The 56886-nt window shown below is 70.1% G+C and carries 49 protein-coding genes and 1 pseudogene (1 of these 50 cut by a window edge); 24 read left to right on the forward strand and 26 right to left on the reverse strand.

Going from position 1 to position 56886, the window contains the following annotated elements; translation table 11 throughout:
* Nucleotides 1-440 precede the first annotated feature (440 nt).
* The 4 genes from ACFOY2_RS04360 (at nucleotide 441) to ACFOY2_RS04375 (ending at nucleotide 5681) form a co-directional block, all read left to right on the forward strand.
* Nucleotides 441-725, forward strand: coding sequence for a LysM peptidoglycan-binding domain-containing protein (locus ACFOY2_RS04360; protein WP_379526597.1), 285 nt, complete (start codon nucleotides 441-443; stop codon nucleotides 723-725).
* Between the two features lie 1015 nt (nucleotides 726-1740).
* Complete coding sequence (nrdR, locus tag ACFOY2_RS04365) at nucleotides 1741-2196, forward strand: transcriptional regulator NrdR (RefSeq protein ID WP_103955744.1); 456 nt, start codon at nucleotides 1741-1743, stop codon at nucleotides 2194-2196.
* Nucleotides 2193-5012: a vitamin B12-dependent ribonucleotide reductase gene (locus ACFOY2_RS04370; RefSeq protein WP_379526598.1), complete on the forward strand. Its 2820-nt coding sequence runs from the start codon at nucleotides 2193-2195 to the stop codon at nucleotides 5010-5012. Before nrdR ends, ACFOY2_RS04370 begins: the two co-directional genes overlap by 4 nt.
* 150 nt (nucleotides 5013-5162) lie before the next feature.
* Complete coding sequence (locus ACFOY2_RS04375) at nucleotides 5163-5681, forward strand: hypothetical protein (RefSeq protein ID WP_379526599.1); 519 nt, start codon at nucleotides 5163-5165, stop codon at nucleotides 5679-5681.
* 103 nt (nucleotides 5682-5784) lie between these two features.
* Here ACFOY2_RS04375 and ACFOY2_RS04380 read toward each other — a convergent pair whose 3' ends face one another.
* Entirely contained in the window at nucleotides 5785-6606 is an 822-nt protein-coding gene (locus ACFOY2_RS04380) for a glycerophosphodiester phosphodiesterase (protein WP_379526600.1), read from the reverse strand.
* Between the two features lie 160 nt (nucleotides 6607-6766).
* Here ACFOY2_RS04380 and ACFOY2_RS04385 point away from each other — a divergent pair, with 160 nt between their 5' ends.
* Complete coding sequence (locus ACFOY2_RS04385; RefSeq protein WP_379526601.1) at nucleotides 6767-8164, forward strand: MFS transporter; 1398 nt, start codon at nucleotides 6767-6769, stop codon at nucleotides 8162-8164.
* On the opposite strand, the gene ACFOY2_RS04390 is transcribed toward ACFOY2_RS04385, so the two are convergent.
* Entirely contained in the window at nucleotides 8109-8588 is a 480-nt protein-coding gene (locus tag ACFOY2_RS04390; RefSeq protein WP_379526602.1) for a TIGR03618 family F420-dependent PPOX class oxidoreductase, read from the reverse strand. The two genes, ACFOY2_RS04385 and ACFOY2_RS04390, sit on opposite strands and share 56 nt — an antisense overlap.
* Before the next feature lie 102 nt (nucleotides 8589-8690).
* On the opposite strand from ACFOY2_RS04390, the gene ACFOY2_RS04395 reads away from it, so the two are divergent.
* The 3 genes from ACFOY2_RS04395 to ACFOY2_RS04405 all read left to right on the forward strand — a co-directional run bounded on the left by ACFOY2_RS04395 (nucleotide 8691) and on the right by ACFOY2_RS04405 (nucleotide 11763).
* Nucleotides 8691-9902 (forward strand): amidohydrolase, encoded by a 1212-nt coding sequence (locus ACFOY2_RS04395; protein WP_379526603.1) that lies wholly within the window; start codon nucleotides 8691-8693, stop codon nucleotides 9900-9902.
* A gap of 59 nt (nucleotides 9903-9961) precedes the next feature.
* The gene (locus ACFOY2_RS04400) at nucleotides 9962-11047 is read left to right on the forward strand and encodes a PrsW family intramembrane metalloprotease (protein WP_379526604.1); all 1086 of its coding nucleotides are present in this window, start codon (nucleotides 9962-9964) and stop codon (nucleotides 11045-11047) included.
* A gap of 92 nt (nucleotides 11048-11139) precedes the next feature.
* Nucleotides 11140-11763, forward strand: a complete 624-nt coding sequence (locus ACFOY2_RS04405) for a pyridoxamine 5'-phosphate oxidase family protein (protein ID WP_379526605.1) — start codon at nucleotides 11140-11142, stop codon at nucleotides 11761-11763.
* A gap of 8 nt (nucleotides 11764-11771) precedes the next feature.
* On the opposite strand, the gene ACFOY2_RS04410 is transcribed toward ACFOY2_RS04405, so the two are convergent.
* Nucleotides 11772-11942, reverse strand: coding sequence for a hypothetical protein (locus tag ACFOY2_RS04410; protein ID WP_379526606.1), 171 nt, complete (start codon nucleotides 11940-11942; stop codon nucleotides 11772-11774).
* Between the two features lie 716 nt (nucleotides 11943-12658).
* On the reverse strand, nucleotides 12659-13108 hold the full coding sequence (locus tag ACFOY2_RS04415; protein ID WP_379526607.1) for a hypothetical protein: 450 nt from the start codon (nucleotides 13106-13108) through the stop codon (nucleotides 12659-12661).
* Between the two features lie 82 nt (nucleotides 13109-13190).
* Between ACFOY2_RS04415 and ACFOY2_RS04420 the strand changes: the two genes are divergently transcribed.
* Nucleotides 13191-14294, forward strand: a complete 1104-nt coding sequence (locus ACFOY2_RS04420) for an MFS transporter (RefSeq protein ID WP_379526608.1) — start codon at nucleotides 13191-13193, stop codon at nucleotides 14292-14294.
* A gap of 76 nt (nucleotides 14295-14370) precedes the next feature.
* Nucleotides 14371-14622 carry a hypothetical protein gene (locus ACFOY2_RS04425; protein WP_357828777.1) on the forward strand — a complete coding sequence of 84 codons (252 nt, stop codon included), beginning with the start codon at nucleotides 14371-14373 and terminating at the stop codon, nucleotides 14620-14622.
* A gap of 103 nt (nucleotides 14623-14725) precedes the next feature.
* Here ACFOY2_RS04425 and ACFOY2_RS04430 read toward each other — a convergent pair whose 3' ends face one another.
* The 7 genes from ACFOY2_RS04430 to ACFOY2_RS04460 all read right to left on the reverse strand — a co-directional run bounded on the left by ACFOY2_RS04430 (nucleotide 14726) and on the right by ACFOY2_RS04460 (nucleotide 25521).
* The gene (locus ACFOY2_RS04430) at nucleotides 14726-16420 is read right to left on the reverse strand and encodes an ABC transporter family substrate-binding protein (RefSeq protein ID WP_379526609.1); all 1695 of its coding nucleotides are present in this window, start codon (nucleotides 16418-16420) and stop codon (nucleotides 14726-14728) included.
* Nucleotides 16421-16439: 19 nt separating this feature from the next.
* Nucleotides 16440-18452 carry a dipeptide ABC transporter ATP-binding protein gene (locus ACFOY2_RS04435; RefSeq protein WP_379526610.1) on the reverse strand — a complete coding sequence of 671 codons (2013 nt, stop codon included), beginning with the start codon at nucleotides 18450-18452 and terminating at the stop codon, nucleotides 16440-16442.
* Nucleotides 18449-19348 (reverse strand): ABC transporter permease, encoded by a 900-nt coding sequence (locus tag ACFOY2_RS04440; RefSeq protein ID WP_379526611.1) that lies wholly within the window; start codon nucleotides 19346-19348, stop codon nucleotides 18449-18451. Before ACFOY2_RS04440 ends, ACFOY2_RS04435 begins: the two co-directional genes overlap by 4 nt.
* Complete coding sequence (locus ACFOY2_RS04445) at nucleotides 19348-20331, reverse strand: ABC transporter permease (protein ID WP_379526612.1); 984 nt, start codon at nucleotides 20329-20331, stop codon at nucleotides 19348-19350. Before ACFOY2_RS04445 ends, ACFOY2_RS04440 begins: the two co-directional genes overlap by 1 nt.
* Nucleotides 20332-20462: 131 nt before the next feature.
* Complete coding sequence (locus ACFOY2_RS04450; RefSeq protein ID WP_379526613.1) at nucleotides 20463-22811, reverse strand: AAA family ATPase; 2349 nt, start codon at nucleotides 22809-22811, stop codon at nucleotides 20463-20465.
* 64 nt (nucleotides 22812-22875) lie between these two features.
* Nucleotides 22876-23772 carry a haloalkane dehalogenase gene (locus ACFOY2_RS04455; protein WP_379526614.1) on the reverse strand — a complete coding sequence of 299 codons (897 nt, stop codon included), beginning with the start codon at nucleotides 23770-23772 and terminating at the stop codon, nucleotides 22876-22878.
* Nucleotides 23773-23787: 15 nt separating this feature from the next.
* Nucleotides 23788-25521: a tetratricopeptide repeat protein gene (locus ACFOY2_RS04460; RefSeq protein ID WP_379526615.1), complete on the reverse strand. Its 1734-nt coding sequence runs from the start codon at nucleotides 25519-25521 to the stop codon at nucleotides 23788-23790.
* A gap of 260 nt (nucleotides 25522-25781) precedes the next feature.
* Between ACFOY2_RS04460 and ACFOY2_RS04465 the strand changes: the two genes are divergently transcribed.
* The 6 genes from ACFOY2_RS04465 (at nucleotide 25782) to ACFOY2_RS04490 (ending at nucleotide 32245) form a co-directional block, all read left to right on the forward strand.
* The gene (locus tag ACFOY2_RS04465) at nucleotides 25782-27314 is read left to right on the forward strand and encodes an MFS transporter (protein ID WP_379526616.1); all 1533 of its coding nucleotides are present in this window, start codon (nucleotides 25782-25784) and stop codon (nucleotides 27312-27314) included.
* Nucleotides 27315-27349: 35 nt separating this feature from the next.
* Nucleotides 27350-28039, forward strand: coding sequence for a DoxX family protein (locus ACFOY2_RS04470; RefSeq protein WP_379526617.1), 690 nt, complete (start codon nucleotides 27350-27352; stop codon nucleotides 28037-28039).
* Nucleotides 28040-28081: 42 nt separating this feature from the next.
* A complete protein-coding gene (locus tag ACFOY2_RS04475; protein ID WP_379526618.1) occupies nucleotides 28082-28639 on the forward strand; it encodes a hypothetical protein in 558 nt (185 codons plus the stop codon).
* Entirely contained in the window at nucleotides 28623-29201 is a 579-nt protein-coding gene (locus ACFOY2_RS04480; protein WP_379526619.1) for an OmpA family protein, read from the forward strand. Before ACFOY2_RS04475 ends, ACFOY2_RS04480 begins: the two co-directional genes overlap by 17 nt.
* A 43-nt stretch (nucleotides 29202-29244) precedes the next feature.
* Complete coding sequence (locus ACFOY2_RS04485; protein WP_379526620.1) at nucleotides 29245-30270, forward strand: LacI family DNA-binding transcriptional regulator; 1026 nt, start codon at nucleotides 29245-29247, stop codon at nucleotides 30268-30270.
* A 127-nt stretch (nucleotides 30271-30397) separates the two neighbouring features.
* Nucleotides 30398-32245, forward strand: a complete 1848-nt coding sequence (locus ACFOY2_RS04490; RefSeq protein ID WP_379526621.1) for a ricin-type beta-trefoil lectin domain protein — start codon at nucleotides 30398-30400, stop codon at nucleotides 32243-32245.
* A gap of 18 nt (nucleotides 32246-32263) precedes the next feature.
* Here the strand turns inward: ACFOY2_RS04490 and sthA are convergent, their stop codons facing one another.
* Complete coding sequence (sthA, locus tag ACFOY2_RS04495) at nucleotides 32264-33667, reverse strand: Si-specific NAD(P)(+) transhydrogenase (protein ID WP_379526622.1); 1404 nt, start codon at nucleotides 33665-33667, stop codon at nucleotides 32264-32266.
* Nucleotides 33668-33728: 61 nt separating this feature from the next.
* Between sthA and ACFOY2_RS04500 the strand changes: the two genes are divergently transcribed.
* A complete protein-coding gene (locus tag ACFOY2_RS04500; RefSeq protein WP_379526623.1) occupies nucleotides 33729-34556 on the forward strand; it encodes a PhzF family phenazine biosynthesis protein in 828 nt (275 codons plus the stop codon).
* On the opposite strand, the gene ACFOY2_RS04505 is transcribed toward ACFOY2_RS04500, so the two are convergent.
* The 6 genes and pseudogenes from ACFOY2_RS04505 to ACFOY2_RS04530 all read right to left on the reverse strand — a co-directional run bounded on the left by ACFOY2_RS04505 (nucleotide 34534) and on the right by ACFOY2_RS04530 (nucleotide 39027).
* The gene (locus tag ACFOY2_RS04505) at nucleotides 34534-35370 is read right to left on the reverse strand and encodes a 5-oxoprolinase subunit C family protein (protein WP_379526624.1); all 837 of its coding nucleotides are present in this window, start codon (nucleotides 35368-35370) and stop codon (nucleotides 34534-34536) included. The genes ACFOY2_RS04500 and ACFOY2_RS04505 overlap by 23 nt on opposite strands.
* The gene (locus ACFOY2_RS04510) at nucleotides 35367-35981 is read right to left on the reverse strand and encodes a 5-oxoprolinase subunit B family protein (protein ID WP_379526625.1); all 615 of its coding nucleotides are present in this window, start codon (nucleotides 35979-35981) and stop codon (nucleotides 35367-35369) included. Before ACFOY2_RS04510 ends, ACFOY2_RS04505 begins: the two co-directional genes overlap by 4 nt.
* Nucleotides 35978-36733 carry a LamB/YcsF family protein gene (locus ACFOY2_RS04515; RefSeq protein WP_379526995.1) on the reverse strand — a complete coding sequence of 252 codons (756 nt, stop codon included), beginning with the start codon at nucleotides 36731-36733 and terminating at the stop codon, nucleotides 35978-35980. Before ACFOY2_RS04515 ends, ACFOY2_RS04510 begins: the two co-directional genes overlap by 4 nt.
* A 114-nt stretch (nucleotides 36734-36847) precedes the next feature.
* Nucleotides 36848-37138, reverse strand: a pseudogene (locus tag ACFOY2_RS04520) (acyl-CoA thioesterase domain-containing protein); the annotation flags it as partial.
* 5 nt (nucleotides 37139-37143) lie between these two features.
* On the reverse strand, nucleotides 37144-38634 hold the full coding sequence (locus ACFOY2_RS04525; protein ID WP_379526996.1) for a hypothetical protein: 1491 nt from the start codon (nucleotides 38632-38634) through the stop codon (nucleotides 37144-37146).
* 168 nt (nucleotides 38635-38802) lie between these two features.
* Nucleotides 38803-39027, reverse strand: coding sequence for a hypothetical protein (locus ACFOY2_RS04530; protein ID WP_357803836.1), 225 nt, complete (start codon nucleotides 39025-39027; stop codon nucleotides 38803-38805).
* 154 nt (nucleotides 39028-39181) lie between these two features.
* On the opposite strand from ACFOY2_RS04530, the gene ACFOY2_RS04535 reads away from it, so the two are divergent.
* From ACFOY2_RS04535 to ACFOY2_RS04545, 3 genes are all read left to right on the forward strand, one after another.
* A complete protein-coding gene (locus tag ACFOY2_RS04535) occupies nucleotides 39182-39751 on the forward strand; it encodes an HhH-GPD-type base excision DNA repair protein (RefSeq protein ID WP_379526626.1) in 570 nt (189 codons plus the stop codon).
* 242 nt (nucleotides 39752-39993) lie between these two features.
* Entirely contained in the window at nucleotides 39994-42087 is a 2094-nt protein-coding gene (locus tag ACFOY2_RS04540; RefSeq protein WP_379526627.1) for a SpoIIE family protein phosphatase, read from the forward strand.
* Nucleotides 42088-42329: 242 nt separating this feature from the next.
* On the forward strand, nucleotides 42330-43991 hold the full coding sequence (locus ACFOY2_RS04545; protein ID WP_379526628.1) for an RNA polymerase sigma factor: 1662 nt from the start codon (nucleotides 42330-42332) through the stop codon (nucleotides 43989-43991).
* A 91-nt stretch (nucleotides 43992-44082) separates the two neighbouring features.
* On the opposite strand, the gene ACFOY2_RS04550 is transcribed toward ACFOY2_RS04545, so the two are convergent.
* Entirely contained in the window at nucleotides 44083-44820 is a 738-nt protein-coding gene (locus ACFOY2_RS04550; RefSeq protein ID WP_379526629.1) for a YaaA family protein, read from the reverse strand.
* 55 nt (nucleotides 44821-44875) lie between these two features.
* On the opposite strand from ACFOY2_RS04550, the gene ACFOY2_RS04555 reads away from it, so the two are divergent.
* Complete coding sequence (locus ACFOY2_RS04555) at nucleotides 44876-45580, forward strand: GNAT family N-acetyltransferase (protein WP_379526630.1); 705 nt, start codon at nucleotides 44876-44878, stop codon at nucleotides 45578-45580.
* A gap of 379 nt (nucleotides 45581-45959) precedes the next feature.
* On the opposite strand, the gene ACFOY2_RS04560 is transcribed toward ACFOY2_RS04555, so the two are convergent.
* A complete protein-coding gene (locus ACFOY2_RS04560; RefSeq protein ID WP_357803853.1) occupies nucleotides 45960-46190 on the reverse strand; it encodes a DUF7455 domain-containing protein in 231 nt (76 codons plus the stop codon).
* A 247-nt stretch (nucleotides 46191-46437) separates the two neighbouring features.
* Here ACFOY2_RS04560 and ACFOY2_RS04565 point away from each other — a divergent pair, with 247 nt between their 5' ends.
* Nucleotides 46438-48504 (forward strand): DNA gyrase/topoisomerase IV subunit B, encoded by a 2067-nt coding sequence (locus ACFOY2_RS04565; protein ID WP_379526631.1) that lies wholly within the window; start codon nucleotides 46438-46440, stop codon nucleotides 48502-48504.
* Between the two features lie 380 nt (nucleotides 48505-48884).
* On the opposite strand, the gene ACFOY2_RS04570 is transcribed toward ACFOY2_RS04565, so the two are convergent.
* A complete protein-coding gene (locus ACFOY2_RS04570) occupies nucleotides 48885-49379 on the reverse strand; it encodes a beta-class carbonic anhydrase (RefSeq protein ID WP_379526632.1) in 495 nt (164 codons plus the stop codon).
* A gap of 139 nt (nucleotides 49380-49518) precedes the next feature.
* On the opposite strand from ACFOY2_RS04570, the gene ACFOY2_RS04575 reads away from it, so the two are divergent.
* Entirely contained in the window at nucleotides 49519-49842 is a 324-nt protein-coding gene (locus tag ACFOY2_RS04575) for a hypothetical protein (RefSeq protein ID WP_379526633.1), read from the forward strand.
* Between the two features lie 300 nt (nucleotides 49843-50142).
* Here ACFOY2_RS04575 and ACFOY2_RS04580 read toward each other — a convergent pair whose 3' ends face one another.
* The 3 genes from ACFOY2_RS04580 to ACFOY2_RS04590 all read right to left on the reverse strand — a co-directional run bounded on the left by ACFOY2_RS04580 (nucleotide 50143) and on the right by ACFOY2_RS04590 (nucleotide 52212).
* Nucleotides 50143-50967, reverse strand: a complete 825-nt coding sequence (locus ACFOY2_RS04580; RefSeq protein WP_379526634.1) for an SAM-dependent methyltransferase — start codon at nucleotides 50965-50967, stop codon at nucleotides 50143-50145.
* A 44-nt stretch (nucleotides 50968-51011) separates the two neighbouring features.
* Nucleotides 51012-51539 (reverse strand): ABC transporter permease subunit, encoded by a 528-nt coding sequence (locus ACFOY2_RS04585; protein WP_379526997.1) that lies wholly within the window; start codon nucleotides 51537-51539, stop codon nucleotides 51012-51014.
* Nucleotides 51540-51648: 109 nt separating this feature from the next.
* Nucleotides 51649-52212, reverse strand: a complete 564-nt coding sequence (locus ACFOY2_RS04590) for a thioredoxin family protein (protein WP_379526635.1) — start codon at nucleotides 52210-52212, stop codon at nucleotides 51649-51651.
* 34 nt (nucleotides 52213-52246) lie between these two features.
* Between ACFOY2_RS04590 and ACFOY2_RS54730 the strand changes: the two genes are divergently transcribed.
* On the forward strand, nucleotides 52247-52360 hold the full coding sequence (locus ACFOY2_RS54730; RefSeq protein WP_449290125.1) for a VOC family protein: 114 nt from the start codon (nucleotides 52247-52249) through the stop codon (nucleotides 52358-52360).
* 8 nt (nucleotides 52361-52368) lie between these two features.
* Here the strand turns inward: ACFOY2_RS54730 and ACFOY2_RS04595 are convergent, their stop codons facing one another.
* Both ACFOY2_RS04595 and ACFOY2_RS04600 read right to left on the reverse strand, forming a co-directional pair.
* Entirely contained in the window at nucleotides 52369-55422 is a 3054-nt protein-coding gene (locus ACFOY2_RS04595; protein ID WP_379526636.1) for a glycoside hydrolase family 3 N-terminal domain-containing protein, read from the reverse strand.
* Nucleotides 55423-55552: 130 nt separating this feature from the next.
* A protein-coding gene (locus ACFOY2_RS04600; RefSeq protein ID WP_379526637.1) for a DNA gyrase/topoisomerase IV subunit A crosses the window boundary here: on the reverse strand, nucleotides 55553-56886 show its 3' portion. The gene runs 1195 nt beyond the window's last position; the window shows 1334 of its 2529 coding nt (coding positions 1196-2529); the start codon falls outside the window, past its right edge; it ends in the stop codon at nucleotides 55553-55555.

A 56886-nucleotide genomic window follows, 5' to 3' on the forward strand; every position in this document is an offset into this window, starting at 1 on the left:
GGGCCTCACGACACGGGGGCTCACGGGCCGGGGTTTCACGGGCCGGGGTTTCACGCGAGGAGAACTCGCGAGGGGAGATCTCGCGAGAAGAAGGCTCACGGGGGCAAGGATCGCGGGGGGAGAGTTCACGAGCCGGGAAGGCGACAAGGCCCCACTGGGTTCGGCGTCTGGCGAACCGGCGGCGCAACCGTCCTGCGACGAACCACCGGCATGGCGAACGCACACCCGACCCACGGCGCGCTGAACGCCCGGCGGGCCGGCGGGATGACGAGCGCATGGCGGTCCGGCCGCGTGCTGAACGTGCGGCCGATCGGCCGGCCGGATGGCCAAGGGCCGAACGACGGGGTCGGCGTGCGACTCATCGGCGGGCGAAGCGGATAGTGGCCGGCACCGGCCGTCGGACCACTCCGCCGGTGCGGTTGACACGTCGTGGGAGGGTCGTGCTGGTGGTCGCCGTGGCGCTGCTGTCGCTGGGCGGGTTCTGGCTGGGGACGCGAACGGCCGGGCATGCTGAGGTGCGGGTCGTGGTGGCCAACCACGTGGGGCTGCCGTGGGTGGAGGTTCACGAGGGGGACACGTTGTTAGAGATCGCGGACGCGCTCTCTCAAGGGGACGATCCTGGTGTCGTGATGGCGCAGATCAAGCGTCTGAACGGGCTGGCCGACTCGATCGTCCAGCCAGGTAGCCGTCTCTACGTCCCGCGCGACACCACCGCTTTGCGCTGAACGCGCACTCGGCCGGACCTCGGCCTGCACCAGGGGCAGGGAGCAGGGGCACGCTGAGGAGGCGGGAGCGGGGGCTGCGCAAGGCCCCACAGCCGGCACGTATGCCTCAATGTAGCTCGTCGATCTCCAGCCTCCGGGCTCGTTGAACCGGCCTTTGGGGCCGCTCGCAGCGCCGTGGTGCCTTCCGCCGTTCGGGGCGCCGCCCCGTCTTGCGCCATGCGGTGCCTCGCCACGGCTCATGCTGTCCCTTTAGCCGTCGTGATGGCGAGTGCCTTGGGGTGTTCCTCTTGACGGCGGGCGAAGAGCGAGTGTCGGCGCCGCTCAGGGGTGCCGTCGTCGCAAGCGCCGCACGGGACGTTGCGGCGGTCCACGCTGCTCAGAGCGTCGTAAGGGGCTTGCGTCGTACGGCTGTTGTCCCGCCTTGTGTCGGCTCGGGATGCTGTCGCCGCTTGGACCTCTGGTGAGGGGGCGTGGCGGTCGCCAAGCGGGACAGGTGCGAGGTGGGATGGTCGTGCAGGCGGGGCGTGGAGCGCACCGGGGCGACAGCGAGCGAGGAGCGGGCGTGGAGCGAGCCTAGGCGATAGGCGATAGGCGATAGGGGGCGAGGGGCGGGGGTGTGGAGCCTGCCTGGGTGATGGAAGGCGAGGGGCGGTGGTGAGGGGCGTGGCGTTCGGTACGGTTGTGAGGCTCGTTCACGAATGAGGCCGCAAGCAACCGATGTGACGCTCTCAACAGCGGGAACACCGCTCAAGCCCTCCATGTTGAACAACGACACGCCCGAGTCAGGAGGGGAGGGCGGGCTGATCAGCGACTTCAGCTCGATGGGGCCGCTCAACTTGCGTTCATGGTCCCGCGCTTCTACGGTTGGACCACAACATCTAGTAGTTACACCGATGTAGTTCACCACACCTTGTGTTTCCGTGACCGCTCCATGGTCAGCCATGGAGCGTGCGTGAGCGTCCCGTGACGAGGGTTCTGCGCGTGTGGTGGCCCGCAGGGTCAAGGAGGCGAAAGCGTGCACTGTCCGTTCTGTCGCCACCCTGACACCAGGGTCATCGACAGCCGCTCCACGGACGACGGTGCGGCGATCAGGCGACGGCGCACCTGCCCCGAGTGCGGGCGCAGGTTCACCACGCAGGAGACCGTACTGCTCATGGTGAGCAAGCGCAGCGGAGTGACAGAACCGTTTTCGCGTGACAAGGTCGTCGCGGGCGTGCGGCGGGCATGTCAGGGCAGACCGGTCAGCGAGGATTCGCTGGCGCAGCTTGGGCAGCGGGTAGAAGAGGCCATCAGGGCGAAGGGCGCGGCCGAGCTCCCCTCGAACGAGGTGGGCCTGGCCATTCTCGGCCCGCTGCGGGAGCTCGACGAGGTGGCGTATCTGCGGTTCGCATCGGTGTATCGCGGTTTCGAGAGCCTGGCGGACTTCGAGGCCGAGATCTCACAGTTGAAGGCGGAGAAGGGGGAGTCATGACGGAGACGGCCAGCGGTTCGGTGGCGCGCGGGGGAAAGCGTCCGCGTAAGGGGCTGAAGATGAAGCGGATCTTCACCAAGCCCGGCGTGCACCCGTATGACGAGATCCAGTGGGAGCGCCGCGACGTCGTCATGACGAACTGGCGCGACGGCTCGATCAACTTTGAGCAGCGGGGCGTGGAGTTCCCCGAGTTCTGGTCGGTGAACGCGGCCAACATCGTGACGACCAAGTACTTCCGCGGCGCCGTGGGCACCCCGCAGCGCGAGTGGAGTCTGAAGCAGCTGGTCGACCGGGTTGTCGGCGTCTACACCAGGACGGGGATCGAGGAGGGCTACTTCGCCGGTGACGAGGACGCCGAGATCTTCGACCACGAGCTCAAGTACGCGTTGACGCACCAGGTGTTCGCGTTCAACTCGCCGGTCTGGTTCAACGTGGGCACCAAGTCGCCGCAGCAGGTCAGCGCCTGTTTCATCCTCTCCGTGGACGACCAGATGGAGTCGATCCTGGAGTGGTACAAGGAAGAGGGCGTGATCTTCAAGGGCGGCTCGGGGTCGGGGGTGAACCTGTCCAGGATCCGTTCGTCGAAGGAGTTGCTCTCCAGCGGCGGCACGGCCAGCGGCCCGGTGAGCTTCATGCGCGGTGCCGACGCCTCCGCCGGGACGATCAAGTCCGGCGGCGCCACCCGCAGGGCGGCCAAGATGGTCGTGCTCGACGTCGATCACCCCGACATCGAGGAGTTCATCGAGACCAAGGCCCGCGAAGAGGACAAGGTGCGCGCGCTGCGTGACGCCGGGTTCGACATGGACCTGGGCGGCAAGGACATCGTCAGCGTCCAGTACCAGAACGCCAACAACTCCGTCCGCGTGTCCGACGAGTTCATGCGCGCGGTGGAGAAGGGCGGCGAGTTCGGCCTGCGCGCCCGCCTGACCGGCGAGGTGATCGAGACGGTCGACGCCAAGGGCCTGTTCCGCAAGATGGCCAAGGCCGCCTGGGAGTGCGCCGACCCGGGGCTCCAGTACGACGACACGATCAACGACTGGCACACCACCCCCGAGACGGGCCGCATCACGGCCAGCAACCCCTGCAGCGAGTACGTCCACCTGGACAACTCCTCCTGCAACCTGGCCAGCATCAACCTGCTGAAGTTCCTGAAGGACGACAACTCCTTCGACATCCAGAACTTCGTCAAGCTGACCGAGCTGATCATCACCGCGATGGACATCTCGATCACGTTCGCCGACTTCCCGACCGAGAAGATCGGCGAGACCACGCGGGCCTACCGCCAGCTCGGCATCGGCTACGCCAACCTCGGCGCGCTGCTGATGGCGACCGGCCACGCCTACGACTCCGACGGCGGCCGGGCCGTGGCCGGGGCGATCACGTCGCTGATGACCGGCGTGTCCTACCGCCGCAGCGCCGAACTGGCCGGGGTGGTGGGGGCCTACGACGGGTACGCCCGCAACGCCGAGCCGCACAAGCGCGTCATGCGCAAGCACGCGGCGGCCAACGACGACCTGCGGACGATCGGCTCGATGGACGCCAAGATCCACGCCGAGGCGTCGCGGCAGTGGTCGGAGTGCCTCAAGACCGGCGAGAAGAACGGCTACCGCAACGCCCAGGCCAGCCTCTTGGCGCCCACCGGCACCATCGGCCTGATGATGGACTGCGACACCACCGGCATCGAGCCCGACCTGGCGCTGGTCAAGTTCAAGAAGCTCGTCGGCGGCGGGTCCATGCAGATCGTCAACCAGACGATCCCGCGCGCGCTCAAGATGCTCGGCTACCAGCAGGAGCAGATCGAGGCCATCGTCGAGTACATCGCCGAGCACAGCCACGTCGTCGACGCCCCCGGCCTGCGCCAGGAGCACTACGAGGTGTTCGACTGCGCGATGGGCGAGCGGGCGATCGCGCCGATGGGGCACGTGCGGATGATGGCGGCCACCCAGCCGTTCCTGTCCGGGGCCATCTCCAAGACGGTCAACCTGCCCGAGTCGGCCACGATCGACGACATCGAGCAGGTCTACCTCGAGGGCTGGAAGCTCGGCCTCAAGGCCCTGGCCGTCTACCGCGACAACTGCAAGGTCGGCCAGCCGCTGTCGGCAGGCAACGGCTCCAAGAAGGAGGAGCCGAAGGAGCCCGAGGTCAAGGTCATCGAGGTCAACCGGCCGACCCGGCGGCGCATGCCCAACCAGCGGCCGAGCATGACCACCCGCTTCACCGTGGGCGGCGCCAAGGGTTACATGACCGCGTCGTCCTACCCTGACGACGGGCTCGGCGAGGTCTTCCTCAAGATGTCCAAGCAGGGCTCGACGCTGGCGGGCGTCATGGACGCGTTCTCCGTCGCGATCTCCATCGGCCTGCAGTACGGGGTGCCGCTGGAGACGTACATGAGCAAGTTCGTGAACATGCGGTTCGAGCCCGCCGGGATGACCGACGACCCGGACATCCGCATGGCCACCTCGGTGATGGACTACATCTTCCGCCGGGTGGCCCTCGACCACCTGCCCTTCGAGGAGCGGGCGGCCCTGGGCATCTTCTCGGCGGCGGAGCGCGCGGCGCAGCAGCGCGGCGAGGACCCGGCGGCGCTGCAGGAGACGGTGGACCGCGAGGCGCTGGCCCAGTCGGCGCCCATCGAGGAGAAGCCGAAGGGTGCCGCCGAGCCGGCGGAGAACTCGGCGGTCAAGGAGCTGACGCTGGAGAGCCACCAGCGCTTCACGGCCGACGCGCCGCTCTGCATGACCTGCGGCACCAAGATGCGCCCGGCCGGCAGCTGCTACGTCTGTGAGGGCTGCGGCTCCACCAGCGGCTGCAGCTGACATAACGCGTCAAGGCGAGAAACGCCTGGTCAGGGCAGGGAGTCTCCATCTCTTGGGCTCCCTGCCCTCCGCGTTGGCGACGGTTGTCGCATCGTGGCCGTTTGAGGTCATGGCCTGGATTGAGCGGGTTGCTGAGGCCATGCTCCTCTCATGAGGCGTGCCCTTGTCTGCGCTGTGGTGATCGGGGTCCTGGGGTATCTCTGGCACCGGCTCGGTCAGGTGGTGGTCGCCCGGCTCCTCGACAACCGCGACATGATCGTCGGGTTCGACTGCTGCCTGGACTACCACAGGGACGTGCCCGATCCCTGGGGGAACGTCCTGGTCGCGGTCTCGGGCGTGCTCTTCACGCAGGTGGTCGTGTGGGCGGCCGTCGGGCTGATGGCCGCCCGGCGCGGGCCGGCCTGGGTGATGATGACCGTGGCGGTGACCGGGTTCGTGGTGAGCCCGTTGTTGCAGCTCATCGTGTACGTGGTGTGGCATGGAGCCGAGCGCGACTACGTGGCCGTGATCGACTACGGCGTGGCCGCGAGCGGGATTCCCGAGCAGCCGATGATCGTGCTGCTGCTGGCCATGTTCGCCGGGTACACGCTGGTGTTGTGGCTGGCGCTGCGCTGGGCGTGGGATCGAGCCCAGGAGGCCCGGCGTGAGGCGATGGGGGAGGCCACGTAGCCGCGCCCGCGGGCCCAGCCCGTGGGACCCCGATGTCCCGGGCTGGGCCCGCGCTGAGGGGCTGCCCCAGGTTGTTCGACAGGGGCGGTCAGGGCCCCTGCATTCAGGAACGGACCAGGTCGGCCAGGACGTCAGGTTTGTTGGTGATGATGCCGTCGACCTTGTAGGTCATGAGGCGGCGCATGACGGCCGGGTCGTCGACCGTCCAGGTCAGGACGTCCATGCCGAGGTTGTGCACGCGTCGCACGTACGCGGAGGTGATGGAGGCGTGCGGCGGGTTGATCTGGTCGGCGAACTTCGCGAGCTCGGGCAGTTGCGCGGTCGAGGGCGTGCCGAGCAGCCCGATCGGCACGTCGGGCAGCAGTTTGTGGAACTTGCGCGTCGACTCCCAGTTGAACGACTGCACCACCAGTCGCCCCGGCGTGAGCCAGTCGGAGTTGCGGCGCAGTTCGGCGGCGATGCGGGCCTCGATGCCCGGGTAGAGCTCGGGGGACTTGATCTCAAGCAGCAGGCCCATGCCGGAGCCGCGCATCTCGCGCAGCGTCTCGCCGAGGGTGGGCACGGGCTCGTCGGCGTGTTCGCCGGACTTCCACGATCCGGCGTCCAGCTTGCCGATCTGGTCGAGGGTGAGGTCGCCGACGTTCCATGGGGACAGGCCGGGGAAAACCTTCTCGACGTCGGTCGTGCGGGACAGCGTCGTGTCGTGCATGAGGACGAGCTCGTGGTCCTTGGTCTCCTGCACGTCGACTTCGAACAGGTCGGCGCGCTGCCGGCCCGCCAGCTCGAAGGCCGCGATGGTGTTCTCGGGGGCGTAGGCGGAGGCACCCCGGTGGGCGACGTTGACCACGGTCGCCGCGTCGGCGGGAGAGGCGAGAAAGGACAGGGACAGGGCGGTCACGATGATGAGGGCGAGTCGCCTGAACATGGATCTCCTCGGGTGGGGAGAGGCATACGACTCGACGATGACCAGGTCTCATGACCGATGGTTGAGGGCAGAGTAACGTGCCGGTGCCCGGCCGGTGAGCATTCGACACGCGGGCGGATCCGGTGGCGGGCGGTGACATGCCGGGTTCTACCCTGAATCCGTGAAATTGGCTGTCCTCTTGTCGGCGTGGTTCATGGCCCAGTTCGACTTCTTCGTGGTCAACGTGGCCGCCCCGTCCATCGATCGGGACCTCCACACGGGCCCGGCGGCCCTTGAGCTGGTCGTCGCCGGATACGCCTTCACGTACGCGGCCGGCATGATCACCGGCGGGCGGCTCGGCGACCGCCACGGCTACAAGCGCATGTTCGTCTGGGGCGTGGCCGCGTTCACGATCGCGTCGGTGTTGTGCGGCATCGCCGCGAACCCCGCCCAGCTCGTGGCCGCCCGCCTGCTCCAGGGCCTGGCGGGCGCGGCCATGGTGCCGCAGGTGCTGGCCATGATCTCGGCCGGGTACCCGCCGGGGGAGCGGGGGCGCGCTCTCGGCTGGTACGGCGTGGCGGGCGGCCTGGGCTCGATCGCCGGCCAGGTGCTGGGCGGCCTGCTGCTGACCGCCGACGTGCTGGGCCTCGGCTGGCGGGTCATCTTCCTGATCAACCTGCCCGTCGGCCTGATCGTCATCCCGCTGGCCCTGTGGGTGCTGCCCGAGGTCGAGACCGCCAGGGGCGCCAGGTTCGACCTGCCGGGCGCGGTCGGCCTGGCCGCGGGCGTGGCGCTGTTGCTGGTGCCGCTCGGCCTGGGCAACAGCCTGGGCTGGCCCGTCTGGACGTGGATCTGCATGGCGGCGAGCGGGCCGATGTTCGCGCTGACGTGGCGCTGGCAGCGGGTGCTCGGCGCGCGCGGCGGGCAGCCGGTGCTGGACCTGGCGCTGCTGAAGGTGCACTCCTACCAGGCGGGCGTCGGCTCGATCGTGGCGTTCATGGCGTACTTCGCCTCGTTCATGTTCACGCTGACGCTGCTGCTGCAGGGCGGGCTGGGGCTGACGGCGTTCGAGGCGGGGCTGGCGTTCGCGCCGATGGGGGTGCTGTTCTCCGTCACCTCCCTGATGGGGCCGCGCCTGGTCAGGAGGTACGGCCTCGTCGTCGTGATCATCGGCGCCACGGTCATTCTGCTCGGCCTCGTGCTGCTCATCGTCGCGGCCGGGTTCGGCCTGCCGTACGTCATGGTCGCGCTCATGCTCGTCGGCTCGGGCAACGGGCTGGTCCTGCCGCAGCTCATCGGGGCGGCGCTGGTCGAGGTCGCGCCCCACCAGGCGGGCATCGGGTCGGGCGTGCTCAGCACGGCGCAGCAGTTCGCGGGTGCGGGTGGCGTGGCCGTGATCGGCGCGGTCTTCTTCGCGGTCGCGGAGGGCGGGCACCACCTGGCGGCCATGCGCTGGTCGGCGGCCATCGACGTGGGGCTCGTCCTGGTCGTGATCGCGTCGGTGGCCTACAACCGGCGGCGGGCTAGGCGGAGGGCATGGGCAGAGCGGTCCCGTACAACCGCGCGGCCCGAATCCTGATCACCAGCCGCCGGTCGGCCACCATCTGCCGCAGGAACGCCTCCGTGTCGGTCGGCTCGGCGAACGGCGGCCGCATGCCCAGCAGTTCCAGGCCGACTTCGTCGCCCGGTTCGCGGGTCACCGGCGACAGCTCCGCCTCGCCCTCGGCCACGGCGTAGGTCCAGAAGTCGTCGCTGGCCACATAGAGCGCGCAGCGCGGGTCCTTGTGGAGCTGGCGGACCTTGAGCCGGTCGGCCATGGTCGAGATTCGCGCCACCCGCTGGTCGGGGTCCCAGGAGTAGAGGACGGTGGACAGGTGCGGCAGGCCGCTGCTCTTGTTCGTCGCCAGCGCGCCGAACTGCTGCGCGCTCAGCAGGCGGGAAAGGTCCTCGTCGGCCAGCGACTGAGGGGCCGGGCCGGCGCCAGGCCCGTACTCCTGCGACATTCCATCATCTCCTGGGTGAATGCAGATATGTCAGCCTATCTGGGCGCAGGGCGAACATCCCCCCGAGCCGAAGCTACCCCCCCGCCCGCTAGGTTACGAGTCATGAATCTTGCCATCACCAGCGGATACGTCGTGCCGATCGACGGCGACCCCATCGACGGCGGCACCGTGCTCATCATCGACGGAAAGATCGCCGAGGTCGGCCGGGACGTGGCCGTGCCCGACGGCGTCCCCGTCGTGGACGCCGCGGGCTGCTGGGTGCTGCCCGGGTTCGTCGAGGCCCACGGCCACCTGGGCGTGTACGAGGAGGCCGAGGGCTGGGCCGGCCAGGACACCAACGAGATGACCGACCCCAACGGCGCCCGCCTGCGTGCGCTCGACGCCATCAACCCCGCCGACCTGGCCTTCGCCGACGCCCTGTCGGGCGGCGTGACCACCACCGTGATCAAGCCGGGCTCCGGCAACCCGATCGGCGGTCAGACGGTCGCGATCAAGTGCTGGGGCAGAAGCGCGGACGAGATGCTGCTCAAGGAGCCGGTGAGCGTCAAGAGCGCGCTCGGTGAGAACCCCAAGCGGGTGTACGGCGACCAGAAGAAGCTCCCCTCCACCCGGCAGGGCGTGGCCGCGGTGATCCGCGACGCGTTCATGAAGGCCCAGGACTACAAGGCCAAGCGGGAGGCCGCCGCGCAGGAGGGCAAGCCGTTCGACCGCGACGGCACGCTGGAGATCCTCGTCCGCGTGCTCGACGGCGAGCTGCCCTGGTGCCAGCACACGCACCGGGCCGACGACATCGCCACCGCGCTCAGGCTCGCCGACGAGTTCGGCTACCGCGTCGTGCTCAACCACGGCACCGAAGGGCACCTGCTGGCCGACACCCTGGCCGAAAGGAACGTGCCCGTCATCATCGGCCCGCTGTTCACCAGCCGGTCGAAGGTGGAGCTGCGGCAGCGGTCGCTGCGCAACCCGGGCATCCTGGCGCGGGCGGGCGTCGAACTGGCGATCACCACCGACCACCCCGTGGTGCCGATCCACTTCCTGGTCCACCAGGCCACGCTCGCGGTCAAGGAGGGGCTGGACCCGGTCGTGGCGCTGCGCTCCATCACGCTGAACCCGGCCCGCATCATGGGCCTCGACGACCGGGTGGGCGCGCTGCGTCCCGGGCTGGACGGCGACGTGGTGATCTGGTCGGGCGACCCGCTCGACGTGATGAGCAGGGCGATGCGGGTGTATGTGTCCGGGCGGGAGGTGTACGCCTACACCGACGGTGAGCCCGTCGTGGCCGACCCCTACTACCGCGAATCAAGTAACCGTTAAGTGACTGTAGAGACACTGAGCGCATAGTGGGCTGACCCGACGGGAAGAGAGGCAGGACCATGACAACTCCCCCGTTCGCCCAGCGGCCCAGCAAGGCTCTACTCATCGGCCTGGTCGTCTCGGGCCTGCTCGCCCTGGCGGTGCTCGCCGTGATGCTGGCCTCGGGCGGACCCGTCGGGTTCGGCCTTTCCACGCTGCTGGCCCTGGCGCCGCTGCCGGTGCTGCTGGCGGCCGTGCTCTCGCTCGACCGGCTGGAGCCCGAGCCCAAGCTGCACCTGGCCTTCGCCTTCGTGTGGGGCGCGGGGGTGGCGATCGTGCTGGGCGTCGGGCTCACGCTGCTGGGCCAGCAGTTGTTCACCCGGGCCGGCTACGACCTCAAGCTGGTCGACGACCTGGGCACCGTCCTGCTCGCCCCGCTCATCGAAGAGGCGCTCAAGGGGGCCGCGCTGGTGCTGCTCCTGCGCAGGAGGCGGGAGATCGACGGGCTGACCGACGGCATCGTGTACGCCTCCATGGCGGGCCTCGGCTTCGCCGCCGTCGAGAACGTCGGCTACTACCTGCTCGCCTTCCAGGCGGACGGCCCCCAGGCCGCGGTTCAGCTCTTCGTGGTGCGCGGGCTGATCGACCCGCTCGGCCACCCCATCTACACCTCGCTGATCGGCGTCGGCGTCGCCTACGCCCTGACCCGGCGCTCCCCGGTCAGGTACGCCGCGATCCCGCTCGGCTACCTCGGCGCCGTCTTCCTGCACGGCCTCTGGAACGGCGCCGCCACGACGGGCTCGCTGCACCTGCTGGGCCTCGCCTACCTCGTGATCATGGTGGCCCTCATCGGCCTGATCGTCGTGACCGTGGCAGAACGCCGCCAGCTCGTCGCCAAGATGGGCTTCTACCTGCCCGCCTACCAGGAGACCGGCCTGGTCACCGCGGCCGACGTACGAATGCTCACCACGCTGCCCGCCCGTAAGGCGGCCCGCAAGTGGGCCAGGCGAGCCGGGCTCGGGCAGGCCATGAGCGACTACCAGCAGGCGGCGACCGAGCTGACCCTGCTGCACCTGCGGGCCGAACGGGAGGGCGCCGATCCGGTCAGGTTCGCGGTGGAACGTGACTCCTGCCTGGGAGCGATGGCGCACGCCCGCAGGTGGTAGCGCCCCCAGGTGAGTCTCGCTCTGCGGACGCCACATCGGATGTTGCACCCGATTCCCTGACAATATTGAGGTTGCCCATGAAGGGAGACCAGATGAGCTGGGCGGAGATCGAGTCGGAGGCTGAGCTGCGCGAGTTGCTCGGCGAGGTTCATTCGAGGGCGGCCACCAAGGAGCGGGGACGGCTGCACGAGCGGGACCGTCAATGGCTGGCGGCCGCGCCGTTCTGCCTGATCGCCACATCGGACGCCGCGGGCAACTGCGACGTCTCGCCGAAGGGTGACCCGGCGGGGTTCGTCCACGTCATCGACGACACCACGATCGCCATTCCGGACCGGCCGGGCAATCGGCGCGCGGACGGATTCCTCAACATCCTGAAAAATCCGCATGTGGGGCTGATTTTTCTCATCCCGGGGCGCAACGAGACCCTGCGCATCAACGGCCGCGCCCGGCTCGTCCGCGAGGCCCCGTTCTTCGATGAGATGATCGTCAAGGGCCACCGGCCGCATCTCGCGCTCATCGTGGAGATCGAGCAGATCTTCTTCCACTGCGCCAAGGCGTTCCTGCGTTCGTCGCTGTGGAAGCCCGACAGCTGGGGCCCAGACGATCTGCCCTCGCACGCGACGCTCGTCAAGGACGTGCAGAAGGTGGAGGAAAGTGTGGAAGAGCTGGAAACGTACTACGGAGAGAGTTACGCCAAGCGGCTCTACCGCGTCTGAGGCCGACTTCAGGCGGCCGGGGTCGGGCCGCCTGGAAAGCGGATCACGTTTCTGCCGGTGTAGGCCCGCAGGTCGACGACTTTGGGGTCGGCGGCCTGTGGCTTGCGGCGGTCTACCGAGCGAATGTCTCGGATCTTGTGCCTGGCCACATGTGGCGGCACGACCACGAGCCTGTTCATCGTGAGCCCCCCGTGACGGTCCTGTTATAGATGTTATCTACAGACACCCCCGTAAGTTCGGTGTAAGGAGCGGAATCAGCGCTATCTAGCAAGGAACCCTGGGCGTTCACGCCCCGGGAGGAATCGCTCGCCCGTCTTGCGACGTTGAGCGCGGCGATGTGGTCGGCCGGTCCGGCGAACCCGCACGACCCGCAACGAAAACTGTCCCGGCTGGGACCCTTGACCGTGCGCCACCCCACTTGGCGCGGACTCGTGACGGGCGCTTGCGGCCCGCCTTGCGCGCCAACTTAATCCGCGCCGACCGGATCGCTCAACGCATTTCTCTCCAGGGCCAACCCCTGGTAGATCACGTTTCTGGAGTGAGGGGGCGCGGTGAGCCCGATGTGGTGCCGCGCGTCGCTCTTGGCGATCTGTTCGCGGGCCTGTTGCCGCACGGCGTCCGGCGCCGCCTCGCTGCGGTCGGCTGGCCTGGTGGCCGCCTCCGCTCAGGGCGAGCGCGGCACGTTCCGCCGGAATGTACACCTCAGGCGGCCTGCTTCGGCACCGGCGGGGAGGCCGCTGCGCATTCGGGGGACGTGCTCGGCACAATGCGTCATTGTGCGCCTGCGCGGTATTCGTCCGCTACGGACAGAGACGCGGCAGGCGTGTGGATGGTGACGACGCCACCCGGTCGGTTGCCGGGGCCCTTGACCGGGCCCCGGCGCTCGCCGCGGGGGCTATCCCTTGCAGTTGCCCCAGGACGTACGGCCGCCCCATGCCTTGACCCTGTTGTCGGGGTCGCGGGTCCATCCGGAGTACCGCACGCACTTCCAGGCTCCCTCGACGTGGGGGGTCTCGGCGTAGTAGCGGTACTTCTGCACGTCCGCCGCCTTGCCGCCGCCCTTGACCTCGAGGGAGGCGCCGGTGACCGTGCGGGCGCCCACGTAGGCGCTCTTGATCGCGGCGACGCAGTTCTTGCCGCTGCGCTTGCTATACATCAGGTACACGTGCCCGAACACGGCTCCGTCGGGCGTCTTCATCGCGCGGTGACCGTCGTTGACGCGCTTGAAGTCCTTGCCGCAGACACGTTCGGGTGTGAAGGAGGCCGAGGCGGCGTACGCGGCGGAGGGGGTGGCGGCGATTCCGGCGGCGACCAGGGCGGCCGCTATGACCGTTCGCGTCAGCACGATCTTCCCTTCGGTAAGGGTATTAAGGACATTGATGATCTTTGCCGTGACTTTACCGAAATTTCACAAGGGGTGTTGGTGAATGCCGCTCATTGCGGTCTGCGCGGTCTGGGGTGTCTTCTGGGGGTCGTGGTCGGCCCTGCTTCCGGCCATCAAGCAGGATCTGGGCATCTCGGCGGGTGACCTGGGACTGGCGCTGAGCGCCGTACCGCTGGGGGCCGTGCCCGCGATGGCGCTGGCCGGGCGGCTGGTGCGGGGACGGGAGCGGACCGCGCTGATGGCGACCACGGTGCTGTTCGCACTGAGCGTGACCGGAATCGGGCTGGCCGGAACGCTCTGGCAACTCGCGCTGGCGCTGCTGGTGGTGGGCGCGGCCAGCGGCGCGCTCGACATCGCGCTGAACCTGGCCACGGGACGCGCCGAGCGCGAGACCGGCCGAAGGCTCTTCCAGCCCGTGCACGCCGCCTTCCCCGTCGCCGTCATCGTGGCCGCCCCGGCCACCGGGCTGGCGCGCTCGCTCGGCCTCGACGTCGCCACCATGCTCGTGACGATCGGGCTGCTCGTGATCGCCACCTCGCTGTCGCTGCTGACCCTCACCCTGGGGCGGGGCCTGCCCGAGACCTCCGCCGAGACGGACAAGCGGGCGCTGTGGGGGTCCGCGATCGTGATCGGCACCTTGGCGGCGTGCGTCCTGGTGATCGAGAACTCGGTCGAACAGTGGTCGGTGCTGCTGCTGGAGGAGCACCGGGGCGCCACGCCCCTGGTGTCGAGCGCCGCGCCCTCGGTCTACATGGCGGCGCTCACGGTCGGACGGCTCATCGTGCAGGCGCTGCCCCGGGTGTCGCTGCGGGTGCTGTACCTGGTGGCGGGGCTCGGGGGCGGAGGGGGGATCGTGCTGGCCGGTCTCGGCGGTTCCGTGCCGATCTCGATGATCGGGTTCGGGTTGACGGGGCTGGCGCTCGGCCCCTTGGTGCCCGCCCTCCTCAGCCGCGCCGCGGCCGACGATTCGAGCGGGACGCTGGTGTGGGGTGTGTCCACCATCTCCTACACCGGGTTCGTCGTCAGCCCGTTGCTCGTGGCCGGTTTGAGCGGCTGGCTCGGACTGCCCGCCGCCCTGGCGGCTCTCGGCCTCCTGGGCCTCCCACTCCTGGGCCGTTTTGCGGTGCAACGCCGCTCGGTGTCCTGAATATGGTGATTCTTTGGGACAAACAACCCCAGGAACCGGGTATCCCCCCGGCGGATTGACTGTAAGGGGGATCACCATGGCTGTCTGCGAGACCTGCGGAAACGACTACGACATGGCGTTCGAGGTGCACGCGCACGGAGCGGTGCACACCTTCGACTGTTTCCAGTGCGCGATCGAGGCGATGGCGCCCATCTGCGAACACTGCGGCACCAAAGTCATCGGGCATGGGGTGCAGTCGGGGGAACACTGGTACTGCTGCGCCCACTGCGCCCGCGAGGAGGGCACCCAGGGCCTCGTCGACCGCATCATGGCCGGCACCTCATCCTGACTTCGCGGGGGAGCGGGGCCATCGACGGGCCACGACTCAGGGGTTGGACGGGCCCGCCACCAGGGTTCGTGTGGCGGGACCGTCCAACGGTCCGCGGGCCGCGTCAGCGCATGAAGCCGATGTCCTCGTAGTGGAGGTCGTAGAACCCGCGCGCCCCCACATTGGCCAGCGTCTGCTTGGTGGCGACGTTCTGCGGCCGTTGATACAGCGGCAGCACGTTGACCTCCGGCCAGATGAGCTGGTCGGCCGCGTTGGTGAGGATGCGGGCCTGCGCCGGGTCCAGGCTCTGCCCGGCCCGGCTCATGGCCTCGTCGATGGCGGCCGAGCCGGTACGCCCGAAGTTGGCGTTCCAGGTCTTCCCGTCGGCCGCGTTCGCGTAGATCCCATAGCTGCTCGAAATCGGATATGGCGTCCCGATGTACGCAAAAGGCGTGATGTCGAAGTTGCCGGGAATAACGTACTTTGTAAAGAAGTCGTCGCTCGGCACCGACTTGATCGAGAGCTTGACCCCGATCTGTCCGAGCATGCTCTGCGCCAGCTCCCCTTCCGCCTTGCTGATCTGAACCCCGGATGGAACTACGAACCGCAGGTCAAGCGGCTTGCCGTTCTTGTAGCGCACCGGCCCGTTCAGCTTCCATCCGGCCGCGTCCAGCATCTGCCGCGCCTTGGCGGGGTTGTAGACGCCAAGGCTCCCGGCGTTGTCCTGGTAGCCCTCCTGCGTGTTCATGAAGAAGTGGTTGTTCAGCAGGGCGATGGGCCAGTTCAGCCCTTGGAGGTCGGATTCGGCGATGGCCTGGCGGTTGATGCCGAGTTGGATGGCCTGCCGGACGTTCCGGTCGGACAGCAGCTCGCTGGACCCGTTAAATGTGAAATGTCGGAAATCGGGTCCGGCGGCCTGCCGCACCTGCGCCCCCGACGTGGACTTGGCCCGCGCGTAGTCGGGCGCCGACGGCCCGACGTCGATGATGTCGAGTTCGCTGTTGCTGAACGCCCCGATCAACGAGTCCTGCTCGGACGCCCGATAGATGATTTTGTCCAACTTGGCCCGGTTCCCCCACCAGGAGTCGTCCCGGGCGAGCGTGATGGTCTTGGCCGTCTGGTCGAACCCCCCGAACTTGAAAGGCCCGGCCGACGCCGGGATCTTGTTCAGCCAGGCGTTGTTGAAGGCATCGGGGGTGCGGTTGGTGGCGGCGGGCAGCAGCGGCCCGAACAGCGCCTGCCAGTCACCGAACGGCCGCGCGAACGTCACCACCACCTCGTGGTCGTCCTTGCCCCGCGCCACCTTCTCGATGTCCTGGTATCCGGTGGAGGAGACGATGTGGAAGGCCGGGTCGCGCCCGTTCAGCGCCTGCCACTGCGCCTGGTAGTCGGCCCACGTGATCGGCTTCCCGTCCGACCACTTGGCCTTGGGGTTGAGCGTGTACGTCACCACCTGCTTGGGCCGCTGCTCGGTGACCTTGGCGTCGAGCACGTAGTTGCTGTCGACCGAGATGTCCGCCTTCTCGTTGGACACGAACGGCGAGGGCAGCAGCGCGTTGCTGACCACGGCGGCCATCGCCAGGTTGCCGTCGACGTGGTTCCTGTTCCACTGCGTGGGGAACTCGTTGATGCCCCAGCGCAGGATGCCGCCGTCCTTGACCTTGTCGCGCGGCTGCTGGTTGATGTCGAAGGCCCTGATCGTCCCCTCGTCGCCGGCGCCCTCCCGGCCCATCGTGCCGCGGTTCGTGCCCCCTCCACAGCCTGTCAGGCAGAGCGAGCCCGCCATGGCGGCGGCCACGACAAGACGTGATGCTTTCATCGAGCGGTTTCCTCCAGATCTAAACGACTTCGCGCCTTTCGGCGTAATGGCAGGCCGCGCCCTGGTCGGTGCCCAGAAGGCGCACCTCGGGCTCGACGTCCACGCAGAGGGCGCGCTCCGCGTCGGTCAGTTCGGCGCGGAACTTCGGGCACCTGGTGCGGAACCGGCAGCCCGTCGGAGGGTTGGCCGGGCTGGGCAGGTCGCCTTCGAGCAGGATGCGCTTGCGCGAACGTTCGTGGGCGGGGTCGGGCACCGGGATCGCCGACAGCAGCGCCTGCGTGTACGGATGCGCGGGCGCGTCGTAGACGTTGTCCACCTGGCCGATCTCGGCGATCCTGCCGAGGTACATCACCGCGATCCGGTCGGCGAGGTAGCGCACCACGGCCAGGTCGTGCGCCACGAACAGATAGGACAGGCCGAGCCCGGCCTTCAGCGAGTCGAGCAGGTTGATCACGCCGGCCTGGATCGACACGTCGAGCGCCGAGACGGGCTCGTCCAGCACCAGCAGCCTCGGCTCCAGCGCGAGTGCCCTGGCGATGCCGATGCGCTGGCGCTGCCCGCCGGAGAAGTCCTGTGGGTAGCGGGCGGCGTGCGAGACGTCGAGCCCGACCAGCCCGAGCAGCTCGGCGACGCGCCGGCCGGGACGCCGGTGCCCGTGGGTGCGCAGCGGCTCGGCCAGGATGTCGTGCACGGTCATGCGCGGGTCGAGCGAGGCCATCGGGTCCTGGAAGACGACCTGCATCTCGCGCCTGATCTCGGTGCGCTCGGTCCGGTTCAGCCGCGCCGTGTCGTGCCCGAGCACGACGACGCGGCCCTCCTGCGGCGGGGCCAGTTCGAGGATCTGCGTCAGCGTGGTCGTCTTTCCGCTGCCCGACTCGCCGACCAGCCCCAGCGTCTCGCCTTGGCGGATGTCGAAGCTGACCCCCGCCACCGCGTGCACGGTGCCGACCCTGCGCTTGAAGACCGCCCCCTTGAGCAGCGGATACTCCTTGACCAGGTTGCGCACCTCCAGCACCGTGCGCTCGCCGCGCACTGCCAGTTCGCGCGACACTCCGGGGGCCGGATGGATGCCGGGGTGCACCTCCTCCCAGCGGATGCACGCCGCCCGGTGCCCCTCGCCCACGTCGAACAGCGGCGGCTCGCGCTCGTCGCACGCCTCGATCCGCATCGGGCAGCGCGGCGCGAACGGGCACCCAGGAGGCAGGGCGGCGGGGGAGGGCGGGTTGCCCTCGATCGGCGTCAGCGGCTGCCGCCCGTCGCGGTCGACGCGCGGGATCGAGCCGAGCAGCCCCACCGTGTACGGCATCCGCGCCCGGTAGAAGATGTCGTCCACGGCGCCCACCTCGACGGGACGCCCGGCGTACATGACCAGCACCCGGTCGGCGAAGCCGGCCACCACGCCCAGATCATGCGTGATCATGATGATCGCGGCCCCGGTCTTCTGCTGCGCCCGCTTCAGCACCTCCAGCACCTGGGCCTGGATGGTGACGTCGAGCGCCGTGGTCGGCTCGTCGCAGATGATCACGTCGGGGTCGTTGGCGATGGCCATGGCGATGACCACACGCTGCCGCATGCCGCCGGAGAACTCGTGCGGGAAGGCCAGCGCCCGCTCGGAGGGGTGCGGGATGCCGACGAGGTCGAGCAGTTCGACGGCCTTGACCAGGGCGTTCTCCTTGCTCACCCGCTGGTGCACGCGGACGGCCTCGGCGATCTGGTCGCCGACCCGGTAGACCGGGGTGAGCGCCGACAGCGGGTCCTGGAACACCATGGAGATGGCCTTGCCGCGGAAGGACGTCAGCTTCCGCTCCGGGGCGCCGATCAGCTCCCTGCCGTGCAGCCGTACCGACCCGGTCACGCGCGCGCCGGGCGGCAGCAGCCCCATGACGGCGGCGGAGGTGACCGACTTGCCGGAGCCCGACTCGCCGACGATGCCGAGGACCTCTCCCGGCCGGACGGAGTAGCTCACCCCGCGCACGGCGGCCACGTCGCCGAAGGACACGTTGAGGTCGCTGACCTCCAGGACGGGGTTCATCGCGGCCTCTTGGCCGTCGGGTCGAAGGCGTCGCGCAGTGCGTCGCCCATCATGTTGACCGCGAGCACGGTGACCACCAGCAGTCCGGCCACGAACCAGAACGTCCACGGCGCGTACACCGCCGTCTTGGAGCCGTCGGCGATGAGTGTGCCGAACGACACGTCGGGCGGCTGGATGCCGAATCCGAAGTACGACAGCGAGGTCTCGGTGAGGATCGCGCTGCTGACGTTGAGCGTGGCGTCCACGATCAGCAGCGACGACAGGTTGGGGATCACGTGACGGAAGATGATCAGCACCGGCGTCACCCCCATGTAGCGGGCGGCCTGGACGAACTCCCGCTGCTTCAACGAGATCGCCATCCCCCGCACGATCTTCGAGGTGACCATCCACAGGAACAGCGCCAGCATGATCACGAACAGCGGCCACTGCCCCGACTCGAACAGCGGCGACATGATCGCCAGGATCAGGAACGCGGGCAGCACGAGCAGCAGATTGGTCACCCAGGTCAGCGCCCGGTCCGTCCACCCCAGGAAGTAGCCGGCGAACGCCCCCACGACCGCCGCCAGCGCCGTGGACACCAGCGCCGCCAGCAGCCCCACGATCAGCGACTTCTGCATGCCGCGCAGCGTCAGCGCGTACACGTCGGCGCCGGTTTGGAGCGTTCCGAACCAGTGGGAGGCCGACGGCGGCTGCAGGAACGCGGTGAAGTCCTTGTCGGTGTAGGTCCACCTGCTGAACAGCGGACCCGCGAACGCCAGCAGGAACATCAGCGCCAGCACCGCGAACCCGACGCGCCCCTGCCCGGAGCGGAAGAAGCGCCTGGCGACGACCCGCACCCGCGACGGCGACCTGCTGGTGACCAGTTCCTCGGCCAGCTCCTCCTCGGCGAGCGTCATCAGGCCCGCACCCTCGGGTCGAGCGCCGCGTGCAGCAGGTCGGCGGCCAGCGAGGCGCACAACACCGCGACCGCCGCCAGCAGCGAGATGGCGGCGACGGTGTTGACGTCGTTGGTGAAGACGGAGTTGATCAGTTGCTCGCCGAGCCCGTGCCAGCCGAAGATCTTCTCGGTGAACGTCGCCCCCATCAGCAGCGCCCCGAAGGTGAACGCGAAGTAGGTCGCCACCGGGATCAGCGCGGTGCGCAGCGCGTGCTTGAAGAGCGCCTGGCGCCTGCTCAGCCCCTTGGCCCTGGCGGTGCGGACGAAGTCGGCGCCGAGCACGTCGAGCATCATGTTGCGCTGGTAGCGGCTGAAGACCGCGATGAGGCCGACCGCCAGCGAGATCGTCGGCAGGATCAGGTGCTGCAGCCGGTCGACCGCGTACCCCCACAAGTCGGTCTCCAGACCGGCGGTGTACTCGCCGGAGACCAGGAACACCTGGCGGCCGAACACCTGCTCGTTGGCCCAGGTGGCGAGCAGGATCAGCATGTTGGCCAGCACGACCACGGGGATGGCCAGCACCACGAAGGACAGGCCCGCCGAGAGCCGGTCGAACCACCCGTACTGGTTGACCGCCGCCAGCGCCCCGACCAGGACCCCCAGCAGGCTCCCGAAGACCAGCCCGAGGATGACCAGCCGGAAGGTGACGCCCATGCGGCGTTCGAGGTCGTCGTTGACCGGCGCGCCCGCGACGGACTTGCCGAAGTCGCCGTGCAGCACGCCGCCCGCCCAGGTCGCGTAGCGCTGCAGCAGCGGCGTCTTGTCGTTGAGGTTGAGCGCGGTGAGCTGAGCGTCGACGACGGAGGGCGGTGGTTTGGGCGTGCGGTCGGCGTAGTTGGAACGCGGGTCGAGAGCGGTGGCCGCCAGAAGGTAGGCGAGGCTGGCGGCCACCGCGACGAGCACGACGTAATTGAGCAGTCTGCGGGCCAGCCATCCCGCCATCGCTCCCCCTCTGACGCGCACGGCACGTGGGCGCGAACTCGCGGCCTGCGATGGACGCAGGTCCGTTGCGCACCGTAGCTATATTGCTACACCATGTGAACGTCGTGGCGGCACGGAACCGCCAAACAAGGTCAACGTCCGGAAAGTTCGTCCACCGCGGTGCGGACGTCCTCGCTGGTGATCGTGGTCAGGTCGGCGGAGCTGGCGGAGCCGCCCTTGGAGGCGTGGGCGGCCAGGCGCACGTCGCGGCGCATGGCGGCGCGCTCGAACAGGGACCTGGCGAAGCGGCCGTTGCCGAGCCCGTCGATCAGCCGCTCCTCGCACACCCAGGCGAAGACCTCGTCGAGGTCGCGCAGCGCCTCGGCGTCGAAGTTGTCGCCGGAGGACTCCGCCAGCAGCACCGCGATCTGCGACAGCTCGCCGGGGGAGTAGCTGGGGAAGGCCACGCGCTGGTTGAACCGGCTGGCCAGCCCGGGGTTGGTGGCCAGGAAGGAGTCCATTTCGCGCTCGTAGCCCGCCAGCACGATGACGAGCCTGTCGCGGTCGTCCTCGGCGCGTTTGAGCAGGGTCTGCACGGCCTCGGCGCCGAAGGCGTCGCCGCCCTGGTAGCCGGGGTTGACCAGGCTGTAGGCCTCGTCGATGAACAGCACGCCGCCCAGCGCCCGGTCGACGAGCTCGTTGGTCTTGATCGCGGTCGCGCCGAGGTGCTGGCCGACCAGGTCGGCGCGGTGCGCCTCGACCACGTCGGGCCTGGCCAGCAGGCCGAGGGCGGCGAAGACGCGGCCCAGGACCCTGGCGACCGTGGTCTTGCCGGTGCCGGGCGGGCCGACGAAGACGAAGTGGCGCATCTGCGGCGGCGTGGGCAGGCCGCGCTCCTGCCGCATGCGCGCCACCTGGAGCTGGGCCGCGATGGCGTGCACCTGCCGTTTGACCGGCGCGAGGCCGGCCATCCTGTCGAGGTCGGCCAGCGCCTCCTCCAGGGTGGGCGTGGCCACGTAGCCGCGGAAGCGCGCGGTCAGCTCCTCGAACGCCTTGGTCACGTCGGGCGTCGTGGTCGTCACCAGGTCCTGGGTGGTGGGCGTGCCGCCGGCTCCGACGACGCGGACGTCGCGGGCCTGCGCGGCGCCCTCGACCAGGCTGCGCGCGAACCGGGCGTTGCCCAGCTCGTCGACCAGCCCGCGCCGGTGGACGTCGTCGTAGAGGCCGAGCAGCACCCGCCTGGTCTCGGCGTCCATCGTGTCGCCCCTGCGCCGCTGGAGCAGCTCGGTGACCTCGACGAGCTCGGCGGGGGAGTAGCCGGGGAAGCGCACGCGGGTGGCGAAGCGGCTGGCCAGGCCGGGGTTGCTGGACAGGAACGAGCCCATCTCCTGCTCGTAGCCGGCCAGGATGATGATCAGCCTGTCGCGGTCGTCCTCGGCGCGTTTGAGCAGGGTCTGCACGGCCTCCGCGCCGAACCGGTCGGGCTGGCCGTCGGAGGAGTTGACCAGCCCGTACGCCTCGTCGATGAACAGCACGCCGCCGAGCGCCCGGTCGACCAGTTCGTTGGTCTTGATCGCGGTGGCGCCCAGGAACTCGCCGACCAGGTCGGCCCGCTGCGCCTCGACGACGTAGGGGGTCTCCAGCAGGCCGAAGGCGTAGAAGATCTTGGCGAGGGCGCGGGCCACGCTGGTCTTGCCGGTGCCGGGCGGGCCGACGAAGACGAAGTGCCTGGTGGGCCGCTCGGTGCTGTAGCCGGCCTCGGCCCGCAGCCTGGACGCCTCGATGGAGGCGGCGATCGAGCGCACCTGCTCTTTGACGGGCGCCAGGCCGACCATGCTCTCCAGTTCGCTGAGCGCCTCCTCCACCGAGATCTGCGGCGGGGCGCCCTGCTTGTCGTGCGGCGAGTCGGGCTTGCCCTCGCGCACTCTGACCCTGACCTGCTCCTCGACGGCGGCGCTGGCGGCCTTGGCCTTGCGGGCCAGCAGGAGGCGGTGGACGAGGACGGCGGCGGCGACGGCGACGGCCGTCCAGACGGAGACCTCGGCGGAGATGGGGGAGACGGCGGCGGCGATCAGGCCGGCGGGGGCCAGCGCGGTCAGCGTGGTCACCCATGGGGTGACCCAGCGGATGAGGTGGGCGGCCGCGGCGACGGGCAGGGCCAGCGCCACCATCAGGTGCAGCGCGCCGGAGCCCGGCGGGAACAGCCCGGAGAACAGCGGCAGCGTGAGCGCGATCCAGCCGGCGCACACCAGCACGGTGGCGGCGGCACGGGGGAAGCGCATGGTCAACGCGATGAACGCGAGCAGCAGCAGGACGACGGGGAAGGTCTTGAGCAGGTCCCAGCCGAGCGCGGCGCCCACGCCCATGGTGGCGACCAGCACGACCACGTACAGGACCCGGCGGGCGGCCGGCGGGATCTGGAAATAACGCAGCCGCACCTTCTCGAACAGATCCCTCGCCGCGGCCCGCCCCGCCGCCTGGGCTCTGTCGGACTCCTGCATCACGCCTCCCCGGTCCGCCCCCGGTTATACCGCACCGGACCGACTATTGGGCGGTCCTGACACGCTAGGTGAAGGTCACGAAAACGGCGATCTGACGCCCGAGTTCCGGGCCGGCGTCCTCTTGGAGGAAGTGTCCCGCGTCCTTGATCACGGGATGTCGCAGGCCGGAGGCGCCGGAGATCGATTCGCGAAGGATGGGCGCCATGCCGCCGGTGATGGGATCTCCGTCGGAGAAGGCGACCAGAAAAGGTCTGTCGAGCGTGGTGAGAATGCGCCAGGCAGCGCGGTTGGCGGGCGCGGCGGGGTCGTCGGGCGTGATGGGCACGAGCCCGGGAAGGGCCCGGGGGCCCGCCTTGTACCTCTCGTCGGGGAAGGGCGCGTCGTAGGCGGCCCGCACCTCGGGCGGCAGCTCGCTCTTGCATCCGGCCTGGACGAGCCTGGCGATGTCCAGCACCGGAGCCTTGAGCACGGTGTCCTTGAAGCGGTGCCACACCTCGGGCATGGGAATGTCACCGGTGGGCAAGCCCGTGTTGGCGGCCACGATCCCGGAGACGCGCTCGGGGTGCTCGGCCGCGATCCGCAGCCCGATCAGGCCGCCCCAGTCCTGGCCGACCAGGGTGGCGCCGCTGAGTTCGAGCGCGTCGAACAGCAGGGCGCGGGTCCACTCGACGTGCGCGGCGTAGCTGTGGTCGGCGACCGCGGCCGGTTTGTCCGAGCGGCCGAACCCGATCAGGTCGACCGCGATCGCGCGCAGCCCGGCGGCGGCGAGCACGCGCATGACGTGGCGGTAGAGGAAGGACCAGGTCGGCTCGCCGTGCAGCAGCACGACGGGCCGGCCGTCCGGGGGGCCCGCTTCGACGTAGGCCATGCGCAGGCCGTCGCCGACCTCGGCGTGGCGTGGCCGGTAGGGGAAGCCGGGCAGATCCGCGAATCGCTCTTGCGGCGTGCGCAGAGTCTCCATGGTTCACGACATTAATCAGCGGCGCTGGTGCCGCCCAGGGAATTCGCCGATGAGCACGTGCTTGGGCGTGACCCGCAGGACGCCGGAGTCGGCCAGGGCGACTCCGCGCACCTCCACCCAGGACCGCCGCTGCAGCGGATCGGCTGCGAACACGGCCACCCGGGGGTCGGCCTCGATGGCCTCCCACGCCTCCGTCTCGGCGATCACCCGCAGCTCGCCCGCGGAGGTGACGGTCGCCACCGCGCCCACGACCCGCGGGCCCAGGGGGTCGCCGCAGGCCAGCACGACGCTGCGGGCGTAGGAGAAGGTCTGGCGCACCTCGGTGTCCAGCGCGACGGACGGGTCGGCCCCCATGGGCAGGTCGCACATGATCAGGGAGGCGCGCCACGGCCCTGGGCCGCCGCGCCACCACGCGCGGGCCGCCCGCGCCGCGAACACCGCCATCGCCGCCCCGAGCGCGCCGAGCGCGATCCGCCACGCCCACGCCGCCCCCAGCAGCCCGCCCGCCGCGCAGGCCGCGGCCGACAACACGACGAGCCCGATCGCGACCGGCAGCCACGGGTCGTCGCGGTGGCGGGCGCGCAGGTAGCCGCGCACCATCGGGTACGGCACCGCCACCGCCGCCACGGCGGCCCTCGGCTCCACCGCGAGCGCCCCGCCCACCAGCGGCACCAGCACCGACCAGGTTCTGCCGAGCACGATCCACAGCAGCACGCCGGTGTTCCTCCTGGCGGTCCGCTCGGCGGCCTGGACGCGCGCGGTCTCGGCCAGCGCGAGCAGCGGCCGGCCGCGCCACGACTCCGCCACCGCCCGTACGCCGGCCAGCGCCGGCCAGCCCAGCACGACGATGCCCGCCAGCCCGGCCCAGACCGGGTCGAGCAGGGGCGGGGTGCCGGGCGCCAGGCCCAGCAGCAGCCAGGCGGCGTACGCGGCCACCGACAGGGCCGCCGAGGCGACGGACGCGCCCAGCCAGGGGTCCCTGCGCAGCATCGCCGGCACGTACCGCCACAGGCCGACCCGCCGCGCCTGGCGGACGGTCAGCGCCACCACCAGCACGAACGCGGCGAACCCGCCCGCCTGCGCCCGCGTGCCCCAGTCGAGCAGCAGCGCGCACGCCGCGACCGCCACGGTGGCCAGGGCGAGGAGGAGGCGGGACTGCCGGGTCCAGATCTCCAGCACCCGCCTGACCCGCCCGGTCTCGCGCGGGTCCACCGGCCAGGCGGGATCGTGGTGTGGTCGCGGCCGGTCCCAGCGCAGCAGCGCCAGGCCCAGGTTGACGCGGGCCTGGGGGTGGCCGGGATCCTCGGCCAGCGCGGCTCTGTAGGCGTGCTCGGCGTCGGCGTGGTCGCCGCGCAGCAGGGCCAGGTCGCCGACCAGGATCTCGGGGTCGGGCCGCTCGGGTGCGAACCTGGCCGCCAGCGCGGCGTGCCCGGCCGCCTCGTGCCAGCGCCCGGGGATCCGGCGCAGGGCCGCCGCCAGGCGCACCCGGCCCGGCCACGAGCCCCGGGACAGGTCCACGGCGTGCTCCGCGGCGGGCAGCGCGTCGGCGTCGCGGCCCAGCCGTTCGTGGGCGAGGCTGATGAGCCGGTAGGCCCATTCCGAGGCCGGATCGAGGTCGGCCGCGTGCCGGGCGGCGTCCAGCGCGGACTCGGGGCGGCCCGCGTTCAGCCTGGTCAGGGCCTCGTGGCACCACTCGCGTGAGGACCTGTCGGGTATTGTGCTGTTTCGGCCAGTTTGATCGGTCCCCACAGTCCCATGATCGGCTGGCCGTTGATTATTGGATAGATGCCGACATATGGCTGTATCTCTCTAGAGAGGTACGTGGGGGAGCCCGGATCAGTCGATACCGCTATGACAAGTACGTGGCATGGCCTAAGCTGCCACGCAAGCCGGAGCGTCGGTGGCAGGGCGGCGAAGCTCGGGAGGAGCGAGCGCGAGGCCGCGGTCGCGACGCCACGGATGACCAGCACGCGCGGGCCCTGCCAACGGATCGGCCTGCAAGGAGGGCCATGACCGTAACACAGGCCGCACCCCTCGTGAAGTCCGCCGATCGAGTACAGGGGGCCAGTCGCTGGTCCATTCTCGTGCTGCTCTGCGTGAGCCTCCTGCTGATCACGGTCGACGCCACGGTCCTGCACATCGCGGTGCCCGCGCTCACCGCCGCGCTGGAGCCGTCCGCGGTGCAGTTGTTGTGGATCATCGACATCTACTCGCTCGTGGTCGCGCCGCTGCTGATCATGTTCGGCACCCTCGGCGACAGGTACGGGCGTAAACGCCTGGTCCTCATGGGCTTCCTGCTGTTCGGCCTGGCCTCGGCCGCCGCCGCGTTCGCCCCGACCCCGCTGACCCTGATCCTGGCCAGGGCGCTGCTCGGCGTCGGCGGCGCGATGATCATGCCGGCCACGCTCTCGCTGATCCGCCAGGTGTTCACCGACAGGCGCGAGCGGGCCATCGCGCTCGGCGTCTGGAGCGCGGTCGCCGCCGCAGGCGCGGCCGTCGGGCCGCTCGTCGGAGGCGTGCTGGTCAGCCACTTCTGGTGGGGCGCGGTCTTCCTCATCAACGTGCCGATCCTGCTGGTGCTGGTGCCCGCCGCCGTGCGACTGCTGCCCGACTCGCGCCTGCTCAAGGACCGGCCATGGGACGCCGTCAGCGCCGTGCTGTCGGTGCTGGGCATCCTGGCGCTGGCGTTCGGGCTGAAGGAGGCCGGCTCGGGCAGCCTCATGCCGCTGTGGGCCTCGGTCCTGGTGTTCCTGGCCGGGCTGGGCATGCTGGTCGCGTTCTGGCGGCGCCAGCGGCGCCTGGCCGTGCCGCTGCTCGAAGTGAGCCTGTTTCGGCGGCGCGAGTTCTCGACCGGCGTCGCCGGCGTGCTGCTCGGCGTGTTCGCGCTGGTGGGCCTGCAGCTCATGCTCGCCCAATACCTGCAACTCGTCCTCGGCGACAGCCCGTTGCGTGCGGCCGTCAGGATGTTGCCGCTGGTCATCTCCGCGATCTCCGGCGGGCTGGCCGCCGCCCACATCCTGCCGCGCATCGGCATGCGGGCCACGATGAGCGGCGGGCTCGGGCTCGTCGCGCTGGCCCTGACGCCCACCCTGTCCTGGGGCGTCGAGGGGCATCCCGTGATGCTGGCGCTCTGCTTCGTCGGCATCGGGTTCGGGGTGCAGGTGGCGCTGCTCGCCGCCTCCGACACGATCATGTCCTCGGCGTCGGAGTCGCAGGCGGGCGGGGCCGCGGCTATCGAGGAGACCGCGTACGAACTGGGCGCGGGCCTCGGTGTGGCCGTGCTCGGCACGATCACCACGATCGTGTACGCACCCGGCCTGCCGGCCGTGCCCGGCGTGCCCGCGGGCGGCATGGACATCGCCAGGCAGTCGCTCGCCTCGGCCGCCCACGTCGCGCATCAGGTCGGCGGCAGCGCGGGGGCGGCGCTGCTCGACGCCGCGCGCTGGGCCTTCGTCAACGCCCTGCACACGACCGTGGTCGTGAGCGTCGTCCTGCTCAGCTTGACCGCCGTGGCGGTGGCCATGCTGCTCAGCCGTGATTGAGGTGTGCCATGTCCCGCTTCGGGCAGACAACAACCGTGAAACAGGTCCTTCGTGATCTTGCCGCATTAGTCGCCCGCATCGGTGTGGGCGGTATCTTCTTCGCCAACGGCTGGGCCAAGCTCGAAGACGGGCTGATACTCACCGGGGCGAAGTTCCTGGAGCAGGGCGCCCCCGCGCCGAGCGCCTGGGCCACGATCACCATGCTCGCCGAGCTCATCGGCGGCGCGCTGCTGATCGCCGGGCTGGCCGTCTCCACCACCGGCCTGATCCTGTTCGCCGAGGCGCTGGCCGTCTTCCTGGTGGCGCCGCCGCTCAACCCGATCAGCATGAACGAGCTGATCCTCCTCGGAGCCGCCTCCCTCCTGCTGGCCGTCGTGGGCGCGGGCCGGGTGTCGGTGGACCACATGGTCGTGATCCGGCGCAGGGAGTCGGAGGCGGCGAGCGAGTTCGCCGCCGACGACGAGGCGGACCAGGTCATCGCCTCCCTCCGCGGCCCGGACAAACCACGCGAGGTCACCGCCAAGGAGGCCGCCGCCAAGGAGACCAAGGAGAAGGACCCGACTCCGGCGCCGGACACCGAGGACACCGCGCCGCACCCGAAGCCCCGCGCCCGGGAGACCAAACAGGCCGAGGAGTCGTCGGCGACGCCCACCCCCGGCGACACGCTCGTCGCGGGACGCAAGAAGCCCGCGGCCCGCAACCGCCGCCAGAGCACCGCAGAATGACCCTGGGATCTTGTCGTGATATAGAGCTGCAATCCTGACATCATGAGGCTGACCAAGGTCATCACCCTCGCGACCCTCGCCGCGTTGGCCGCCGGCTGCCAGATGGACCGGCCGTCCGCGCCCGCCTCGCGGGAGGCCCCGCCCCAGTCGCAGCCGGTCGCCCAGACGACCGCACCCCCGACAGTCGCCCCCGACAAGGTCCTGGCCAGCAGGGAGGGGGCGCTGTCCAACACCACGTTCAGGATCGACGTCGTCCAGCTGATCCGCAGGGACCGGTTCGTCAACCTCACCTTCACCGCCACCGTCATCAAGACCGGCGAAGTGCTCGGGTGGCAGGTGCACAACGCCTTCTCCGCCGTGGCCAAGGCGAACCCCACCGTGGACGGCGTCTTCCTGGTGGACGTCAAGAACGCCAAGAAGCACCTGGTGGCCCTGGACAGCGAGGGCGGGTGCGTGTGCAGCCGCATGGAGGGGCTGTTCCTGAAGCAGGACCAGACCGCGGTGTTCTCGGCCACGTTCGCGGCCCCGCCGACGGACGTCGGCTCGGTCGACGTGCACATCCCGAACGTCGGGACGCTGGCGAATGTTGCGATCGGCTAGCGCGCTGGCCGTGCTGTTCGCGCTGCTCACGCCCGCTCCCGAGGCGCCGATCCAGGTGCCGGTGAAGGCCGGGGCGCCGGTCACCGCACCCGTCCTCGACATCGGCGGCAAGGTCCTGGACGCGAACGGCAAGGTCCTCGACATCGGCGAGCGCGTCGCCAACCTCGACGAGTCGGTGACCAACGAGACCACCGGCACGCAGCGCACGATCACGGTCGCCGCCGACGTGCTGTTCACCTTCGACAAGGCCACGCTGACGGGCAAGGCCAAGAGCCGGCTCGAAGAGGCGGCCACGCTGCTGAAGTCCGAGGCGCGGGGCAAGCCGGTGAAGATCGACGGCTACACCGACGCCAAGGGCTCCGACTCCTACAACCTGGAGCTGTCGCGGCGGCGGGCGCAGGCGGTGCGCGACGCGCTGGCGGGGCTCGTCCCGGGGACGGACTTCACGGTCGCCGGCCACGGTGAGGCTGATCCCGTCGCGCCGAACGCCCTGCCCGACGGCGGCGACAACCCCAAGGGCCGGGCCAAGAACCGCAGGGTGGAGATCGGCTTCTCGCGGTAGCGGTGACTATCCTGGCGGGGCAGGTCCGGAGCGAGGGGCGTGGATGGCCAGAGCGGGCAGGGCGCGCGCGACCGTACGCGACGTCGCCGCCGAGACCGGCCTGTCGATCGCGACCGTCTCCCGGGTGCTCAACGGCCAGTCCAACGTCGCCCCGCACACCCGTGAGGTGGTGTTGCGCGCGGTCGGCCGGCTCGGCGACCAGGCGCCCAGGCCGCGCGCCCCGCAGGAGCCGCCGGCGGGCGCGGTCTACGTGCGCTGTCCTTACGTGCTGACCGACTACTTCGGGCTCATCGTCTCCTCGGTGGGCGAGACCATAGAGCTGCACGGCAGGCAGATGATCCTGGGCGCGGGCGAGTCGGCCCAGGCCGCCCCGGTGCTGCCCGCGCTGCCCGGCCGGCAGGGGGTCGCGGGCGCGATCCTGATCCTGCCCCCTGAGCCGGGGGAGGAGCTCGTACGCCTGCGCGACCGCGGCTTCCCCTTCGTCGTGATCGACCCGAGGACCCCGCCGCCGAAGGACATGGTGGCCGTCTCGGCCGCGCACTTCGCGGGAGGGCGCGCGCTGATGGCCCACGTCGCAGGGCTGGGCCACCGCAGGGTCGGGATCATCGGCGGCCCGGTGCAGTGGCTGCCGAGCGAGGCCAGGCTGGCCGGCTACACCGCCTCGCTGGCCGACGCGGGCGTGCTGCCGGCGCCCGAGCTGCTGCGCAGCGTGCCGGAGCCGAACATCGAGCACGGCTACCGGGCGGCCTGCGAGCTGCTCGACCTGCCGGAGCGGCCGACGGCGCTGGTGGCGTTCAACGACAAGCTGGCGGTCGGGGCGCTGCGGGCGGCGGCCGAGCGCGGGCTGAGCGTGCCGGGCGAGCTGTCGGTGGCGGGCTTCGACGACATCGACGTCAGCAGGGCGACCTCGCCACCGCTCACCACGGTGCGCCAGCCCCTGCAGGAGATGGGCCGGATGGCGGTGACGCTGCTGATGCGGCTGCTGAGCAGGCACACCCTGGAGGCGCTGCACGTCTCGCTGGGCACGGAGCTGATCGTCCGCGGCTCGACCGGGCCCGCGGCGCGCTGACTGTTTCATTCGTTACATCGATTGACGCCCGTACTTGACTCGTGCTCTGCTGCAGATTGCGAAAGGCGTTACAGATTTGTTTCATCTGTTTCAAGGACATCACCCCCTGTCCGGAAGGACCTTCGCCGTGTCCAGAATCCTGCTGGCACTCGCCTGCGCCGCCGCCTTATGCCTGGCCGCGCCCCTCCCGGCCGTCGCGGCCGGCGAGCCGGTCGACGTCTGGCTGACCACCACCTCCGACGCCGGCGGCCGCACCGTCACCCGAGGGCTCCAGCGGCAGTCGCCCATCGCCTTCGGCCCCGCGGGCGGCACCGCCAACCACACGATCACCGTCAACGAGGCAACCACGTACCAGCAGTTCGAGGGCGGGGGCGCGTCGATCACCGACACGACCGCCTACCTGCTGCGCGGCGGGCCCGTCAGCGCCGCCACGCGGGACGCCGTGATGCGCAAGCTGTTCTCGCCCGCCGAAGGCATCGGCCTGTCGTTCGTCCGCAACCCGATCGGCGCCTCCGACCTGTCGCGCCCCGGCATGGTCTCGCTCGACGACACCTGCTGCGACCTGAACGACTTCGGCGCGAACGGCTACGACACCAACGTCCGCCTGCTCACCGCCCAGGCCAGGCAGCTCAACCCGGCGCTGCGGGTCAAGGGCGTGCCGTGGAGCGCGCCCGGCTGGATGAAGGACAACGGCCGGATGGACCAGATGGGCTGGCTGAAGTGGGAGTACTACGGCATGTACGCCCAGTACCTGGTCAAGTACATCCAGAGCTACCAGGCCGCCGGCGTCCCGGTGAACTACGTCTCCGTCCAGAACGAGCCCAACTGCTGCCAGGCCGGCAACCCGACCGCGATGAACTACCCGGGCATGTCCTGGAACGCCTCCGGCCTGATCGAGTTGACGAAGAACTTCGTCTTCCCGGCCTTCCGGGCCGCGGGGATCACCACGAAGGTGCTCGTCCATGACTGGAACTACGGTGACTACGGCCAGATCGGCGGGCCCATCCTGGCCGACGCGGCGCTGCGGAACGACCCGCTGTTCGGCGGCATCGCCTGGCACGGCTACTGGGGCGACCCGGCGGTCGGCACGCAGGTGCACAACCAGTACCCGCAGGTCCCGCAGTTCAGCACCGAGCACTCGGGCGGCACCTGGATCGGTAACCAGCACAACGAGGACATGGCCGACATCGTGGGATACACCCGCAACTGGAGCAGCAGCCTCGTCAAGTGGAGCCTCGCGCTCAACCAGAACATGGGCCCGCACAACGGCGGCTGCGGCACCTGCACGGGGCTGATCACCGTCCAGGAGGGCGGCGCCCGCGCCGGCCAGGTCGACTACACCATCGAGTACTACACGACCGGCCACCTCACCAAGTTCGTCAGGCCGGGGGCGTACCGGATCGACTCGACCGCCAACGCGACCGTCCAGAACGTCGCCTGGCGCAACCCCGACGGCTCCAAGGCCCTGATCGCCCACAACGGCGGCGCCTCGGCCCAGTCGATCAGGGTCGACTGGGGCGGCCAGTCCTTCGTCTACACCCTGCCCGCCCGCACCACGGCCACCTTCACCTGGTCGGGCGCCCCGGGCTCGGACGGCGGCGGCCCGATCACCGGCCTGGCGGGCAAGTGCGCCGACGTGGCCGGCGGCAGCGCCGCCGACGGCACCGCCGTGCAGCTCTACACCTGCAACGGCAGCGCCGCCCAGCGGTGGACCCGTCCGGGCGACGGCACGCTGCGCGCGCTCGGCAAGTGCCTCGACGTCGTCGACCACGGCACCGCCGACGGCAGCAAGCTGCAACTGTGGTCGTGCACCGGCACCCCCAACCAGCAGTGGACCTACACCGCGGGCAGGGACCTGGTGAACCCGGCCGCCGGCAAGTGCGCCGACGTCACCGGTAACACCAGCGCCGACGGCACCCGCCTGCAGATCTGGACCTGCACGGGCGCCGCCAACCAGAAGTGGACGCTGTCCTGAAAGGCATGGTCGCCCGGCTCACATGTCCGCCGTGAGCCGGGCGATCACCCGCATCTTGTTCATCGCGTCCAGCGCCGCCACCTTGTACGACTCCGCCAGCGTCGGATAGTTGAACACCGCGTTGACCAGGTAGTCGACGGTACCGCCGCACCCCATGACCGTCTGGCCGATGTGCACCAGCTCCGTCGCACCCGTGCCGAACACGTGCACGCCCAGCAGCCGCCGGTCCTCGGAGGAGACCAAAAGCTTCAGCATCCCGTAGGAGTCGCCGATGATCTGCCCTCTGGCCAGCTCCCTGTAGCGCGAGACGCCCACCTCGAACGGCACCTTGTCCCTGGTCAGCTCGTCCTCGGACCTGCCCACGAAGCTGATCTCGGGGATGGTGTAGATGCCGATGGGCGGCAGGTCGTTCAGCTCCTCGACGGGCTCGCCGCAGGCGTGCTGCGCGGCCAGCCGGCCCTGCTCCATGGAGGTCGCCGCCAGCGCGGGGAAGCCGATCACGTCGCCGACGGCGTAGATGTGCGGCACGGCCGTGGCGTAGTTGGCGTCCACGGAGATCCTGCCGCGGTCGTCGGCCGCCAGACCCGCGGCCTCCAGGCAGAGCTCGGCCGTCTTGCCCTGCCGGCCCGCGGAGTACATGACGCAGTCGGCGGGGATCTTCTTGCCGCTCTCCAGCAGGGTCAGCGCGCCGCGCGGGCGGCGTTCGACGGCGGCCACGCTCTCGCCGAACCTGAAGGTCACCGCCAGGTCGCGCAGGTGGTACTTCAGCGCCTCGACGATCTCCAGGTCGCAGAACTCCAGCATGCGCTCGCGCCGTTCCACCACGGTCACCTTGGTGCCGAGGGCGGCGAACATGGAGGCGTACTCGATGCCGATGACCCCGGCCCCCACCACGACGAGGGTCTCGGGGACCCGGTCGAGGTGCAGGATCGCGTCGGAGTCGATGACCGTTCTGTCGTCGAACTGCACGCTGTCCGGGCGGGCGGGCGAGGTGCCCGTGGCGATCACGATCTTCTCGGCCGTGATCTTCCGCTCGTCGTCCCCGATGATCCCGATCGTGTGCGCGTCCAGGAACCTGCCGGTGCCCTGGAAGACCGTCACGTGGTTGCGGCCGAGCTGGCTGCGGATCACCTGGATCTCGCGGCCGATCACGTGCTGGGTGCGCATGCCCAGGTCGGCGACCGTGATCTCGTCCTTGACGCGGTAGCTGGCGCCGTACAGCTCCCGCTGGTTGAGCCCCGTGAGGTAGAGGACCGCCTCACGCAGGGTCTTCGACGGGATCGTGCCCGTGTTTATGCACACGCCGCCGAGCATGTGCCGTTTCTCGACGATCGCCACGCGCCTGCCGAGTTTCGCCGCCGCGATCGCGGCCTTCTGCCCGCCTGGTCCTGAACCGAGTACCACCACATCGAAGTCCGCCACGGGCACAAGTCTGCGGGCAGGGTGTCAACGGGGGGAAGACCCGTCTGGAAGACTCCGGGACATGTTGCGCCCTTTCACACAGGTTGACGTCTTCCCCGCCGCCCCGTACCAGGGCAACGCGCTCGCGGTCGTCCTCGACGGCGAAGGACTGAGCACGGAGGAGATGCAGCGCTTCGCCCGATGGACGAACTTGGCCGAGACCACCTTCCTGCTCCCGCCCACCACCCCCGAGGCCGACTACCGGGTGCGGATCTTCACCACCGTGGCCGAGCTGCCCTTCGCCGGGCACCCGACCCTGGGCTCCTGTCACGCCTGGCTGGAGGCGGGCGGCAAGCCCGCCAAGGACGGCGAGGTCGTGCAGGAGTGCGGAGCCGGGCTGGTGCGGGTCCGCGCGACCGAGAACGGACTGGCGTTCCAGGCGCCGCCGCTGGTGCGCTCAGGGCCGGTGGAGGAGGAGCTCGTCGAACGCATCGCGGCTTCGCTCGGGATCGGGCCGGGCGACGTCGTGGCCGCCGAGTGGGCCGACAACGGCGCGGGCTGGGTGGGCCTGCTGCTGGCCGACGCCGAGTCGGTGCTGGCGCTGCGGCCGGGGGCGGTGCCGCACTACGTGGGCGTCGTGGGGCCCTACCCCGAGGGGTCGCAGAGCGCGTTTGAGGTGCGGGCCTTCCTGCCTCGTCCGGAATCCCACCTGGAGGACCCCGTGACGGGCAGCCTGAACGCCTCGCTGGCGCAGTGGCTGCTGCGCACGGGCCGCGCCCGCGCCCCCTACACCGTCACCCAGGGGAGCATGATCGGGCACGCGGGACGGATCCGCATCGACGGCTCCGCCGAGGAGGTCTGGGTGGGCGGCGCCGTCGTCACGAGCGTCACCGGCCGCGTCGAGTTGTGAAACGCACCTCGTCGCCCGGGCTGAGCTGGGCGGAGACCGGCAGGTCCGCGGCGCGTACGACGCCGATGACCGGATAGCCGCCCGTCGGCGGGTGGTCGGCCAGGAACACGATCGGCTGCCCGCTCGGCGGCACCTGGACGGCCCCGGCGACCACGCCCTCGCTGGGCAGTTCGCCCTCCTTGGCCCGCACCAGTTCGGGGCCGAGCAGGCGGACGCCGACCCGGTTGCTGTCCTGGCTCACCGTGTAGGGGCCCGCGCAGAGCTCGGCCAGCGCCTCGGGGACGAACCAGTCGTCGCGCGGCCCCGGCAGCACCCGCAGCACCGCGGGCGGCGGCCCGGGCAGCGGCGCCAGGTCCACGGAGATGACGCCCCGCGGCGGCCCGACGGGCAGCCGGGTGCCCGCGCGCAGCGGCTGCGGACCGAGCCCGGACAGCGTGTCGGTGGACCTGCTGCCGAGCACAGGGTCGACCGCGATCCCGCCGCGTACGGCCAGGTAGGTGCGCAGCCCCCACACGGGCGTGCCGAGCCGCACCTCCGTCCCCGCGGGCACCCAGACCGGCGCGCCCATGCCGGGGCCGGCGTCCAGGGGCGCGCCCGTCAGCGCGATCCACGCCCCTTCGAGGAAGCGCAGCCTGGCCAGGCCGAACGTCAGCTCGATCCCCGCCAGCCCCTCGGGGTTGCCGACGATCCTGTTGGCCAGCCGCAGGCTCGGCGCGTCGGCCGCTCCCGACGCGGGCACCCCCAGGTGGGCGTGGCCGGGCCGGCCGAGGTCCTGGACGGTCGCGTACGGGCCGGGCGCCAGCACCTCGATCATGCCGGCTCGAACCGTACGCGCATGCCGGGCCGAAACAGCGACGGCGGGTCGGCCTCGACGTCCCACACCCGCAGCGACGTGCGCCCGAGCAGCCGCCACCCGCCTGGGGAGGCCGTCGGATAGACCGCGGAGTACGGTCCCGCCACCGCGACGGACCCTGCGGGCACCGACGTGCGCGGCGTCTCCAGCCTCGGCGTCTGCAGCACCGGATCGAGGCCGGTCAGATAGGCGAACCCCGGAGCGAACCCCAGCCACCCCACCACCAGCTCGCGCCCGGCGTGCCGGGAGACGACCTCGTCCGGGGAGATCCCCGCCAGCGCCGCCACGGAATCGAGATCGGCCCCGTCATAGACCACGGGAATCGTCACCACGTCGCCCTCGGCGGCCTGGATCGCGTCCTCATGACGCCGCTCGGCCACGAGCTCCTCCAGCAGCGCGCGCAGCCTGGCCTGGTCCGCCCCCGGCGCCACCACGAGCACGGTATCGGGCCCGGGAACGATCTCCACGACCCCCGGGGGCCGCTCGGCGCGCAGCGCCGCGTCCAGCCGGTGGGACAGCGCCAGCGAGCCGGTCTCCACGAGCAGCCCGTGCTCCCCGGCGGTCCTGATCACGCGAACGCCTGCAGGACCACTCCGGCCTCCAGCAACGTGTCCCGCACTCCCTGCGCCAGCCGGACGGCGTCAGGCGTGTCTCCGTGGACGCAGATGGAACGGGCGGAAATCGGTACCGAACTCCCGTCAGAGGCCGTCACAGAGCCGTCCACGGCCATCCGGCGGGCACGGGCGGACACCGCCGCCGGGTCGTGGATGACCGCCCCCGGCTGGGTGCGCGGGACGAGCGTGCCCGCCGCCGTGTAGGCCCGGTCGGCGAACGCCTCGCTCACCGTCGGCACGCCCTCGGCCTTCGCCACCACGTGCACGACCGACCCGGGCAGCGTGAGCACCGGCAGGGACGGGTCGTAGTCGGCCACCGCGTCGATCACCGCCGCCGCCTGAACCTCGTCGCGGCAGATCCGGTTGTAGAGCGCGCCGTGCGGCTTGACGTACGACACCCGCCCGCCCATCGCCCTGGCGATGCCGTCGACGGCCGCGAGCTGGTAGAGCACCTCGGCGCACAGCTCCTCCGGTTCCATCTCCATCTCCCTGCGCCCGAAGTGGGCCAGGTCGCGGTAGGACACCTGCGCCCCGATCGTCACGCCGCGGTCGATCGCGGCCGCGCAGGTGCGCCTGATCGTCACGGGGTCGCCCGCGTGGAAGCCGCAGGCCACGTTGGCGCTCGTGACGATGTCGAGCAGTGCCAGGTCGTCGCCGAGCCGCCAGATGCCGAAACCCTCGCCCAGGTCCGCGTTGAGGTCGATCACCATGGCAATAGAGGCTATCTCGGCGCGACGAAGAGCGTCTGGGTTGCCGTGCCGAGCTCTCCGGTCTCGTCGTAGAGGGTCGAGCGGGTCAGCCCCCTGCCGGATGCGCCACGCGGTGGCCCTGACGTACTCGCGCTCGCCTGACCACACGCTCGCCGTCAGGCACTGCACGCGCTTGCCGTCGCGGGCCACCTCGGTCGTGACCCGCAGCTCGGCCAGGGGCACCGGCGCGAACACCTCGACCACCAGCCTGGCCGGCTCCAGCCCCGGGCGCGGCGCCGTCGTGGCCAGCTCGTGGACGATCAGGGCCGTGACCGGCCCCATGTGCTGGGCGCCCGGGTCCCACGGGCCCTGGGTGTGCTCGGAGGGCAGGTATCGGCCCTCGCCGAGGCCGCGGTACATCCACATGATCGCTAGAATTCGTCGGGGATGTCGGCGATGTCGTCGAGTGCGGCGGCCAGTTCGTCGGGGTCGCCGCCGATCCGCTCGGCGATCTCGATCAGTACGTGCAGCACGTCGTGGCGCTCGTGGCCCAGGTCGAGCAGGCGCTGGGCGGCCTCCCAGAGCTGCGGCGGGTCGCCGTCCCACAGGCGGGTGGCGATCTCCTCGTGCCAGGCCAGGTGCTCCTGGTCGATGGCGCTGCCGTGGTCGAGCTCCAGGAGCGTACGGCGGTCGGCAGGGTCGGCCGGGTCGAGTTTGTCGAGCTCGACCCCGTTGTGCGTGCCCTGCAGGAACGGGAAGGCGAAGACCCGCCTGGCCAGCGCGTCCAGGTCGCCGTCCGGCAGCAGCCGCTCCAGCAGCAGCCGGTCGAGCCCGAACGACGTCGGATCGCGGTAGGCCTCGGGGAACTTGCCGATGGCCTCCCATACCGCGTCGAGCGTCGCCTTGAGCCCCTGCTCGGGCAGTTCGGTGCGGCGGGCGGCGAAGCGCACCCAGGCCGCCAGAGCGTGCGGCATCGCCTCCTGCTCGGCCACGCTCAGCAGCACCTTGCGCGGCAGCCAGTCGAGCAGGAACGTCTCGCACTTGGTCGGGCTGACCCGCAGCGGCCGGTTGAAGTCCTGTTCGCAGCCGTAGTCGATGATGTGGTCGGCGCAGCGCGAGGCCGCCGACGGGTCGGACAGGTGCTCGGCCGCGTCGGAGGCGAGGAACTCCGCCGCCAGCATGGCCCGCCGCTCCCTGCTGTAGGGGGCCTCGATGTGCAGCGGCGCGGGGCGCTTGCGCCCCGGGGGCAGCGCCTTGAGCCGGGCGCGCGCGAAGGCGTGGTAGGCGCTGTAGCTGTCGCTCACCGGCGGCGGCTTCTTGGGCTCCCTGGTGGCCTTCATCGCCGACTCCAGCAGCGCCCTGGCCTGCTCGGGCGCGATCTCCTCGAAGCGCAGCAGCGGATTGGCCGCCGCCTCGGCGCCGGCCTGCTCCAGCAACTTGTCGACCTGCGTGGACACCCACGCGTCGCGGGCCATGCCGCTCATGTTGTAGTCGACGACCAGGACCAGCGCGTGGCGGTCGGTCGACTGGGATGCCGCGTTCCATCGGTAGGCGAAGGTGCAGATGACCGTGTCCTGGTCGCCGTAGGCGTCGCGGGAGACGTAGCAGCCGGTGGGCTTGACGGCGCCGACCTTGTCGGCCCAGCCGGGCCTGGCCACCCCCGACTCCATCATCGCCAGCGCCGCGCCCTCGGCCTTGGCGCCCTGGCGGGCCGTGCCCAGATAGGCCAGGCAGATCAGCAGGGTCAGCGAGGCCGGAGTGCCGGCCTTGGCGGCGTAGTCGACCAGCCCCTCGCCGAGCACCTGCTCCACGTCGCCGCCCCTGACCCGCCGGCCCCACCAGGCCCCGATCATGTCGGAGACCATCAGTTCCGCGTCGAGAGGCGTGCGTACGGCCAGCAGCTCACGGGCCGCCTGCACCATCTCCTTGAACACGTCGTCTGGCGGGGTGCTCTCCCGGGGATCTCGTCGGTGTCGGCGCACGCCCTCACTCTCTCGTATTCCAGGCGCAAACGGTGCGTAGAACTCGGCCTGGTAACCCCGATGTTATCGGGAAACCCGAAACTATCGGGAAGATCTTGGTCGCGGCGTTTACCGGAAAGATCTTGGCGGTGGTGCAGAGTTCACGATTGCGAGCAAATGCTCGCGAGCTACGCGTTCGATGATCTCGGGCGTCGCCGAGATGCCCAGATGCTGCGCACACGCGCACACGTCGGCCACGCAGCGGTCGATCGTGTCCACGGGTACGGTCAGGAACTCTTCGGCCAGCCTGAGACTGACCGGCTCCCGCAGGAACCGTGTGGCCAAAGCGAGCATAGGAGTGAGATTCCTCTGGAGACCCAGGAGCAAACCCCCAGGAATGTCTACAGGGCGACTTGCGCTCTCATTTCACCTTTTCTCGGGCGGTTGTCAAGCCTCCGCGGAGGTTGTGTTCACTTCACCCGCCGCCCTTTCATGCGAAGCTGTCTCCATGCGCATCCAGCTCGCCCAGCGGAGCGAGGCAGACGAGCTCCTCGGCCGCAGCCCGCTCGCCCTGCTCGTCGGCATGCTGCTTGACCAGCAGATCCCCATGGAGTGGGCGTTCACGGGGCCTTACACGATCTCGCAACGCCTCGGCCACGACCTCACCGCCGAGGAGATCGCCTCCTGTGATCCTGAGGCGTTCACCGCGCTGCTGGCGGAGAAGCCCGCCGTGCACCGCTACCCCAAGTCGATGGCGGGCCGCGTCCAGCAGCTCGCGGCCTACCTCGTCGAACACTATGACGGGCGGCCGGAGAAGATCTGGGCCGACGCCGCCGACGGCAAAGAGTTGCTGGAGCGACTCATGGCCCTTCCCGGTTACGGCAAGCAGAAAGCCCAGATTTTCTTGGCATTGTTGGGGAAGCAGATGGGGGTCCAACCCCCGGGCTGGCGGGAAGCGGCCGGACTCTATGGCGAGGAGGGGTCGAACCGATCGGTGGCCGACGTGGTCGACGCCGGCAGCCTGGCCCGCGTACGCGCAGCCAAGCAGGAGGCCAAGCGCGTCGCCAAGGCCCAGTAGCCGGGTCGAAAGCCGGACCCGCCGACGGCGCTGTAACCTGATCTTGCTGCGCAACGTGGAGCGACTTTGACAGGATGCGTAGACCCTAAAGGCGACCGGGCCGCGACGGGGGCTTCCGTCCACACATGCCCATCGCCGATGATGTACTGCAGAATCCGGTCGCCCGGAGCTGCGCTACGCCGATACACAGTTATGGAGATGTGCCGCGTGGGAGACCCTGGCACGCGACGGAGGTGCCGACCATGAGCGCCGAGACCTCCGTTCCCCGTCCCCGGGAGTCGGATGTGGACATCTCAGACTCCGCCCTCTTCAAGGGCATGCTGTCGGAGGCCGAGTTCGCTTTCGCGTTCTTCGACGCCGACGCCCGTGTCCAGCGCGTCAACGACGTCTTCAGCGACGTCGTCAACGTGTCCGCCGAGCGCATGATCGGCCGGCCGCCCGTCGAAGTCCTCGCCGCCGACCTCAGCCAGATCATCACCCACGCCGTCCAGGCCGTGATCGAGACCGACGCGCCCGTCACCGAGGGCCGCGTGCGCGTCCGTTCCGCCGAGGGCGGCACCCGCCACTGGTCGTTGTCGTTCTCGCCGGTCCACGACGACGCGGGCGAGCTGCGCGCCATCGCCCTCATCGGGCTCGACGTGACCGAGAGCCGCCAGACCGAGGAGGCCCTGCGCCGCAGCGAGGAGCGCTACCGCTCGCTGGTCGAGGCGCAGTCGCAGCTCGTCTGGATCACCTCGCCCACCGGCGCGGTCGTCGAGGACGCCCCGCAGTGGCGCGCCATCACCGGCCAGGGCCTGGAGGAGTATCTCGCGGGCGGCTGGCTCGACGTCGTCCACCCCGACGAGCGCGGTCACACCGAGGAGGCCTGGAGGGAGGCGCTGCGCGGGCGCGCCATGTTCGAGTGGAACTACCGCGTGCGCACCCGGGCCAGCGGCTACCGCCACTTCGAGGTGCGCGCCGTGCCGATCATCAGGCACGGCAGGGTCGTGGAGTGGGTCGGGGCCAACACCGACGTCACCCCGCAGCGCGAGGCCGAGGAGATGCGCGGCAGGCTGACCGACCAGCTCGGCGCCGCCGCCCTGCGCACCGCCCGCCTGCAGGGCGCCACCGCCCAGCTGGCCGAGGCCCTGACGGTCGAGCAGGTCGTGCAGGTCATCATCGACGTCGGCCGCACCGCCCTGGCCGCCGACCGCTCCGCCGTGGCACTGCTCGACTCCGACCGCGCCGCGCTCAAGCTGATCAACGGCGAGGGCATCATGGAGGTCTCCGGGGTCACGGGCGATGAGATCCCGCTGTCCCACTCCAACGTGATGACCATGGCCGTCAACAGCCGAAGGCCGGTCTTCGCCGAGTCGCCCGAGTCGCTGAAGGCCCAGTTGCTGGAGGCGGGCGACGACGAGGAGGTGCTGGCGGGGTTCCTCGCCCACGGCGACGAGCGCGCCTGGGTCGGGCTGCCGCTGCTGGCAGCGGGACGTGCGCTGGGAGCGCTCCGATTCTCCTTCACCCGGCCGCAGAAGATCTCCCAGGAGGACGGCGTCTTCCTGGAGGCCCTGGCCGGTCAGTGCGCGCTGGCGGTCGAGCGGGCCACGCTGTTCGAGCGCGAGCACCGCACCGCCGAGACGCTGCAGCGCAGCCTGCTGCCCGACCGCCTGCCCGTGGTCAAGGGCCTGGTGCTGGCCCAACGCTTCCGTTCCGGCAGCCGTCACGTGCAGGTCGGCGGCGACTGGTACGACGCGTTCGTCCTGCAGGACGGGCGGGTCGCGGCCGTCGTCGGCGACGTCATGGGCAAGGGCGTCAAGGCCGCGGCGGGCATGGGCCGCATCCGCAACGCCATGCGGGCCCTGGCGCTGACCAATCCGCCGCCCGCGGCCGTCCTCACCGGGCTCGACAGGGTCTTCGAGGCGACCGAAGAGGAGGAACAGGTCACGACCCTGGCCTACATGGTCGTCGAGCCTGTCACGGGCGAGGGCACGCTGGCCCTGGCCGGCCACCCGCCGCCCGTCCTGGTCTCGCCGCAGGGCACGGCGATCCTGTGCGACGCCGAGCCCGGCACACCGCTAGGCTGGCCGACCAGCCGTCGGCAGTTCCGGTTCGTGGTGCCGCCCGGCCATACCGCCGTGCTCTACTCCGACGGTCTGGTGGAGAACAGGAAACGCGGATTGGACGGGGGCCTCGCAGAGCTTTGCAGTGTTGTGACCGAAGCGCCGCCTGAGGTCATCAACAGTCCACACATGTTGCTGGATTTCCTGGTTGACCGGATGTTGTCTGGATATGAACAGGATGATGACGTTACCGCGCTCGCAATTCACGTACCGCCTGCCACGAAGAGTGACTGAATGAAACAGTCATAACGGTTGCTTTCGGGTATCAGTGCCCCGCTTCCGTACGCACTACTGTCTTCGTCGGCCTAGGGTGGAGGTCAACCGCCGGGAGGTGGCCGTATGGAGTGCGGGGTCGTGCCACAATGCTGTGCAGGTCCGTCGCGGTCCGCACGGCCTCACCGATCTCCGAGAGAGGGAGCAGCCCCCCAGCGGGCATCTGGGTCCATTGTCGCCACGCGTTCGTTCGAGAGGTGTTCGTGTCGCCTGCAAGTTCGACTCGCTCGAAGCCACAAGAGCTGAACGAGCCCGTCATTCAGCGACTGCTCGAGCGTGGGCGCTCGCAGGGTTTCCTCGAGTCTGAGGATGTCCGTCAGGCCTTCGAGGAGGCGGACATCCCCATGTCGCACGCCGCCGCGTTCTTGCGGAACCTCAGCAAAGAGGGCGTGACCGTGGTGGTGACCGCCGCGGATTCGGCTGCGCCGAAGAAGTCTCGTGGTCCAGCAAAGCGCCGCACTGCCGCCCCCGTCAAGACCAAGACGGCGGCGGCCGCCAAAGAGCAGCAGCCCGAGACCGTGACCGCGGTCGTGGGCACCACTGAAGCCGAGCCGGCCGCCAAGAAGGCGGCCCCTGCCAAGAAGGCCGCTCCGGCGGCGAAGAAGGCCGCGGCATCCGCCGCCGCCAAGAAGGCCGAGCCGAAGAACGCTGGGCCTGCCGACACCAAGCCGAAGTCCGAGTCCAAGGCCGACTCCGACGACGACGAGGATCTCGAGCTCGACGGCGACGTGGAGCTGGAGGACCTCGAGGACATCGAGGTCGACGACGACGAGATCGTCGCCGAGGGCGATTCCGACTCCGACGACTCCGAGTCCGACTCAGACGACTCCGACGACGAGCCCAGCAAGGCCGTCGCCGAGACCGTCACGGTCCAGAAGGGCGAGGACGAGGTCCTCATCCTCTCCGACGACGACGATGACGCCCCTGTGGCGCAGGTCGCCGCCGCCGGCGCCACGGCCGACCCGGTCAAGGACTACCTCAAGCAGATCGGCAAGGTCCCCCTGCTCAACGCCGAGCAGGAGGTCGAGCTGGCCAAGCGCATCGAGGCGGGGCTGTTCGCCGAGGAGCAGCTCGGCAGCGGTGAGGCCGACGGCCTGCCCGTCGACGTCAAGGCCGAGCTGGAGTGGATCGCCGAAGACGGCCGCCGGGCCAAGAACCACCTGCTGGAGGCCAACCTCCGGCTCGTGGTCTCGCTGGCCAAGCGCTACACCGGGCGCGGCATGCTGTTCCTCGACCTGATCCAGGAAGGCAACCTGGGCCTGATCAGGGCCGTGGAGAAGTTCGACTACACCAAGGGCTACAAGTTCTCCACCTACGCCACGTGGTGGATCCGGCAGGCGATCACGCGTGCCATGGCCGACCAGGCGCGGACCATCCGCATCCCGGTCCACATGGTCGAAGTGATCAACAAGCTGGCCCGCGTCCAGCGGCAGATGCTGCAGGACCTCGGCCGCGAGCCCACGCCGGAAGAGCTGGCCCGCGAGCTGGACATGACGCCCGAGAAGGTCGTCGAGGTCCAGAAGTACGGCCGCGAGCCCATCTCCCTCCACACCCCGCTGGGCGAGGAGGGCGACAGCGAGTTCGGTGACCTCATCGAAGACTCCGAGGCCATCGTCCCGGCCGACGCCGTCAGCTTCACGCTGCTGCAGGAGCAGCTGCACTCCGTTCTCGACACGTTGTCGGAGCGGGAGGCGGGCGTCGTGTCGATGCGTTTCGGGCTCACCGACGGGCAGCCGAAGACGCTCGACGAGATCGGCAAGGTTTACGGGGTGACCCGTGAGCGCATCCGCCAGATCGAGTCGAAGACCATGTCGAAGCTGCGTCACCCGTCCCGGTCCCAGGTGCTGCGCGACTACCTGGACTGAGCCGGCCGTCCAACAGACGCAAGCGAGCCCCGCACGGGTTGTCCGTGCGGGGCTCGCGGCTTTCTGGATCGTTATTTCTTCGTGATCAGCCTCAGCGGAGGGTCACGTCGAGTGTCCACTGGCGGGTGGGGCGGGGCGGCGGAGTGAGATCGACGGCGTAGCCCAGGTCGGTCAGGTGCTTGGCCAGCTCGTCGGGGGTGGCCGGATCGGCGCCCGCGAGCAGCAGGGAACGGGCGATCTCGCCTCGGGTGGCCTTGGCCATGTGGCTGACGACCTTGCCGTCCTTGAACACGCGTACCGCCACCGCGCGTGAGCCCGGATGCCAGGCGCCGGCGTACGTGGCCGAGCGCAGATCCACCACCAGACCCGGGAGCGGGTCGAGAGCCTTGGCGATCCTGGGCCGCCAGAACGCCGCCAGCCCGCCCATGGGCGGCAGATTGACGCCCATCGACAGCCGGTACGGGGGAATCCGGTCTGTGATCTTCACCACACCCCACAGGCCCGAGAAGATCAGAATCGACTCCTCCGCGCGCCTGCTCGCCTCGGGCTCCAGAGTGGCCAGGCCGAGATTGTCGTACAGGACGCCGGTGTAGAGCTCGGCCGCGGCAAGCGTGGGGGCCTCACGCAGCGCCGCGTTCCTGGCCAGCTCACCCACCAGGCCGGGCGTGAGCCCCAGCACGTCGAGGGCGTCGCGCCGCTTCGAGGCCCGGACGAGGGCGGAGACCACCCGCTTGCGCGAGGCGGCGAGGGTGGGGAAGGACAACTCCGCCAGCGGCGGGCCGTCTCCTTCGCTCGCCTTACCCTCCGACGGAGGCAGCAACATCAGCACGCTTCCCCACCTTAGGGGACCGGCTGACCTGGGACGCTTCGGTTAGGCTGCGCGGGTGGATTTCGACCTCCTCGTCCATGAAGCATGGCCGGCCTACGAGCAGCGGCGGATCAGGGACGGGTGGGTCCTGCGGTATGCCGGGGGCGTGACGAAGCGGGCCAACTCGGTGCTCGCCACGGGCGCGCCCGCCGACCTGGCCGGGGCCATCGAGGCCGCGGAGACGTTCTACGGCGAGCGGGGCCAGCGGTGCGTCTTCTCCGTCGGGCCCGGTGCCACGGCCGGCCTGGACGAGGAGCTGGCGCGCAGAGGGTACGAGGTCGTCGATCCCACCGTCATCATGGCCGGATCGCCCCGCTCCGCGGTCGCCGCCCACGAGGTCAGGATCGAGGATCGGCCCTGGAGGGGCTGGCTGGAGACGTGGTGGGCGGTGGACGGACGGTTCGGCGGGAGCGGCCTCCCGGACGCGGAGCGCATCTGCACCGGCGTACCGGCCTGGTATGGGGCCTTTGAGGAGAATGGGGTGGCGCTGGCGGTCGGACGGGCCGTGCCGCAGGGCGGCACCCTCGGGATTTACTGCATGGCGACACGCCCGGAGGCGCGGCGGCGCGGATTCGCTCGAACGGTGCTGCGGGGGCTGGTGCGACACGCCGGGGCCCGCTCCGCCTACCTGGTCACCACCGCGCCCAACGAGGCGGCGCAGAGGCTCTATCGGAGCGAGGGATTCGAGGTCGCGGGCCGATACCACTACCGGGTGCGGTGAGCTTTCCGCGCGTGGATGTTCCGGCTTTGTCGCCGGATGCGCCGGGCGCCACTGCGTAGTCCGCGCTGAGCCGGTTCGGTGGCGTGTGCGCCCGCGATTGTGTCCGTCCGGTGCCACCGCCCCACCAGGGGCAGGGCCCTCGGGTACCTCTGTCGGCTCTCCGTTTGGGCGGAGCTGGGGCCTTCGTCCCGGACACGCCGTGAATCCACCGTAAAGACGGGAATTCAGCGCAGGACGTGGGCAGGATCCGGGCCGGGTGGCGCAGCATCGCGGGTGCCGGCTTTGGAGTGGTTGTTCCATGCGGAACGGCGGCCCCGGGCGTGCCAGGGTCGCCGTTCTCTATGCGATATATCGTTATCTCAGCACGGCAGGCGCTGGGTCAGCGCTCGTCGTTGGGGGCATTTGCAGGGGTTTCGCTGAGTCGAGCCGACTCGTCCAGGATGTCGGCACCCTTTTCGCGCAACGCTGCGACGTGCTGACGCCCGTGGTGGGCGCAGAACAGCAACTCCCCACCCACGGGCAGGGTCGCGCGAATGTAGGCCTGGGCGCCGCAGCGGTCGCAGCGGTCGAGGGCCGTCAGCGGCTTAACGGGGGCGAGAGCTCCAGTCACGTATCGCCTTTCGGGTCACCCCCGCCGAAGCGAGGATCTGGCGTCAGTCACTTGGAACAACATCTAACCGGACGTGGACGTTCCCAACCGCCCCCTCTCTACGCCCAGAGCGGAATGTGTCCGTTCGTCATGACGATCAGCCCGTTGGTAACGGCAAACGTGACGCCATGGCAAGCTTGTACGCGCGCGTATGGGAAGAACGGTAAGCTACGCACACGTGTTCGATGCCTAGACCAGGGGAGCTGGAGTGACGCTAGTGGAGGCGGGTTACACGGCTCGTCACCTGTCGGTGCTTGAAGGGCTCGAGGCCGTTCGCAAGCGCCCGGGCATGTACATCGGATCCACCGACAGCCGCGGGCTCATGCACTGCCTCTGGGAGATCGTGGACAACGGCGTCGACGAGGCGCTGGCGGGCCACTGCGACCGCATCGAGGTCGAGCTCTACCCGGACGGCTCCATCGAGGTCCGCGACAACGGCCGGGGCATCCCCGTCGACATCCATCCGAAGACCGGCCTGGCCGGGGTCGAGCTGGTCTACACCAAGCTCCACGCGGGCGGCAAGTTCGGCAGCGGCTCCTACGGCGCCTCCGGCGGTCTGCACGGTGTGGGCGCCTCCGTGGTCAACGCCCTGTCCGCGCGGCTCGACATCGAGGTCGACCTCGACGGCCGCGTACACGAGATCAGCTTCCGCCGCGGCGTGACCGGCATCTTCGACGGCGACGGGCCGACGGCCAAGTTCAAGAAGAAGTCCGGCCTGCGCATCGGCGACGAGCTCCCCAAGAACGTCACCGGCACCCGCGTGCGCTTCTGGGCCGACAAGCAGATCTTCCTGCCCGACGCCGAGGTCTCGCTCGACGAGATCCACGTGCGCATGCGGCAGACCGCGTTCCTGGTGCCGGGGCTGACCCTGGCCGTCTACGACAGCAGGCACGAGGAGCGGGTCGAGGACGTCTTCCGCTTCGACGGCGGCATCTCCGAGTTCACCGAGTTCCTGGCGCGCGACGAGGCCGTCTGCGAGGTGCTGCGCCTGCAGGGCGTCGGCCACTTCCATGAGACCGTGCCGGTCCTCGACGACCAGGGCCACATGACGCCCACCGAGGTCCAGCGCGAGCTCACCGTCGACGTGGCGGTCCGCTGGGGCAAGGGCTACGAGTCGACCGTGCGCTCGTTCGTCAACGTGATCGCCACTCCCAAGGGCGGCACGCACCTGACCGGGTTCGAGCGTGGCCTGGCCCGTACGATCAACGAGCTGCTGCGCGAGACCCGCCTGCTGAAGAACAGCGACGACCCCGTCACCAAGGACGACATCTCAGAAGGTCTGACCGGCGTGGTCACCGTCAGGGTGCCTGAGCCGCAGTTCGAGGGCCAGACCAAGGAGGTGCTCGGCACCTCCGCGGCCACCCGCATCGTCTCCCACGTGGTCTCGCGCGAGCTCAGAGAGCTGTTCGCCAACCCGCCGCGGGGCTTCAAGCAGCCGCTGCGGGCCATACTGGAGAAGATCGTCGCCGCCGCCAAAGCCCGCATCGCGGCCCGCGAGCACCGCGACAACCAGCGGCGCAAGAGCGCGCTGGAAAACTCCGCCCTGCCCGCCAAGCTGGTCGACTGCCGCAGCGACGACGTCGACCGCAGCGAGCTGTTCATCGTCGAGGGTGACTCCGCGCTCGGCACGGCCAAGCTGGCCCGCGACTCGGAGTTCCAGGCGCTGCTGCCGATCCGGGGCAAGATCCTCAACGTCCAGAAGGCGTCGGTGAGCGACATGCTCAAGAACGCCGAGTGCGCCGCCATCATCCAGGTCGTCGGGGCCGGGTCGGGGCGCTCGTTCGACATCGAGGCCGCCCGCTACGGCAAGGTCATCCTGATGGCCGACGCCGACGTCGACGGGGCCCACATCCGCTGCCTGCTGCTGACCCTCTTCCACCGCTACATGCGGCCGATGGTCGAGGCCGGGCGCGTGTTCGCCGCCGTGCCGCCGCTGCACCGCATCGAGCTGACCAACCCCGGCAGGGGCAAGGACAAGTACATCTACTGCTACTCCGACGCCGAGCTGCAGAAGGTGCTGCGGGATCTGGAACGACGCGGCAAACGCTGGAAGGACCCGGTGCAGCGTTACAAGGGTCTGGGCGAGATGGACGCCGACCAGCTCGCGGAGACCACGATGGATCCCCGGCACCGGATCCTGCGCCGGGTGCAGATCGAGGACGCCGAGGGCGCCGAGGGCATCTTCAACCTGCTGATGGGCAGCGACGTCGCGCCGCGGCGGGAGTTCATCGTAAGCAGCGCGGCCGAAGTGGACCGCGACCACATCGACGCCTGAGCGGTCAATTGACCGGCTAACCCCCTTCCACCCCGCCCAGCGCCGTCGGGCTGTCCGGTGGTTCGCCGGGCGTCGGGGTGTCTGGCGGCTGTTGGATGGGTCGGGTCGTCTGGTGGTCTGCGTGGGCTCACCCGAGCGAGCCCACGGGCGTGTCGATCTGGGATGAGAGCGCGCCCAGCGGGGGTGGCAACCCGGATGGTCGCTGTTGGGGTGTCTGCCGGAGCCCTATGGGGCTTTCGGTCCTGACCGCGGCGGCCGGAAAGGGGGCTGGGCGTGGCTGAGCGCCCCGTAGACGGCCTCCAGGGTGCCGGGCGTGGTCTTGGGAGGGAAGGGGCGGAGCGGGCTGGAGGGGCTTACTCCGCCTTCGGCCTCGGTCGGCGTCAGAAGTCGATGGGGCTCAGGCGGCCGGTGCGGACGTCGTAGATGGCCCCGGCCACCGGCATGCCCTCCGGCAGGAACGGGGTCGTCCTGATGCGGGTGAGGTCGTGGCGGAGCGCCTCGCCCTGGTCGGGCACCGTGTGGAACTCGAGGCTGCGGGTGTCCACTCCGCGGTCATGGGTGAGGGCGTGTACGTCCGAATCTGTCACCTTCGTCATGCCGCAGTCCGTGTGAGGCATGACGAGCACCCGCTCGACGCCGAGCAGGTAGACGGCCAGCACGAGGGTGCGCAACACGTCGTCCGTCACACGGGCGCCGGCGTTGCGGAGGATCTTGGCGTCCCCGGCTTTCAAGCCGAGCAGCCCGAGTGGGTCGATGCGGGAGTCCATGCAGGTCACGACGGCCAGCCCGCGCGCTGCCCGGCCCGTGAGTCCGGAGTTGCCGAACCTCTTGGCGAACTCCGCGTTGGCGGCATAAAGGTCGTCGAACGCACTCATGCCACAAATAATCCACCACCCTCAAAAGTTGGTGGTTTTCGGGGTGGCTAATGGCTGGACTTGGTAAACGCCACACGAACCTCCCTCACTTTGAGTGATGATGTCGTAGCCCTATGTACGTGATCGAAGAAGGTTGGTCGTGAGTAGGTCTGCATCGCTCGCCGCGTATCTGCGCGCTCAAGCCTGGCGCCGCCTCGACCGCGTGGAGTCCAAGGACGACGGTCGTAACGCCAGGAGCGCGCTGGCTCTCCTGGACACCGCCGCCTATGCGGGCAGCCTCCCCGACGATGATCCGCTGATCCTCATGCTGGATCAGGCGGGGTGTTACGGCCCGCTGGGGTGCGAGAACTTCGATCCGGGAGAGGTGGGCAACCGGCTGATCCGGCACTGGCAGGGTGGCGAGCCGCACGAACTCCTGCTCGCCCTGCCGACCGCCATCACCGCCGCCGCGGCCGGTTCCTGACCCGGTCTCGACGGCCGGGCCAACCAGTCCACCCTGGTCGGCCCGGCGTCTGGGATCCCGCGGTCACGGGATCCCCCTGTCTGGATGTCGCCATCCGGGGTCTCACTGTCCGGGGGTCCCGTCGGATCTCACCGTTCGAGGGCGGGTCCTATCGGGCGGGGAAGTGCCCGTTCCGTTGGCTTGCCCGGCGAGGAAGGCGCCGGGACCGCAGGGGTGGAAGGCCGAGGGGCCCGGGGTGAGGGCCCGAAAGTGCGAAGGGTTTGGGTGGAGCCCAGGAGGTCGAGGGGGTGGGATACGCGGTCAGGGCTTGTGGCCTACGCCCACGTACCACCATTCGCTGCCCGCCAGCTCCTTCTCCCAGGCCTCGTCGGGCCGCCACTCCGCCACATGCGCCACCCCGGGTTCGAGCACCCGGAACCCGTCGAACATCCGGGACACCTGGTCGTGGCTGCGGTGTACCAGGGGTGCGTCCGCCTCGTCGTACACCTCCCTGGCCGCCACCCCGACCTCCGGGTGCGCGTCGTCGGTGAGGTGGGAGACGATCAGGCCGCTGCCGGGCGCCATGCGTTCGCGGAAGGCGGCCACCACGCTCCAGGGGTCGTCGGCGTCGGTGAGGTAGTGCAGGACGCCCAGGAACACCACCCCGACGGGCTCGCGGAAGTCGATCAGCCGCGTGGTCTCGGGGGAGTCGAGGATTGTAGCGGGTTCGCGCACGTCGGCGTGGACGATGGTGATGTTGTTGTCGGTTCCGGCCAGCAGGGCGCGGGCGTGGACGATCACCACGGGGTCGTAGTCGACGTAGACGACGCGGGCGTCGGGGTGGACCGTGCGGGCGACCTCGTGGACGTTGTTCTGGTTCGGCAGGCCGGTGCCGAGGTCGATGAACTGCTTTATGCCTTCATGGGCGATATGTCGTATGGCTCTGCCGAGGAAACGCCGGTTGGCCAGGCAGATCTCCCTGCTCGGGCCCAGCGCCATGATCTTCTCGGCGGCCTCCCGATCGGCCGCGAAGTTGTCCTTACCACCGAGGTAGTAGTCGTACATGCGCGCCGCGTTGGGGACGTTGGGATTGATCCCCGTTGGGACGCGCGAGGGGTTGGTCATCGCGGCCTTTCGGATAAGCACCGTGAAATATCTCAAAGCAGATCGTAACGTGTTCGTGACGCAGTTTACGATCTTTCCAGTTCATCCCGGCGATGCCTGAGCGCGTGATCAACACTCACAGCGGTCAGGATGAGCAGCCCCTCGACGATCGGCCGGTACGTCGAGTTCCAGCCGAGCAGGTTGAAGCCGTTCCCGATGAGCGTCAGGATCAGCACGCCCACCATGCCGCGCCAGACGGCCCCCTGGCCGCCGAGGATGCTCGTGCCGCCGATCACGGCCGCGGCGATCGCGGTCAGCTCCAGCAGGGTGCCCATGTCGGCCTGGGCCGAGCCGCCCCGGGCGGCCAGCACGAGCCCGGCCAGCGCCGCGCAGACACCGCTGATCGCGAACACGCCCACGCGGACCGGACGCACGCCGATCCCCGACAACCAGGCGGCCGGGGTGAAGTGCACGACGACGGAGATCCCGGCCTGTACGGCGGAGCGGACGGCCGGCACCACCGCCGCGCCGTCGTTGGCCTGCACCACGAACACGTCGAACCGCTGGGCCGTCACCGCGTCCTGGAGCTGCCGCACCTGGGCCTGGGCGTCGATCGTGCGACCATGAGCGGGCTCCTTCGCATCAGCGGCGACTCTCGGTCAAAGGTGCGTAAGTGCCTGTGATCATAGAGAAAACGGCCGATGCGAAGGAGACCCCCGGACGTCAGGCGGGGGCGTTGCCGGGCTTCCACTTGATGCCGCACCCCAGGGAAGGGTTCTGCTCCCCGGGGACGTCGTCGCCCTCCATCACGGCGTCGATGGCCGCACGCAGGGACGCGCCGGTCACGGGCACCTTGTTGCCGGGCCTGGAGCCGTCGAACTCGCCACGGTAGACAAGCTGGAACTGCGCGTCGAACAGGAAGAAATCGGGCGTGCACGCCGCCCGGTACGCCTTGGCGACCTCCTGGGTGTCGTCGAGCAGATAAGGGAAGGCGAAATGCGCCCGCGCGACCTGCTCCGCCAGGTGCGTGGGATCATCATCGGGGTAATTGACGCTGTCGTTGCTGCAGATGGCCACGACCGACAACCGCGCGCCGTAGTCGGCGGCGAGCCGGCTGAGGCCGTCTTCGATGTGCCGCACGTACGGGCAGTGGTTGGACAGGAAAGCCACGAGGGTGGCGGGTGAGCCCTTGAGATCGGCGAGCGCGACGCTGCCGCCGCTGATGGCGGTCAGGTCGAAGGCGGGCGCGGGAGTGCCGAGCGGGACCATGAACGAGTTGGCAGCCATGACAACCATTGTCGTCGAGTCGGAGAGGTGAGTGATGAAGGGCATCGAGATCGGGGCGATCAAGCACGAGCACCAGCCGAGCGAGGACGGCAGCTTCCGTGTCTTCCTCGGCCCGGCCGGGCACCCGTTCTGCCTCTGCGTGGGCTGAGCCCCCGGTCAGCGGGCCGCCTGCGCCAGGAGGTCCACCGCCTTCCTGAGGTTGCCCGCCGCCAGCTCGTGGTCGGCCGTCGCCTGCAGGTCGGGCCGTTTGCCCGCGCTCTGCGCGACGTCCCTGGCCACCGACACCACGGCGTCGTCCAGGGTGAAGGAGTCGCTGTCCGACCGTTCGAGCAGCGACGCCGCCGCGCCCAGCGCGCCCAGGACGGCCCTGGTGTCGCGGACGGAGCCGTCGGCGTTCCAGTTGCGGCCCGCCAGAGCCGGTGTCAGTGTCGCGGCCGCCGCCCTCGACGGGCCGTCGCCGCCGGACAGCTTGTCGCGGGCCGCCTTGAGCCGGTCGCGGCCCCGGTCGGTCCGCAGGCCCCACCCGTACGGGAACAGCGGATCGTAGGCGGCGTCACCCACGTTGATCGGCACCTGCGCCGCCGAGCGGAACCACGTGTACGGCAGCCGCCCCGTGTAGGGCACCGCGCCGAACAGCGGATCCGCCACACCGTCGCCCTCGGTGCCCGGCAGCCACGCGGCCACCACGGCCTCGACGCCCGACAGGTCGCCGAGCTCCATCGGACGTCCGGAGACGACCAGGACGACGCACTTCATCGCCCCGCACACCCTCTCGACGGCGGCCCGGTCGGCGGCCGACAGGCTCAGCGTGCGGCCCGCGCGGCCCACGTCGCCCTGCCCTTCCGCGTACGGCGTCTCACCCACGACCACCACGCCCACGTCGTGCCCGGCCGGCGCGGCCGAGGCGTCGCGCGAATAGGTCACGGACGCCGCCCGCGAACGGATGGCCGCCAGGATCGTGGTTCCCGGCGTGATCGGCCCCGACGACCCCTGCCAACTGATCGTCCAGCCGCCCGTCTGGTTGCCGATGTCGTCGGCGTTGGAGCCGGCCACGTACACCTTGGCGTCGCGGCGCAGGGGCAGCAGCCCTCCGGCGTTCTTCAGCAGCACCTGAGATTTGGCCGCCGCGGTGCGGGCGACCGTGCGATGCGCCGCCGAGCCCACGTCGCCGATGCGGGAGCGGTCGGCGTACGGCCGCTCGAACAGCCCCAGCCGGAACTTCTGCGTCAGGATCCTGGCCACCGCGTCGTCCATCCGGCTGACGGGCACCCGCCCGGCCTCGACCTCGGCCTTGAGCGCGTCGGTGAACGCCGGATACGCGTACGGGACCATGATCATGTCGAGTCCGGCGTTGATCGACGTGCGCACGTCGCTCGGGTAGTCGCCGGGGATCTGGTCGATCGCCTGCCAGTCGCTGATCACGAAGCCCTTGAAGCCGAGCCGGCCCTTGAGCACGTCCGTGATCAGCTCCTTGTGCGTGTGCATCTTGAGCGGGCCGTCGCCGAAGTCGACGCTGGAGAAGGACGGCATGACGCTGCCGACGCCGCGCCTGACCGCCTCCCTGAACGGCGCCAGGTGGACCGCCTCCAACTCCTTGCGGCCGACCTTGGTGACGCCCTGGTCGATCGTGTAGTCGCCGGTCGTCGAGGAGCCGTACGCGGTGCCGCCGTCGCCGGCGTAGTGCTTGGCGGTGGCCAGCACGCCGTTGTCCTGCAGCCCGTCCACGATCGTGGCCATCCGCGTCACCAGCGCGGGGTCCTCTCCGAACGACTCGTAGGCCCGCCCCCACCGGTCGTCGCGCGAGACGCACAGGCACGGCGCGAAGTCCCACGGGACGCCGGTGGCCCTGACCTCCCTGGCCGTGATCTTGCCCGTCTGCTCGACCAGGGCCGGGTCACGGGTGGCGCCGAGGCCGACGTTGTGCGGGAAGATCGTCGCGCCGGCCACGTTGTTGTGGCCGTGGACCGCGTCCACGCCGTAGATCAGCGGCACCTGCAAACGGGTCCGCTGGGCCTGGAGCTGGAAGGCGTCGATCATGTCGGCCCACCCCCGAGGGGTGTTCTGCGCGGGCGACGAGCCGCCGCCGGACAGCAGCGAGCCCAGCAGGTACGTGGCGATGTCGCTCTGCTTGGCCAGCGCCCCGCGTTCGGCCTGCGTCATCTGGCCGACCTTCTCCTCCAGGGTCATCCTGGACAGCAGGTCGGCGACGCGCTCCTTGATCGGTTCGGCGGCGTTCAGGTAGGGCAGGCCATGGGCGTTGATCACGACGATCGGCGCTTCGGCCGGAGGCCGGGTGCCCGTGCCGGACAACTCGATCGGGATGGTCTCGGCGACCTCGTTCACGCCGTCCTGCCGCGCCCTGACCGTGAACGTCCTGGTCGAGCCGGACGCCGTGCCCGCAGGGAAGGTCAGGGTGCCTTCGACCGGGGTGTAGTCGGCGCCGGCGGTCGCGGTGCCCGTACCGGTCCTGTAGGCCACGGCCAGGTCGGAGGCCAGGGGCGTGCCCGTGGCGGTGGTGACCGTGACGGCGACCTTCGCCTCGCCCTTCTCGTTCACCGGATAGACCGGCCTGTCGGTGCTCAGCCGCACCGGGCGCGGGGGAGCGGTGCCGTACAGCTCGACCTGGTCCCACAGCAGCGTGCCGCTCGCGGTGGGCAGGCGCATCGAATAGCCCCACATGGCGACCAGGTCCAGCTCGCCGTCGGTCGGCGCGCCGCCCGGCTGGTAGTCGGCGCGGCGGGTGAAGCTCGAGAACGGCACCCTGACCTGCCGCCAGCCCGCCGTGTCGTCGGTGAACGAGGACTCGAACAGCTCCGCCGCGCCCGCTCCGCCCCCGCCGTCCTTGATCTCGAAGAAGATCTTCTGTCCTGATCCGGCGCCGTCGACCCAGAAGGAGAAGCCCTCGTACGGGGACCAGTCCTGGGTGGCGGCCAGGTCATGGGACCAGCCGCCCCATTGGCTGATGGCGTAGACGCTCCTGAGCACCCGGTTCGTCGCCGTCGCCCCCGGCCTGTCGGGGCCCTGCTCGACGGTGAGCGCCGGGGTCGAGGGCGCGTCGTTGCCCCAGGCGTACACGCCCGCGGGGACGCCGTCGGACTCGAAGTCGGTGATCGTGAGCGGGTCGGCGGCCGCCTGCGCCGGCGGCACCGCGATGAGCGGGGCGATCAGGGCCAGGGCCGCCGCCCATAACGAGGGTCTGGATCGGAACACGGTACCTCCCGGTTGGAGAGAGCGCTCTCTCCGATGAGATCGGTGCCGGTCCGCGATTCATAACATCGGCAGGACGACAAAAGTTACCCCCGCCCCACGGCGTGCTCGGCCGCCTGGGGCGGGGGCCCGGTCACTCGTCCCCGGCGTCCTCCGTGTCATCGGCCGGGAGTTGCCTGGCACCGCCCCCAGGCGCGGGTTCGGGGCCGGAGGCCAGGGCGCCGCCGATGGCGCCGATGGTGTGGGTGAGGCGGACGCCTGACCCGTCCCGGCGCCCGACCTCGTCCGGCAGCGGCACCGGCTTGCCCACCGACGAGACCGCCTTGGCGGGCGCGGGCCCGGCCCAGGCCAGCAGCAGTTCGTCCTCGCCCTTCAGGAAGCGTTGCGCCCGCACCCCGCCGGTGGCCCGGCCCTTGGCGGGGAAGTCGGCGTAGTCGGAGAGCTTGCCGCCCCCGACCTGCGTGCCCGGCAGGGCCGTGGACGACCCGGCGATCGTGATCACCTGTGCGGGACGTTCTGGATCGACGACGCCGAACCAGATCGCTCGCGCCGCGTCGTCCAGCTTGATCCCCGCCATGCCGCCAGCGGGACGGCCCTGCGGGCGCACCAGTGAGGCCTGGAAGCGCAGAAGCTGGGCGTCGGAGGAGATGAAGACCAGGTCGTGCTCCTCCGACACCAGCTCCACCGCCCCGATCACGGTGTCGCCGTCCTTCAGGGTGATCACCTCGAAGTCGTCGCGGTTGGCCGGATAGTCGGGCACCACGCGTTTGACCACGCCCTTCGCCGTGCCCAGGGCCAGGCCGGGGCCGTCGGGATCGAGCGACCCGAGCCCGACGACCTTCTCGTCGGGCTCGAGCGAGACGTACTCGGAGACGGGATGGCCGCCCGACAGCGACGGCGGGTTGGCCGAAGGAGGCAGCGTCGGCAGGTCCACGACCTGGACGCGGATCAGCCGGCCTTGGGACGTCACCACGCCGACCTCACCGCGTACGGAGGTGCGCACGGCGGAGACGAGCACGTCGTGCGCGGAGCGCTCGCCCTCGCCCGGCAGCGGCGAGGCGTCGGCGGTGCGGGCCAGCAGGCCGGTCGAGGAGAGCATGGCCAGGCACGGGTCGTCGGCCACCTGCAGGTCGACCACGGCGGTGCGGGCGGCGCCGGACGACTCCAGCAGGACCGTGCGCCGCGGCGTGGCGTACTTCTTGGCCACGTCGGCCAGCTCGGCGGAGACGACCTGGCGGAGCTTGGCCTCGGAGGAGAGGATCTCGGTGAGCTTGGCGATCTCCTCGCTCAGCGTCTCCTTCTCGCGGTCGAGTTCCAGCTTGTCGAAGCGGGTCAGGCGGCGCAGCGGCGTGTCGAGGATGTAGGCGGCCTGGATCTCGGTCAGGTCGAAGACCTCCATCAGACGCGCCCGCGCCTGTGCGGAGTCGTCGGAGGCGCGGATGACCTGGATGACCTCGTCGATGTTGA

It is taken from the genome of Nonomuraea purpurea (assembly GCF_042650645.1).
Lineage (GTDB): Bacteria > Actinomycetota > Actinomycetes > Streptosporangiales > Streptosporangiaceae > Nonomuraea > Nonomuraea purpurea.

Coding starts and splice junctions, on each gene's coding strand:
- ACFOY2_RS04370 (WP_379526598.1), top strand. CDS start 2,193: ATGACGGAGACGGCCAGCGGTTCGGTGGCGCGCGGGGGAAAGCGTCCG.
- ACFOY2_RS04375 (WP_379526599.1), top strand. CDS start 5,163: ATGAGGCGTGCCCTTGTCTGCGCTGTGGTGATCGGGGTCCTGGGGTAT.
- ACFOY2_RS04380 (WP_379526600.1), bottom strand. CDS start 6,606: ATGTTCAGGCGACTCGCCCTCATCATCGTGACCGCCCTGTCCCTGTCC.
- ACFOY2_RS04390 (WP_379526602.1), bottom strand. CDS start 8,588: ATGTCGCAGGAGTACGGGCCTGGCGCCGGCCCGGCCCCTCAGTCGCTG.
- ACFOY2_RS04395 (WP_379526603.1), top strand. CDS start 8,691: ATGAATCTTGCCATCACCAGCGGATACGTCGTGCCGATCGACGGCGAC.
- ACFOY2_RS04400 (WP_379526604.1), top strand. CDS start 9,962: ATGACAACTCCCCCGTTCGCCCAGCGGCCCAGCAAGGCTCTACTCATC.
- ACFOY2_RS04405 (WP_379526605.1), top strand. CDS start 11,140: ATGAGCTGGGCGGAGATCGAGTCGGAGGCTGAGCTGCGCGAGTTGCTC.
- ACFOY2_RS04410 (WP_379526606.1), bottom strand. CDS start 11,942: ATGAACAGGCTCGTGGTCGTGCCGCCACATGTGGCCAGGCACAAGATC.
- ACFOY2_RS04420 (WP_379526608.1), top strand. CDS start 13,191: ATGCCGCTCATTGCGGTCTGCGCGGTCTGGGGTGTCTTCTGGGGGTCG.
- ACFOY2_RS04425 (WP_357828777.1), top strand. CDS start 14,371: ATGGCTGTCTGCGAGACCTGCGGAAACGACTACGACATGGCGTTCGAG.
- ACFOY2_RS04430 (WP_379526609.1), bottom strand. CDS start 16,420: ATGAAAGCATCACGTCTTGTCGTGGCCGCCGCCATGGCGGGCTCGCTC.
- ACFOY2_RS04435 (WP_379526610.1), bottom strand. CDS start 18,452: ATGAACCCCGTCCTGGAGGTCAGCGACCTCAACGTGTCCTTCGGCGAC.
- ACFOY2_RS04440 (WP_379526611.1), bottom strand. CDS start 19,348: ATGACGCTCGCCGAGGAGGAGCTGGCCGAGGAACTGGTCACCAGCAGG.
- ACFOY2_RS04445 (WP_379526612.1), bottom strand. CDS start 20,331: ATGGCGGGATGGCTGGCCCGCAGACTGCTCAATTACGTCGTGCTCGTC.
- ACFOY2_RS04450 (WP_379526613.1), bottom strand. CDS start 22,811: ATGCAGGAGTCCGACAGAGCCCAGGCGGCGGGGCGGGCCGCGGCGAGG.
- ACFOY2_RS04455 (WP_379526614.1), bottom strand. CDS start 23,772: ATGGAGACTCTGCGCACGCCGCAAGAGCGATTCGCGGATCTGCCCGGC.
- ACFOY2_RS04465 (WP_379526616.1), top strand. CDS start 25,782: ATGACCGTAACACAGGCCGCACCCCTCGTGAAGTCCGCCGATCGAGTA.
- ACFOY2_RS04475 (WP_379526618.1), top strand. CDS start 28,082: ATGAGGCTGACCAAGGTCATCACCCTCGCGACCCTCGCCGCGTTGGCC.
- ACFOY2_RS04480 (WP_379526619.1), top strand. CDS start 28,623: ATGTTGCGATCGGCTAGCGCGCTGGCCGTGCTGTTCGCGCTGCTCACG.
- ACFOY2_RS04485 (WP_379526620.1), top strand. CDS start 29,245: ATGGCCAGAGCGGGCAGGGCGCGCGCGACCGTACGCGACGTCGCCGCC.
- ACFOY2_RS04500 (WP_379526623.1), top strand. CDS start 33,729: ATGTTGCGCCCTTTCACACAGGTTGACGTCTTCCCCGCCGCCCCGTAC.
- ACFOY2_RS04505 (WP_379526624.1), bottom strand. CDS start 35,370: ATGATCGAGGTGCTGGCGCCCGGCCCGTACGCGACCGTCCAGGACCTC.
- ACFOY2_RS04515 (WP_379526995.1), bottom strand. CDS start 36,733: ATGGTGATCGACCTCAACGCGGACCTGGGCGAGGGTTTCGGCATCTGG.
- ACFOY2_RS04525 (WP_379526996.1), bottom strand. CDS start 38,634: ATGGTGCAGGCGGCCCGTGAGCTGCTGGCCGTACGCACGCCTCTCGAC.
- ACFOY2_RS04530 (WP_357803836.1), bottom strand. CDS start 39,027: ATGCTCGCTTTGGCCACACGGTTCCTGCGGGAGCCGGTCAGTCTCAGG.
- ACFOY2_RS04535 (WP_379526626.1), top strand. CDS start 39,182: ATGCGCATCCAGCTCGCCCAGCGGAGCGAGGCAGACGAGCTCCTCGGC.
- ACFOY2_RS04540 (WP_379526627.1), top strand. CDS start 39,994: ATGAGCGCCGAGACCTCCGTTCCCCGTCCCCGGGAGTCGGATGTGGAC.
- ACFOY2_RS04570 (WP_379526632.1), bottom strand. CDS start 49,379: ATGAGTGCGTTCGACGACCTTTATGCCGCCAACGCGGAGTTCGCCAAG.
- ACFOY2_RS04590 (WP_379526635.1), bottom strand. CDS start 52,212: ATGGCTGCCAACTCGTTCATGGTCCCGCTCGGCACTCCCGCGCCCGCC.
- ACFOY2_RS54730 (WP_449290125.1), top strand. CDS start 52,247: ATGAAGGGCATCGAGATCGGGGCGATCAAGCACGAGCACCAGCCGAGC.